We start from the raw sequence: 55,855 nt of genomic DNA, 5'->3' as shown, positions 1-55,855 counted from the left end.
GGCAGCCTCTACCTTGGCGGCGCCCAGTACGACCGCTCCGGCCTTGCGAGCAAGACCCAACATGCCCAGGGCGGATCTGGAAAGCAGCCCGTCGACCATGTCGCCGAGTTCGGCTGGAACGGTGACCTGCGCCTTGAAAGCGCGGGCAAACAGGTTCTTCGCCGCTGCCTTGTCGATATGTAGGCGATCGGCGGTGACCCAGCAACCGCGGCCGGGCAGATTTCGCTTGATGTCCGGAACGACGGCCGAATCCGGGCCGACGACGAAGCGGATCAGTTCATCCGCTTCGGCCTGCCTGCGCGTGACGATGCAAGTGCGATCGTTCATGTCGTCCACGGGTTTTGCGATTGGTGGTCACCTCACGCACCGACGGTTTCACCGGCCGCTTCCTCAGCGGCCAGTTCTTCCTCGGAAATCCAGCCGGCCTTCTTGCGAGCGGTCAGCACCATCTGCTCGGCATCGGCGCGCGAGACGCCGTGATCGGCGAGCACACCGGGATAGACCTTGGTCTCGCCGTCCTTGCGTTCCTTCCAGCCGATCAGGTCGTCGGCGGCATAGCCGGCGAAGTCCTCGATCGTCTTCACGCCGTCCTCGCCGAGGGTCACCATCATGGCCGTGGTGATGCCGGGGATCTCGCGCAGCTCGTCCTCGACGCCGAGCGCCTTGCGCTTCTCGTCGTGCTCGGCCTCGATCTTCTCCAGATATTCGCGGGCGCGCGACTGGATTTCCGAAGCGGTGTCCTCGTCGAAGCCGTCGATCGAGGAGATTTCGCCAGAATCGACATAGGCGACTTCCTCGACGCTGGTGAAGCCTTCCGAGGCAAGCACCTGGCCGACCATCTCGTCGACATCGAGGGCTTCCATGAAGAGGGCCGAACGCTCGACGAATTCCTTCTGGCGGCGCTCGCTCTCTTCCTGCTCGGTCAGGATGTCGATGTCCCAGCCGGTGAGCTGCGAGGCAAGACGCACGTTCTGGCCGCGGCGGCCGATGGCCAGCGACAGCTGGTCGTCCGGCACGACCACCTCGATGCGCTCGGCATCCTCGTCGAGCACCACCTTGGCGACTTCCGCCGGCTGCAGCGCATTGACGATGAAGGAAGCGGCCGAAGGCGACCACGGAATGATATCGATCTTCTCGCCCTGCAATTCGCCGACCACCGCCTGGACGCGGCTGCCGCGCATGCCGACGCAGGCGCCGACCGGATCGATGGAGGAATCCCGCGAGATGACGGCGATCTTGGCGCGCGAGCCCGGATCGCGGGCGACCGACTTGATCTCGATGATGCCGTCGTAGATTTCCGGCACTTCCATGGTGAAGAGCTTGGCCATGAACTGCGGATGCGTGCGCGACAGGAAGATCTGCGGGCCGCGCTGCTCGCGGCGCACGTCGTAGACATAGGCGCGGACGCGGTCGCCATATTTGTAGTTCTCGCGCGGGATCAGCTCGTCGCGGCGGATGATCGCCTCGCCGCGGCCGAGGTCGACGATGACGTTGCCATATTCGACGCGTTTGACGGTGCCGTTGACGATCTCGCCGATGCGGTCCTTGTACTCGTCATACTGACGATCGCGTTCGGCCTCGCGCACCTTCTGGACGATGACCTGCTTGGCCGACTGCGCGGCGATGCGGCCGAAATCCATCGGCGGCAGCTGTTCGGCGATGAAGTCGCCGAGCTGGGCGTCGGGATTGCGCTCGCGCGCCGTGGAAAGGGCGATCTGCGTCGCGTAATCCTCGACCTTCTCGACCACTTCCATCAGCCGCTGCAGCTTCATCTCGCCCGTATTGGGATTGATGTCGGCACGGATATTGGTTTCCTGCCCATAACGCGAACGCGCCGCCTTCTGGATCGCATCGGCCATCGCGGCGATGACGATCTGCTTATCGATCGACTTTTCACGCGCGACCGCATCGGCGATCTGCAGCAGTTCGAGCCTGTTGGCGCTTACAACCATTGTCTTTCTCCCGACTTCGCTCCGGGCATCGGCCCTGAAGCTCGATCAACTTTCCTGTTCGGTTTCGTTTTCTTCGCCGGCGACTGCATCTTCTTCCGCTTCGCCTCGGCGTTTTTTTGCTTCCTTGCGGGCCCTGTTGTCCTTTGACAGGGCCTCGCGGATAAGATCGTCGGTCAGCACCAGGCGCGCCTCGGCAATCGCGTCATAGGGCACGCGTACCGTCGGCTCTTCGCCATAGGCCGCCTTGTCGCGCTCCAGCAAAATGCCGTCGGAGTCCGCCTCGGCGATCTTGCCTTTGAAGCGCTTGCGGTCGCCGATGAGGACCGACGTCTCCATCTTGACCAGATGGCCGGTCCAGGTGGTGAAATCCGATTTGCGCACCAGCGGCCGGTCGATGCCCGGCGACGAGACTTCGAGATGATACGCCTTTTCGATCGGATCTTCGACATCGAGCGCGGGCGAAACCGCGCGGCTGACCTCTTCGCAATCCTCGACGGTCATGGTGCCGTCGTCGCGCTCGGCCATGATTTGCAGCGTCAGCCCGTTCTGGCCGGTGAGTTGCACCCGCACGAGGCGGAAGCCGATGGCCTTCAGCACCGGCTGTATGATCAGCGCAATGCGCGCATCGATACCGCTTTCGCGGATGATACGGTCGTCGGCCTCGCTTGCCGCTGCGGTCATAAGTTTCCTGTCGCCTTGTCGCTCCGGCCGGCAGGTAACAAAAAAGAGCGGGACCGGGTGGACCCACTCTTCGTCATACCGACCAAGAATTTGAGGCTGATATAAACGATCCCGCCCGGCGTTTCAAGCCTGACCATGCATCGGACAAGCCCCGGGGGGTAGCAGCGTTGCGTGGCGAGCATGGCGGCTATGCGCCGGCGCCTCTGTAATCTTCGCCTGCCGGCACCCATCTATGTTGCAGTGCAGAAAGAAAGGTCGCGCGCACTGGCGCGGAGGTAGTTGTCATGGACCGTGGATTGTTTTTTGTGATTGGCGATTTTCTTGGCACGTTCGGCAGCGCGGCTGCCGCATCGCGGGCCGTCGAGGCGAACCGCAAGCCGCGGCGCAGCGACCTGAAGAAACTCGGCATCGACCCGGCCGCTTTCGACAAGCTCGGCCGCTTTTAGGCCGCCCACGGAAGAAACGGACAATAGCTGAGTTCGAGCTTAAGCCTCGAGGCGCAGAATTCGTTGACGGTCGCGGCTTCTTCGAGAGGCAGCCCTCGCCCCTACTTCTGGGCTTCTACGAGCGACGCAGCGATTGCAGCAATCGAACGGAACAAGACAAGCGGATCGTCCTTCGTCGGAAGAAATCCCCGCCTTTGCCAGAATTGCGCCGCCTCCCCGTCGATTGCATTGACCATGAGCGCACGTCCTCCAATCAGATCTGCAGCCTGAACGCAGCGCTGAAGCGCGTGCTTCAGCAAGCCAGTGCCGACACCGCGCCCAGCCCATTCTGTATCGGTCGCAAGCTGGCCAAGGAGGAGACAGGGCACCGGATCGGGCGTTGCCCTGTGCGGATCGACCGGGGCAAGATCGACGGCACCACAGCCGTCGGCGCCAAGCCATAATATCCGACCACTCGGCCGGCCTCGTGGACAACGAGAACGGCCATGAAGCCTTTCTCCTGATTGGAGAGCGCGCGCGTTTTCAGCCAGTGATCAAGTGTAGTTTTCCCGCAGGAAAACCCGGAAACGTCGTGAGCTGCGCCAAGCGGTTCGGGAGCCGATAAGGACACGGCCTAGCGCTTTGCTGCGTGACCGGCTTCCCAGGGCGCGGGCCGCTTTGCCAATTCCACCATGTCGGGAACCGGAGCGACCGGGGCTGACAGAACCTCCATAAACTCCGCGAAGCCTTCCGGGCTCATGCGGATAAGGCGGCTGTCCATCAACACATCTTCGGCCGCGCGCACGGCAGCATCGCGCACGAAATCCGTGCGGGACCGGCCGCGGAGAGCGGCGGCACGATCAATGATCGCCACGTCCGCCTCCGGCAGGCGCATCGAGATAGGGTATTCCTTACGTTCCACTGTGGCGGCCATAGTTAATCTCCCTGCCGTTAACATGGCAGCATGTAGCGCGAACTGCAATACATCAACCGTCCAAGCCGGCCGCAAGCCGAGTTCTCTGCGACCGGAAGACCGCTTTGGCAAGCGGTCCCCCCGCTGCTGAGCGGCTGGTTACCGGTCCCTGGGAAGTTAGTGCTCGATAGCGTCCGGCCTACTTCCGAATAAAGGTCAGATAGGCGGGCCGCCTTCCCTCGCGAAGGGCCTTTGCCTCGTAGCGGGTGCCGGGCCAGCCCTCATAGGGCGTGTGCCAGTCGGCAGCCTCGTTTGCCTGCCAGGCGAAACTGCCATTGGCGCTGCAGGCGAGCAGCGTCCAGTTCACATAGCTGTCGATATCGGAGGCGAAGCGGAATCTCCCGCCCGGCTTGAGCACCCGGGCGAACCGGTCGAGATTGGCGGGGCTGACAAAGCGCCGCTTCCAGTGCTTCTTTTTCGGCCAGGGATCGGGATAAAGCAGGTCGATGCCGTCGAGCGAGGCTGGCGGCAGCCAATCGAGCAGACGCGTGGCGTCGTCGTCATAGACTCTCAGATTGGCGAGCGGGCGCTTGTCGAGCGCCGTCATCATCTTGGCCATGCCGTTGACGAAGGGCTCGACGCCGATGAAACCGGTCGCCGGAGCCTCCGTCGCGCGATGCAGAAGATGTTCGCCGCCGCCGAAGCCGATCTCGAGCCAACAGGCTGAAACGTCCGCCTTGAACAGCGTTCCAAGGTCCGCGGGTGCCTCCGCCGTCAGGTCGAGGCGATAGGCGCGCAAGCCACGTTCAAGCGCCTCGGCCTGCTGCGGACGAATGGTCTTGCCGTGCCGGCGGCCGAAAAATCCTTCGGTCGCGCGGCTTGGCCTCTTGGTTGGCTCCATGAACAGGTCTGGCGACGCCGTCAGGCGGCAATCGCATCGGCAACCGCGTCCTTGAGCGCCTTGGCAAGGTCCGTCTTCTCCCAGGAGAAGGAACCGTCCCGGCCGGCCTTGCGGCCGAAATGGCCATAGGACGAGGTTTTCGCGTAGATCGGCTTGTTGAGGTCGAGATGACGGCGGATGCCGGAAGGCGAGAGGTCCATCACCTTGCGCAGCGCCTCCTCGAGCCTGGCCTCGTCGACCCTGCCGGTGCCGTGCAGGTCAACATAGACCGACAGGGGCTGGGCGACGCCGATGGCGTAGGAAAGCTGGATGGTGCAGCGGTCGGCGAGCTTGGCCGCTACCACGTTCTTGGCGAGATAGCGCGCCGCATAAGCAGCCGAACGGTCGACCTTGGTGGTGTCCTTGCCGGAGAAGGCGCCGCCGCCATGGGGCGCAGCACCGCCATAGGTATCGACGATGATCTTGCGGCCGGTCAGGCCGGCATCGCCGTCGGGCCCGCCGATCACGAACTTGCCGGTCGGGTTGATGTACCAGTTGCAGTCGTCGGCGACCTTGAGTTCGCCAAGCGCCTCGCGGACGTAAGGCTCGACGACATTGCGGACCTTCTTCGAATCCCAGCTCGAGTCGAGGTGCTGGGTGGAAAGCACGATCTGCGTCACTTCCGCCGCCTTGCCGTTGGCATAGCGCACGGTGACCTGGCTCTTGGCGTCCGGGCCGAGCTTGGCGGCCTCGCCGTTGCCTTCGTGGCGCGCGGCGGCAAGCAATTCGAGGATCTTGTGGCTGTAGTAGATCGGCGCCGGCATCAGGTCCGGCGTCTCGCGGCAGGCATAGCCGAACATGATGCCCTGGTCGCCCGCGCCTTCCTCGCCCTGGCGGTCGGCGGCATTGTCGACGCCCTGGCCAATGTCCGGCGACTGGCCGTGCAGCAGCACCTCGATCTTGGCCGTCCTCCAGTGGAAGCCAGCCTGCTCGTAGCCGATCTCACGGATGGCCTTGCGGGCGACCGATTTGAACTTGGTCGGATTGACGACCGGGTGGCCCGCCGCATCCTTGAGGATGTTGCCTGCCTTGTCCTTCTTCAGCAGCGTCTCGGGAACCCTGACCTCGCCGGCGATGACGACGCGGTTGGTGGTGGCCAGCGTCTCGCAGGCAACGCGCACCTTCCACGGGTCCATGCCCGTCTTCCTGGCCTCGCGATAGACGAGATCGACGATCTCGTCGGAGATACGGTCACAGACTTTGTCGGGATGGCCTTCGGAGACGGATTCCGAGGTGAAGAGATAGTTCTGCCGCGTCACGGGTGTCCCCTCTTGAAAAGGATCGGCAAGGCTGCCGATTTTGGCGCGCCACGTGTTAGCGGTGCCGGGCGCCGCTCGTCAAGCGGCGCGACAGATCTGGCATGACTATCGGCACAATCAACTTGTGCCACCGGCGGCAGGGCACCGCCGGCGACATGAGCCTGGATTCACTCGGCGTCGTCCGGCGAAAGGGACTTCACAAGATCGATAATCCGGCGCCGCACCTTGACGTCGGGAATTTTGACGAAGGCACGATTGAGCTGAAGCCCTTCCGGGCTGCCGCAGAATTCGATCGCGAAAGTCATCGAGGCATCCTCGGCAAATCCCCGATTGCCGGCGACGGCCTCCTGACCCGGGGCGTCCTCGAAGAAGAAGGCGACAGGGACGCTCAGGATGGAGGCGATTGCCTGCAGGCGGCTGGCGCCGACCCTGTTGGTCCCCTTTTCGTACTTCTGTATCTGCTGAAACGTGATGCCGAGATTTTCACCCAGCTTTTCCTGGCTCATTCCAAGCATATTGCGACGCAGCCGAATACGACTGCCGACATGAATGTCGATCGGATTCGGCTTCTTCTTGTTCTCTTCTGTCATTTTTTCCTCGCCGAATTTTTCCGGCTTTTTCTATTTTTGCCGCCCAAACGAAACCGGAGCCACCTGCCCCAACAGACCCCTCCAACCGACTTCGAGAAAATTTTAGGCGTTACAGTATGAGTTTCTAATGTGCCGACTGTCAATTCACCCGTAGCCGCTGCCTTACATTCAATGTGAGGGCCGCGAGGGCAAACAGCAACATGATCAGCAATCCGTTAATTCGCCGCTGATCGGCGGTTAGCAGGGCGCGCCCGGAAACCGGCACATGGGCGTCGATGGCGCCGCGCGCATCGACTGCCAGGGCATCGACGATGCGCCCACGCGAATCGACAACGGCGGAGATGCCGTTGTTGGCCGCACGCAACAAAGGCACTCCATTCTCCACCGCACGAATCTGCGCCTGCCTGAAGTGCTGGTAGGGGCCTGGCGTGTCGCCAAACCAGGCGTCGTTGGTGACGTTCACAATAAGCTCGGATGACGCTGCGTCGATTGCAACGAGGTCAGGAAAGATGACCTCGTAACAGATGAACGGAACGGCGCGCAGGCCGTTCGGCACCGCGATCGGATGGCGTTCGTTGCCGGCGGCGAAATTCATCGGTCCGGCAACGAGCTGGCCTATGCCGAAACGCTCGAACAGGCCGGCAAAAGGCAGATATTCGCCGAACGGCACCAGATGCACCTTGTCGACAGCATCGACGATCTCGCCCTTGTCGTTGATCGCCACCACGGAGTTGTAATAACGGCTGCCGGCATTGCCTGCGCCACCCTCCTCGCGCACGACGCCGGCGATCAGCATCTGGCCGTCGCCCAGCATATCGCCCAAGGCCGTCAGCGCGTCCGGACGCTCCGTGAACAGGAACGGCACGGACGTTTCCGGCCACAGGATCAGTTGCGGCTTGGCATGGCCTTGCTCCGGTGCCTTCGCCGAAATCCCCATCAGCGTGGCGAAGATGCGGTCGCGCACCGAGGCATCCCATTTCTCGGTGAGGTCGACGGCGGGCTGAACGATGCGCACGTCGATCGAGCGGGTGGCCGGCGGGGCTGGGACGGCAAGCCTGAAATAGCCGAAGCCGACGTGAGCGGCAACGAGAGCGACGAACAAGGCCAAGCCCAGCCTGAGATGCCGGCGCGCCGCGACAAGCGCCGGCAGGGAAAAGACAAAAACGGCGAGCGCGTTCATGCCGATCATGCCCGTCACCGACACGCTTTGCATCAGGAGGGGCACCGGCATTGCGGCATAGCCGACGGCATTCCAGGGAAAGCCGGTGAACAGGAAATCGCGCAGCCATTCCGCAAGGCCGAAGCCGAAGGCAAGTGCGGCGATGCGGCCGATATCACTGCTCCAGCAAAGCCGCGCCACGAGCGTCGCAAAACCATAGAAGAAGGCGAGCCCAAAGGGGATGCCGACGACGGCGAAGGGCAGCGCCCAAGCGAAGCTGTCGGCCTCGACAAGAAGGGCCTGGCCGATCCACCAGAGGCCGGCGAGGAAATAGCCGAAGCCGAACCACCAGCCGATGGCGAAAGCCGGGCGAAGGCGACGCAGCCAGCCGTCGGAGGCTTCACCGGTGGCGCCGTCGAGCAGCCAGACAAGCACCGGAAACGAGACGAAACAGACGGCGAAGAAATCGTAAGGCGCCTGGGCGAGAACCGCGAGCGCTCCCGCGACAAACGCTACCAGCGACCGCCGCCACCCCCACAGCAGAATTATCCGGCCGGCAAAGCGCTGCATTCAACTTTCCAAGTCGCGCGAATCAGGCAGCCAGAGATTTAACAGGCCGAGCCGGATGCTCCAAACATGAGTGAGCGCAACCAAATTCACGGTCGCGCTAACGGTGCCACCCTTCAATGCTGAGGCCGCTCAGTCGCTCGGCCTCCTCTTTGGGCACAATGCGCACGGTCTGTGTGAAGGTCCAGACATGGCCTTCTGGATCGCGGGCTCGATATTGCCGTTCGCCGTAGAAACGATCGATGGGCTCCTCAACGATTTCTGCCCCCGCGGCGCGCGCTTTCTCGCAATGGGCGCCGAGGTCTTCCCTCAATCGGATATAAACCGACCGCGTGTTCTTGCCGCCGACAGAGGCGGGGCTGGCAATATGCGCGGCCCATTCGCCATCGACGATGATATAGCCGTCGCCGAACCGCATTGCGGCATGAACAAGTCGCCCGTCGCTGTCGCTCGCCAGCATGCTCGGCTCGAAGCCGAACGCCGCCTGAAGCTAGGCCAAAGCCGCGCGGGGATCTTGATAGAAGACGCCGGAGCCGAGGACAGCGTGCTTGAACGGGTCGTCGATCGGCATTAGCGAATATCAGGCCTGCTCGGTGCGCGCCGCGCGGCGGCGCTGCCGTTCGCCCTTCGGGCTCTGCACGATGCGCACCCGCTTGACGCGGCGCGGATCGGCGTCGAGCACGTGGAATTCGAAGCCCGGTATGGCCTGCACCACTTCGCCACGGGCCGGAACCCGGCCGAGCGTGTTGAAGATCATGCCGCCGATGGTGTCGACATATTCACCGTGCTCGCCCGCGGCGAAATCCTCGCCGATCATCTTGGCGACCTCGTCGATCTCGGCCTTGCCGTCGACCACGAACACGCCCTCCCCGATCCGGGTGATCATCGGCTCGTCGTCGTCGTGCTCGTCCTCGATGTCGCCGACCACCATCTCGACGATGTCCTCGAGCGAGGCGAGGCCGTCGGTGCCGCCATATTCGTCGATGACCAGCGCCATCTGGGTGCGCGTCGTCTGCATGCGCCCCATCAGGTCGGAAGCAAGCATCGATGGCGGCACGAACAGCACCGGCCGGATCAGGTCGAGATCGCCGATGGTGCGGGCGAGATCGACCTGGGCCAGATCGAGGATGGTCGGCGCCTGGGCGTTCCTGTTCGCCCGGCCCTTCTTGACGCGGGCGACCTTGGTGATGTGGGCAAGAACGTCGCGTATGTGGACCATGCCGCGCGGATCGTCGAGCGTTTCGGAATAGACCGGCATGCGGGAATGACCGGACTGTTCGAAGAGGCCAAGCAGATCGCCAAGCGAGGTGGTGATCTCGACCGCCTCGATATCGGCACGCGGCACCATGACGTCCTCGACGCGCACTTCGCGCAGCCGCAGGATGTTGTTGAGCATCGCACGTTCGCCGGGCGAGAAGGATTCGGCATCGGTGGCCGTCTCGGCCAGCGCGTCGGCGATCTCCTCGCGCAGGTTGGTGCCGTTGCGGTGCCTGAACAGGCCTAGCACGCGATCGAAGAGAGAAGGACCGGCATGCGAAGGCTCGGCGGCCACGCTGCCGGTCGGAATACTCGGACTGGAGCCCTCTTCCGATTTTTCGGAAGGCTTGGCCGCACTGCCGGCGTCCGGACGGGCGGCAGTTTCTGGTTTATCGTTCATCGCCATCAGGTCAATTGGTCTTTTTTGTTACGCGTAGGGATCGGGAATGGCAAGCCTCGCAAGCGCCGCGCGCTCGATCACTTCCATCTCCTCGGCCTCGGCGTCGGTCTCGTGATCATGGCCCAGAAGATGCAGCAGGCCATGGATGACGAGATGGGTGATATGGTTCGCCAGCGGCTTGTCTTCCAGTGCGGCCTCACGTGCAACGGTCTCGGAAGCAAGCACGATGTCGCCCAGCATCGGCGGCAACTCGGCGCCTTTCGGAACGGAAAAAGCCGGGAAAGACAGTACGTTGGTCGGCTTGTCCTTGCCGCGCCATTCGGCGTTGAGAGTGCGGATATGGGCGTCGTCGGAAAAAACGACGCTGAGCTCCGAAGCGCCGCTCGCGCCGGTTTCGGCAAAGGCGGCAGCGACGGCCTGATCGACCAGGCGCGCCAGCTCGGCCTCAGGGGGCCAGTCGCCGGCCTCGACGAAAATATCGATGTCGACCGGCGTCTTGCCGCTGGATCCCGGATTTTCAGCCATGGGGCCTGGGTCAGCTTTCGGCGCCGAGGCCCCTGGCGAACTTGCCGTCCCGGTCATAGGCCTTGACGATCTCGGCAACCAGCGGATGGCGCACGACATCACCCTCGTTGAAGCGGACGGTGACGATGCCCGGCACGCCGTCGAGGATGCGCAGCGCCTCGACCAGGCCCGACTTGGTGTTGGGCGGCAGGTCGATCTGGGTCGGATCGCCGGTGACGATCATGCGCGAGTTCTCGCCGAGACGGGTGAGGAACATCTTCATCTGCATTGGCGTGGTGTTCTGCGCCTCGTCGAGGATCACCGCGGCATGCGCCAGTGTGCGGCCGCGCATGAACGCTAAAGGCGCGATCTCGATGACCTCGGCGGCGATCGCCCGCTCGACCTTGTCGGCCGGCATCATGTCGTATAGCGCGTCGTAGAGGGGCCGCAGATAGGGGTCGACCTTCTCCTTCATGTCGCCGGGCAGGAAGCCGAGCCGCTCGCCGGCCTCGACCGCCGGGCGCGACAGCACGATGCGCTCGACCATGCCGCGCTCGAGCAGCATCGCCGCATGGGCCACCGCCAGATATGTCTTGCCTGTGCCGGCCGGGCCGATGCCGAAGACCATTTCGGAGCGCTCCAGCGCGCGCATATAGGCGTCCTGGTTGAGCGAGCGGGCATAGATCGTGCGCTTGCGCGTGGCGATCTGGGCGGCCGAAACCTTGCCCTTGCGCTCCATGGTGGGCAGCGTCAGCTGGTCGTCGGCGGCGATCGCCATGCGCACGGCGCCGTCGACGTCGGACTGGCCGATATCGACACCCTTCTGCAGAATGCCGTAGAGCGTGTCGAGCGCGCGGCGCGCCTGCTCGGCGGCCGAAGCCGTGCCCTTGATCGCAAGCTGGTTACCGCGCGAACGGATATCGACGCCGAGCTTCTGCTCGAGACGGGCCAGATTCTCGTCGAACTGGCCGTATAGGGCGCTGGCAAGCTTGTTGTTGTCGAAGGTCAGTACGATGTGCGCCATGTCGGAGGCCCCGGATGCCTGGTTCTGGGGCGGATTCTTCAGTTCAGCAGCGCTCAACCGTCTCTCCTCATCTGCCGAGGCTTGTGGCTATGCATGTCGTTGTCCCGAAACCGCGAGCACTTTTTGGGCGACATGCATCAGGCCAACTCGGCGAACAGGCTGTTGGGACCTGTCTTCGTGATTCGTACGTCGATAATGTCACCGATTCCGCCGGCCTTGTCGTCAACAATAACAGGCTGCAGCCAGGGCGAGCGGCCGACGATCTGACCGGCATGGCGGCCGGGCTTCTCGATCAGCGTGCTGACGGTGCTGCCGACCAGGCTGGCGATGAATGCCTTCTGCTGCTCGTTGACTAGCGCCTGCAGGCGCTGCAGCCGCTCGTCCTTCACGGCTTCCGACACATGGCCGTCCATCTCGGCGCCCGGCGTGCCGGGACGCGGCGAATATTTGAACGTGAAGGCCGAAGCGTAATTCACCTCGCGCACCAGTTCGAGCGTTGCCTCGAAATCCGCTTCCGTCTCGCCGGGGAAACCGACGATGAAGTCGCCGGACATGGCGATATCGCCGCGGGCGGCGCGGATGCGATCGATGAGCGCCAGATAATCGCGTGCCGTATGCCTGCGGTTCATCGCCTTCAGTATCCGGTCGGAGCCAGACTGCACTGGTAAATGCAGATAGGGCATCAAGGCCGGCAGGTCACGGTGCGCGGCGATCAATTCATCATCCATGTCGCGCGGATGGCTGGTGGTGTAGCGCAGCCGCGCCAGGCCGGGAATTTTCGCCAGGCGGAAGAGCAGGCGGCCGAGGCCCCATTCCTCGCCGTTTTCGCCCTCGCCGTGCCAGGCGTTGACGTTCTGACCGAGCAGCGTCACCTCGCGCACGCCAGCCTCGGCGAGGCGCTCGGCCTCGGCGACGATCTGGGCCACCGGCCGCGAGACTTCGGAGCCGCGCGTATAGGGCACGACGCAGAAGGTGCAGAACTTGTCGCAGCCCTCCTGAACGGTAAGGAAAGCGGTGACGCCGCGCTTTGCCAGCTCGGCGCGCTTCGGCTGCGGCAGATGCTCGAATTTGTCCTCAATGGCGTAGTCGGTCTCGACGATCTTCTCGCCGCCGCGCACCCTCGCCAGCACGTCGGGCAGCCGGTGATAGGTCTGCGGGCCGATGACGAGATCGACGGCCGGCGCACGGCGTATGATTTCCGCCCCTTCGGCCTGCGCCACGCAGCCGGCGACGCCGATCAGCAGCTCACGGCCGGTCTCGGCGCGCTCGGCCTTCATGTCGCGGATGCGGCCAAGCTCCGAATAGACCTTTTCGGCCGCCTTCTCGCGGATGTGGCAGGTGTTGAGCAGCACCAGATCGGCGTCTTCGACGGCGTCGGTGGCGACATAGCCGTCGGCCGCCAGCGCATCGGTCATACGCTGGGAATCGTAGACATTCATCTGGCAGCCATAAGTCTTGACGAAGACCTTTTTCGCCGCCCCGGCATGCACCGGCTCGCGCTCAGGCGCGGTGCCGATGTCGTGGCTTTCAATCGTGTTCAATTCCATCGGGCGGCTTCTAACGCCTTTCCGCGACAAAAAACAGCCGATTCCGGCAGGCTACGGCGCCGCGCGTCGATTTTTCAAGCTATGCGCTGACGACTGGGACGCGGCTCGGCGAGCGCAGCCTGCATCATCTCGCGCACTCTCGCTTCCATCAATCTTGCCGTTTCCTTGCGGTTAGAACCCTTGGAGAAGGGCACCGGATCACCGAAATGCACTTCGGCATCGAGCGAGCCCTCGGCAAACAAACCCTTCAAATGCGGTATCAGGTCCTGGTTGCCGATCCAGGCGGCGATCGGCCGGTGACGGCGGCCCATCGGCACGCCATGCAGGCGCGTATAAGCGATCGCCACCGGCTGGATGAAGACCTGGTCCGCCGCCCCTTCCGAAATCGCCATCGAGGCAGCGCCGAACAAGGTGCTCTTGAACGGCAGCACCAGATTGCCGTCGCCGGTCGACCCCTCGGCGAACAGCACCATGGCATCGCCCTTGGCCATGCGTCTGGCGATCTCGCTCGCCTGGTCGCCGGAGGTGCGCCTGCGCTCGCGCTCGATGAAGACGGTGCGCTGCAGCTTGGACAGCATGCCGATCATCGGCCAGCCTTCCATGTCGGCCCTGGCGATGAACTTCACATCGACAAAGGAGCCGAGCACCATGATGTCGGTCCAGGAGATGTGGTTGGCCGCGATGAGCAAGGGGCGCTCTTTCGAGAGCGCGCCTTTCACGTGCACGCGCATGCCGAGCGCCTTGAGGATCATGCTGTGCCAGATTTTGAGGACGACCGTCTCCGGCCAAAGCCTCGTCTTCATCGACAGGAGCTGCAGCGGCGCCAGCACCAGCGTGCCGGCGGCGACGAGGCCGAACGCCAGGAAAATCCGCAATTTCTTGATCATTCGCTCCGGCCCTATCCCACGGTCTGGCTAGCGAAGATCGCGGCGCATGACAAGCGCGCCGGTCGGGCCGTGCTCGGTCGACCGGTAGTAGTTCAGACGCTGGCCGACCTGACGGAAGCCGAGCCGGCGATAGAGCGCGATGGCCGGCGTATTGGTCTCGTCGACCTCGAGGAACAGCGCCTCGGCGCGCTGCGCATGCAATTCGCGCAGCACCGCATCGATCAATTGCCAGCCAAGCCCCTGGCGCCGATGGGCGCGAGCCACCGCGACCGTAAGGATCTCGCCCTCGCCTGCCGCGAGCCGCGCCAGCACGAAACCGACCGGCGGCTTCGCACCCTGCCCGGTCTCGCGCGCGGCGTAACCGAACACGGTGTCCTGTTCGAGCAGTGCCGCGAACTCGCCATCGGTCCAGGGGCGAACGAAATCCTCGCGATGCAGCACCGCAACGGCGGCGCTGTCGGCCACCGTCAGCGGCTCCAGCGCATAATCCCTGCGGCGCGGCTGAAAGAAAGGTATGCGCATCAGGATTTTTTTCCCTTTGGTGCATGATCTTCTCCAGAACCCGGCTTCCCGGATTCATGGCTCCGCCTTGGCAGAATGAAACCGGCCTGCGGCTTGGCGTCGGCGCCGCGCAGATAGAGCGGCTTCGGCTTTGCGCCTGGCCCTTTCGCGGCGGCCAGTCGGGCATAGGTCGCTATGTCGGCTGTGGCAACGGCCGGCCCGGTGTCGAAACCATGTCCGCTCGCCGCGATCAGCGGCGCGGCGGTGCCGGTGAGGACCGCTTTCGCATCGACTGCCATTCCGGTCGCTTGGGAAAGCGTGGCCACCATTGGTCCGTAAGTCAGAACTAACGCTTCATCGAAAAGTGCCGCATGGAGTTCCTCGCGGCCGGCGTCGAGCGCCGCCAGCACGGCGCGGCCGGGAAAGGCATTCGCGGCCTCCGCCGCCAACGCTTCCAGCGTCGTCACGCCGATGGCCGGGATCGTCAGCGCCAGGGCCAAGCCGCGCGCGGTCGAGACGCCGACGCGCAGGCCAGTGAAAGAACCGGGGCCGATCGAGACGGCTACAGCGTCCAAGCCTTGGTAGCCGATCCCGCTGGCCTTCAGTGCCGCCTCGATGACGGCCATCAGATGCTCGGCATGCCCTTTGCCGAGGTCGAGCACCTGGCGGCCAAGCTCGATGCCAGCGTCAGCGTCGTGTACGCAGGCGGCGCAGAGATTGGCGGCGCAGTCGATGGCGAGCAGCTTCATAGGGCCGGTTAACCAACTGGATCAAAACACATTCCCTGTGCCCGGCATGGCCCGCCGCCGCAAGGGCCACGCCGCATAAATGTTATGCGGCTTGGCTTTAGCGCGACATCAGGAAGCTGGCCTTGACAGCGATCAGCCCGCAGCCGCGATGCGCAGCACGTGGTTGTCCCAGACATAGTCAGGTTCGGCGCGCGACCCGCCCGCACCGCCGACGATCTCGCCAGCACCGGTCGTTGCCATGAAGTCGGCGCCGTCCGGCGCGAGACCGCAAACTTCGACCAGCGACTTCGTTGCGACAACGCGTCCGCTGGCGGCATCGATGGCGGCCAGCGAATTACCCTCCGGCGAGGTCACGGCGACGGTGCCGGCATCGGGATTGGCGGCAACCGAGCCGATATAGTTGCGGAAGCCCGACAGCACGTCCTGCGGCATCTCCAAAAGCTCGAGCTCCTTGCCGCGCGCGGCGCGGCCGACCAGCGCCGGCCGGTCAGTCGCCGGCCCGCGATACTGGCAGCCGAACCAGACGGTGCCCGCCTGGTCGCGGTCCATGTGACGGATCGACAGCTGATGCAGCGCCGGCGGCAATTCGTGCTTTTCGATCAGGTCGCCAGTGATGCGGTCGACCAGCGTGTAGGAAGGCTTCATCGTTGCGATGTTGAGCTCGGCGCGGCCGAAATCCGGATGCGTTTCGATGCCGCCATTCGCGACGGCGAGCGTCCTGCCGTCGCCGAGCAGCAGCAGTTCGTGCGGACCCGTGCCGTAGGTCGGGAACTCGCCGACGCGGCTGAACTTCGCCCGCGCGTCATAGACGCCGACGACGCCGGCGGCGTTGTCGAAATCATTTTCCGTTGCATAGAGCAGCGCGCCGTCGGGCGAGAACACGCCGTGACCGAAGAAGTGCCGGCCGGCGATGCTGGCGATGGTCAAAGGCTCCTCGCGGCCGGTGTGGTCGAAGACCATCGCGAAGGTGCCGGGCTGGCGGGCGAAGACGATCGAGCGTTTCGACACCGGATCGAACGCGACGTCGTGGCCACGGTCGGGCAGATCGAGCGTGTGAAGGATCTTGCCGGCCTCGGAGAGCACGGCGGCGCCGAAGCTGCCGTCGCGCCTGACGAAGGCCGTGGCGAAGACGGCGTCCGTTGCAAGCGTCTCCGCCCAGGCGCGCGGCACCATCGCCGTGGCGAAGCCGGCGCCGGCGGCACGCAGAAAGTCGCGGCGATCGATGAGCGGCGTCGTCACGACGTCAATCACCGTCCAGCGACGAAAAGCCGGCGGTCAGGCCAAACTCGGCGGTCATCCTGGTGCCGATCAGGGTCGAGAGGCTGGAGGTGATCAGCGCGAGATGCTCGAGCTTGTCGCGTAGCGCCGGATCGGCGAGCGCCTTGTCGATCGGGCCGCTAACAGACTTCGCCGTCGCCACGCCGTTGGTCAGCTGGATGTGGATGGATTCGGCCATCCACCGCGCATCGGCGGGCAGCGCATCGCCAAGCTTGGAGGCCTGGAACAGCTTGTCGATGCCCGACAGATTTCCGGCCAGCGATTTCAGCGTGTTCTGCGAGCGCCAGTAGATCGCCTGCTTCGGCTTGTCAGCATCGGGCTTCGCGCCAAGAAAACCCTTGAGCCGCACGTCGCGGATCATTTCCAGCTCATTGATGAAAACGCCGACCAGTTCCGTAACCGCCTCGGTACCATCACGATAGAGCGGGTTCTTCGGCCCCGGATTGGCCCAGAGCGAGGCAAAACCATCGGGCTTGCGCCACGCTTCGCGGACCTCGCCGGCGATCGCTTGGATGTTGCTGGCCACCGCCGCCCCGTAGGCGCATCGATAGGGATCGTCCTTACTGGCAAGCGTTTCGGCGCCATCGCCGAATAGCACATATTCCAACGCACCGAGGCCCTGCATGGCAACGCTCTTTCCCGCGAGTTGCGCCGGATCGGTGGCGGATGGATCCTTGGCAACGAGGGTCGACTGCACCTGCCTCAATCCGATGCTCTTGCGGTCCGGCCAGTAAAGCATGCGCTCCAGCCGGTTGTTTTCCTTGATGGGCCCGAAGGCGATGATCTCGGCCACCGACCAGGCTTCGACTGTGGCGGAAAACTCGGTACGCACCGCATCGAGATTCTGCTGGGACGGCGCACTGCAGAGCTGGCGCATCGCCTGGGTCAGGGTCCCGGCATGGTCGTCGAGGCTGGCGTAGGCCGGGCGGACGAAGCCGTCGATCGCGCGTCCGATGACATCGGAGGCTTTGACCGCGGGCTGGGTCGGCAAGGCCATGGCCAGCAAGAAAGGAAGGGCAAGCGCGGCGGCACGTCGGTTGAACATCAGAGCGACTCCAGGAATTTGATCAGCGCATCGCGGTCGGCGCCAGCCGCGCCGGCGAAGCGGTCGCGCGCCTTCTGGCCCTCGCCGCCGTGCCACAAGATCGCCTCTTCGAGCGTCCGCGCGCGGCCGTCATGCAGATAGAAGCTGTTGCCGTTGACCGTGGCGGTCAGGCCGATGCCCCAGAGCGGGGGCGTGCGCCATTCGCTGCCGCTCGCCTCCCCTACGCGCTGCCCGTCGGCGAGGCCCTCGCCCATGTCGTGCAGCAGGAAATCGGAATATGGCCAGATCAATTGGAAGGCTTGCGCCTTGTTGGGCGTGCCGCGCATGGTGACGAATTTCGGCGTGTGGCAGGAAATGCAGCCCATCTCGTAGAACTGCTTCTTGCCGGAAAGAACCTCCGGCTTGTCGAGGTCGCGCCGCGCCGGCACAGCGAGGTTCTGCGAATAGAAGGTCACGAGGTCCATGACCGGGGGCGGCGCTTCCGCCGCGCCCAGGCGCTCTTGGACGCCATTCGGCAGGGTAAGGCACGCCTTCTCAGCCTCGGTGCAATCGCCCCAATGCTTCGGCACTTCAGGCGTCGAGATGCCGATATCGCCGGCAAAGGCATCGGCGGCCTGCTGCCGGATCGATGCGGCCTGCGCTTTCCAGCCGAAGCGGCCCAAAGTTATCGCGCCGCTCAACTCCTCGCGAACTAGGTTCGGCCGGCCGGAGATGCCGTCGCTGTCGCGGTCACGCGGATCGGCAAGGGCGAGGATGTCGGCCGGGGCGATCTCCTCGATCAGTCCGAGCCCGATCATTGGCGGCGTCAGGCGCGGCGACAACGTCGTGCGCGGATCGAGTTGGCCATAGCCCAGATTCTCGACCGAATAGCGGGGCTTGCGCAGCAAAACGACGGCACCGTCGCCCAGCGTGACCTTCGCTTCCGAATAGTCGATGCGCATGCGGCCTTCACCCTTGAGGCCGGGAACCGCCAGATCCTGCAATTGCGAGCCATAGACAGGATCGGGGAAATTCAGCAGCTTGTAGTCGGCAAGTTCGGCTCTCTCCTCGGCATTGCTTGCATCGCGCGCCAGCCGCAAGAACATCGAGGTCGAGCCTGTGCCGCTTTCCGGCGGTCGGCCGCGACCATCCTTCAGATGGCAGTTCTGGCAGGCGCGTTCGTTGAACAGCGGCCCGAGCCCGTCGGACGCTTGGGTCGATGACGGCGACGACACCCAGTTCTTGCGAAAAAGCGCATTGCCGAGCTTGAAGGTCGCTTCCTCCTCGAAGGTGATGTTGGCGGAAGGCTGCGAGAAGGCGTCGCGGTTGACGCCCTTCCTCGACGTGCCGGCGCCGCCCTGCATCAGCTCGAACGGTTCGGGCTTTGTAAAGTCGGTCGTAGGCTTGGTGACCGCCAGCACCCGCGCCTGATCCCCCGGCGTCAGATCTGTGCGGCTCGTCGGCAGACCCGCCGGCTCGCCCGCCATGGCGGGAGCAGAAAGCGTGATTGCCAGCAGGAGCGTGGCACCGCGCCAGATCCGGTATCGCGGGTTCCTCGGGAGCAGCAGGCCGGCTATCTCGGCCCGCCGCGAGCGGCGCGAAAAATCTATCGGGCGCCGCATTCCCGCATGTCCTTACTCCGCCTCGTTGGCCGAGTCGGCGTTGAGCTGGCCGTACTTTTCCTCGCCGATCGAGGCGAGCAGGTCGAGCTGACTCTCCAGGAAGTCGATGTGGCCTTCCTCGTCCGTCAGCAGATCCTCGAACAGTTTCATCGACACATAGTCGCCCGCATCCTGGCAAATCTCGCGCGAGCGCTTGTAGGAGGTGCGCGCGTCATATTCGCCGGCGAGATCGGATTCGAGCACTTCCTTCACATTCTGGCCGATACGCAACGGCGCGACTGACTGCAGGTTCGGATGGCCTTCGAGGAAGATGATGCGGGCAACCAGCCGGTCGGCGTGATGCATTTCTTCGATCGATTCCGCCCGCTCCTTCTTCGCCAGCTTGGTGTAGCCCCAGTCTTCGAGCAGACGATAATGAACCCAGTACTGATTGACGGCACCAAGCTCCAGAAATAGGGCTTCGTTAAGCCGCTCGATGACCTGCGGTTCGCCTTTCATGGGTTCTGCTCCCGAATTGGCCGCGCAGTCCTCTGACGCGGTCCAGGTGTGAAACGATATCCGCGCCGCTCCCCTCTGAACGGGCGTGGTAGTTCTCGGTGACCCGAATGATCGTTTCCACCACATTTGGAAAGCAGCCGCAACAGCGGCCGCGCTTGCGCATGGCATGATAGACCTTGGCCGGCACGATAAGCTGCCAGGGATCTTCATCCAGCAGACCGATGATCGTCTGCTCGATCTCCTTCTCGGTGATGATGTTGCAATGGCAGATCAGCATTCACTTGCTCTGGCTGGCGGCGCTGTTCCGGCGCCGTTTGGCTTGTTTCTCAATTGAGCATGATCTTGTCCAAAAACCGGCTTCCACTTTTTGGGATCATGCTCGGGTGCTACTTGAATACCTTGTCCGGAGCATCAAGGCTGTCGGAGCCCTCGAAGGCGATGGCATTGAGCTTGAGCGAGCCGACCGCGCGTTCGATCGACTTGGTCTGGTCGATCAGCGCGTCGATCGCCGCCTGCACAGTGGCGTTGCCTTCCGCATTGCCTTCGGCGATCTGCTGGTCATAGGCCTCGCCGGCCAGCGCCCGCGCCTTGATCGCTTCCATCTTGGCGACCGAAGTATCGAGCTTGTCCGACAGTTCCTTGTCGATCGCAGAATCGGCCACCTTCACCATGTCCGACACCGACGGGCCGGAAACCACGGTGCCGTCGAGGCGCGTATAGTTGGCGTGATAGGCGGCGCGGATGCCGATCGCATCATAGAGATGCGAGTTGTAGGTGTTGTCGGAGAAGCAGTCCTGCTCCTCCTCCGGGTCGTGCAGCAAAAGGCCGAGCTTCATGCGCTCGCCGGCCAGCTCGCCATAGGATAGCGAGCCCATGCCGGTGAGGATGGTGGAGATGCCGGCATTCGGCTCGCCATCGACGAGGGTCTTGCGGGCGGCGCCGTCTTCCTTCCAGTTGTTGACCATCTCCTGCAGGTCGGAGACCAGAAGGTCGCTTGCCGACTTCAGATATTCCGCGCGGCGGTCGCAATTGCCGCCAGTGCAGTTCTTGAGATCGTAGTCGGTGTACGGGCGCTCGCCGGCGCCTGGACCGGTCCCGTGCAGGTCCTGGCCCCAAAGCAGGAATTCGATGGCGTGATAGCCGGTCGCGACATTGGCCTCGACGCCGCCGGCTTCCTGCAGCGTGCCCGAGAGGAATTCCGGCGTCAGCTTCGAGGCGTCGACCTTCTTGCCGTTGATCTCGATCTCCTTGTTCGCAATGACGTTCGCCGTATAGAGCGAGTTCTCGTCCGACTCGGTGCCGTAGCTCTTGGCGACATAGTCGATCAGGCCTTCGTCCAGCGGCCAGGAATTCACCTTGCCTTCCCAGTCGTCCACGATCTTGTTGCCGAAGCGGTAGACCTCGGTCTGCTGGTAAGGCACGCGCGCCGCCTTCCAGGCATCGCGGGTAGCGTTGAGCGTCTCTGCCGAGGGCTTGGCGAGAAGCGCGTCGACGGCCTTGTCGAGCGCCTCAGCCGTGGTCAGCGAATCCTCGTATTTGGCGAGCGCGATGTCGGCATAGGTCTTGATCACCGCCTTAGCATCGGTTTCGGCCTTCGCCGGCAGCAAGAACACGGCCGCCGTCAGCGCCGCGGTGGCGCCGATCGCGGCAAGCCTGGTGCCCCAACGCAGCGCAATAGTTCGCGGCGTGATTGTCGCTTTCATCAATCCCATCTCCTCAGAAATTCAATGACATAGGCATGCGGCCGCCGGCGCGCGGCGCCAGCGCAAGCACGAATGACCGTAAAGGCAAAGTTGCCGCGCAATGGCGCGGCCAATCAGCAAAAGACACCGAAATGCCTCCAATCGAAAGGGTTAAAGGCCCAGACATCAAAGGAATGCGCCAGGAGCGCAGCCCTCCATAAAGCGGCGGAGCGGCTGGAAGTCAACTGGCGGTACAGAGAAAATTCAATTGAAACAACAGTTTAGAATTATTCTAAACTGGAATTATCAACTTTAAGCCGGAGAATGCGGCGGATATCCGGATTGACAGGCGGCCATCCTGGGTGCGACCCGGACCAAGGCTCTTGCGGCGGCGGCAGACAATCGCCACTTGGCGGAAGATCCTAGATTTGAAGGCAAAAAGGGTTGCGATGAAGAACGGGGTGGTCATTGTCGGTGCGGGTCATGCCGGCGTGCAGGCGGCCGCTAGCCTGCGTGAGGAAGGCTATGACGGGCCTGTCATCCTGATCGGCGACGAGAACGAGCTGCCCTATCACAAGCCGCCGCTGTCCAAGACCTTCATCAAGGAGGCCGAAGCCAAGCCGCAGCCTTTGCGCGGCGAGGCCTTCTATTCCGGCAATGCCATCGACTACCGGCCGGGCGTTTGGATCGACAGGATCGATGGTGGCGAGCGCAGGCTGGACGTTTCAGGCGGCGGCACAATTCCCTTCGACCTACTGGTGCTGGCCACCGGCTCGCGGCCGCGCCTCCTCAAGCTCGATGGCGCGGAGCTCGCCGGCGTGCTGTCGCTGCGCTCGCTGGCCGATGCGCGGCTGATCCGCGAGTTGAGCGCGCAGAGCGAAGAGGTCGTCATCCTCGGCGGCGGCTTCATCGGCCTCGAAATCGCAGCGACGCTGAGGGCCGCCGGCCGCAAGGTCACCGTCGTCGAGGCGCTCGACAGGCTTCTCGGCCGCGCCGTGGCGCCGGCGATCGCGGCGCATGTGCGCCAGCGCCTGGAGGCGATGGGCGTGCGCGTGCTCACCGGCACCACGGTTGCCCGTCTGGAAGGCGAAGGCGGCCGCGTTTCGGCCGCGATCACGTTAAGCGGCGAGCGCCTGCCGGCGCAACTGGTGATCATCGGCATCGGCGTGGTGCCCAATGTCGAGCTGGCCGAAGCCGCCGGCATCGCGATCGCCAACGGCATCCGCGTCGACCAGCATATGCAGAGCTCGATCCCGGAAATCCTCGCCGTCGGCGATGCCGCCTCCTACCGGCACTGGTTCACCGGCGGCGACGTGCGGCTGGAATCGGTGCAGAACGCCACCGACCAGGCGCGGCTTGCCGCGCGCACCATCGTCGGCCACGCCGAACCCTTCGCGGCCGTGCCTTGGTTCTGGTCGGATATCGGCGACATGAAGCTGCAGATGGTCGGCCTGACGCAAGGCGGCGACAGCCATGTCGTGCTGGGCGAGCCGGCCGAGAACAAGTTCTCGATCTACCATTATGCCGGCAACAGACTGCTCGGCATCGAATCCGTCAACCGCCCGGCCGACCACATGCTCGGCCGCAAGATGCTCGGCGCCGGCTTCTCGCCCGCGCCTCACACCGTGGCAGCCGGGCCGGATGCGCTGAAGGCGGCGCTTGCGGCCTTCAGCCAGGACGAGCCGGCAAGGGCCGCAGGCTGACGCGCTTACCCTCCCCCTTGTGGGGAGGTAGGGTTGGCTCAAGCCGCCCGCGCCTCGCGGATCGAGGTCTCGAGGATATCCAGCGCCTCGGTCATGACGCCGTCCTGGATGGTGATTGGCGACAGGAAGCGGATGACGTTGCTATAGACGCCGCAGGTGAGCAGGATGAGGCCCCTGTCGAGCGCCTTCAGCCGCACCGCATTGGCTAATTCCGCCGAGGGCAGGCCCTTGTTCACATCATTGAACTCGACGGCGTTCATGAAGCCCGGGCCGCGGATGTCGACGATCTCCGGCACGTCCTCGCGGATCGACGCCAGCCGCTGCTTCAGCCTGGCGCCGAGCGCGTTGGCACGCTCGCACAGCTTTTCTTCCTCGATGACGTCGAGCACGGCATGCGCCGCGGCGACGCCGATCGGGCTGCCGCCATAGGTGCCGCCGAGCCCGCCCGGTCCAGGCGCGTCCATGATCTCGGCGCGGCCGGTGACGGCCGACAGCGGGAACCCGCCGGCGAGGCTCTTGGCCATGGTGGTGAGATCCGGCGCCACGTCATGGTGCTCCATCGCGAACATCTTGCCGGTGCGGGCAAAGCCGGTCTGCACCTCGTCGGCGACAAGAAGGATGCCGTGCTGGTCGCAGGTCTTGCGCAGTGCCGTCATGAAATCGCGCGGCGCCTCGTAGAAGCCGCCCTCGCCCTGCACCGGCTCGACAATGATGGCCGCGACCCTGGCCGGATCGACATCGGCCTTGAACAACTTGTCGAGCGCTGCAAGCGAATCCGCGACCGACACGCCGTGCAGCGCGACCGGGAACGGCGCATGGAAGACATCGGCCGGCATGGCGCCGAAGCCAACCTTGTAAGGCACGACCTTGCCGGTCAGCGCCATGCCCATGAAGGTGCGGCCGTGGAAGCCGCCGGAAAAGGCGATAACCGCCTGGCGACCGGTGGCGTTGCGCGCGATCTTGACGGCGTTCTCGACCGCCTCTGCGCCGGTGGTGACGAAGACGGTCTTCTTGTCGAACTTGCCGGGCAGCATGCCGTTCAGCCGCTCGGCGAGGCGCACATAGCTCTCGTAAGGAACGACCTGATGACAGGTGTGGGTGAAGCGGTCGAGCTGCGACTTGACCGCCTCGATCACTTTCGGATGGCGGTGACCCGTGTTGACCACCGCAATGCCCGACGAGAAGTCGATGTAGCGGCGACCCTCGACGTCCCAGATTTCCGAATTCTCGGCACGATCGGCGTAGATCTGCGTGGTCATGCCGACGCCCCGCGAGATCGACTGGTTCTTGCGTTCGGAAATGGCTGAATTCTTCATCTCACACCTCATCGGGCAGGCGCCCGCTCTGTTTTGATGCCGTCAAAGCCTCTTCTGACCTTATTTCAGGTTTTCCTCAAGTCGGCACATTGGCTCAGTCGATTGGGCCTGCCGCAAGGCCGAAATCGATCTCGACCAGCCGGTCGATCGTCGGGCAGAAACAGTTTCCTTTTCCGGCCGATCGATTATCCTCGCTTCAGCCGCGACGTGCCGCTGCCGGGAGCGGCTCCCGCGGGCCGAGGGAACCATGAGCAGGAACGCGACATCGTCCGCCTTGCCGTCCTTGCCGCTCCGCCCTGCATGTTGTCCAAACACCTTGCTGCTGCTGACCTGTGTCGCGGCGCTGTTGGTTTCAGGTTGCCAGAAGCAGCAGGCAGCCGACAAAAAGCTGCCCGTGATGGTGACCACACAGACGGTCGCGCTTGCCGACTACGCGCCGCGGACCTCGCTGACCGGGGTGATTGCGGCCCGCACGCTCAACAATCTGTCGTTCCGCGTCGGCGGGCGCGTCGCCGAGCGGCTGGTCGATGTCGGCCAGCATGTCGATAAAGGGGCGGTGCTTGCCCGCATCGATCCGCAGGAACAGGAATCGGACCTGCGCTCGGCTCAGGCCGACCTCGACGCCGCGCAGGCGCAGCTCACCCAGGCGGCGGCCACTTACCAGCGGCAAAAGACGCTGCTCTCCCAGGGTTTTACCACCAGACGCGATTTCGACACCGCCAACCAGACGCTGAAAGTGGCGCAAGGCAGCGTCGATGCGGCGCAAAGCGCCTTGGCCAACGCCAAGGAAAATCTTTCCTTCACCGAGCTCAAGGCAGGAGCCGGCGGCGTCATCACGGCGCGCCAGGTCGAAGCCGGGCAGGTGGTGCAGGCGGCGCAGACCGTGTTCACCGTCGCCGAGGACGGCGACCGCGACGCGGTCTTCAACGTGCATGAAACGCTGGTTGCCCAGACGCCGCCCTCCCCGGCGGTGACGATCACGCTGCTTTCCGACCCTCAGGTCAGGGCTGTCGGCAAAGTGCGCGAGATCTCACCGGCGGTCGATACCCAGTCGGGATCGATCCGGGTCAAGGTCGGCATTCCCGATACGCCTGCCGGCATGCCGCTGGGCGCGGCCGTGATCGGCACGGTCAGCGCCAAGTCCGTCAAAGCCGTCTTGCTGCCCTGGCAGGCGCTGACCTCCACCGCCGGCAAGCCCGCGGTTTGGATCGTCGACCCGTCGAGCAAGGAGGTGACCGCGGCGCCGGTCGAGGTGCTCGCCTTCGATTCCGGCGTGGTCGTCGTCGACAGGGGTCTGCAGGAAGGCCAGAGCGTCGTGACGGCCGCCGGACAGTTGCTCAGTCCCGGGCAGACGATCGAGGTGGCGGGGTCCAGCCAATGAACCGGTTGCCGCACATAGCTTCGCTGGTTCTTCTTGCTGCGCTTGCCGCCTGCTCGCGTTCGGACGAGAAGGCGCCTGAGGTCATCCGGCCGGTCCTGTCGATGGTGGTCGAACCGAAGACCGTCGAGACCTTCGGCTTTGCCGGCTCGATCGAGCCGCAATACAGCGCCGACCTCGCCTTCCGCCTGCTCGGCCGCGTCGTCTCGCGCGACGTCAAGGTCGGCGACATCGTCAGCAAGGGCACGACGATCGCGGCGCTCGATCCGACGGCGCTGGAGTTCGCCGTCCAGGCATCGAAAGCCGATCTGTCGAACGCGCAGGCGCAATTCGCCAATGCCGCGGCCAGCGAGGAGCGGCAGCGCCAACTGCTTGCCTCCGCCAATACTTCGCAGGCTACGTTCGATGCCGCCAAGCAAGCGCGCCAGGCGGCGGAAGCCGGCGTCGAGCGCGCCAATGCCGCTCTGGCCAAGTCGCAGGAGCAGCTCGGTTATGCCCGGCTGTTCTCCGATTTCGACGGCGTCGTCACAGCGATCGGCGCCGAAGTCGGCCAGACGGTTTCGCCGGGACAGACCGTCGTCACCGTAGCCCGCACCGATCCGCGCGAGGCAGTGGTCGACATTCCCGACCAATTGACCGGCGATCTCACCGTCGGCGCGCCGTTCGAGATCATTCTGCAATCGCTGCCGACCATCAAAACCGACGCCAAGCTGCGCGAGGTCGCGCCGCAATCGGAGGGCTCGACCCGCACCCGCCGCGTGCGGCTGACCCTGGTCAATCCGCCGTCAGCGTTCCGGCTGGGCTCGACGATCACGGCGACGCGCATGACCAAGCTGGCGCCGACAATCGAACTGCCGATATCGGCGCTGCTGGAAAAGAATGGCTCGGAAATGGTGTGGGTCGTCGATCCGCAGTCCTCAAGCGTGAGCGCGCGCGAGATCAAGATCGCGTCGAAAAAGGGCGGCAGCTTCACGGTGGCCGAAGGCCTCGAGGCAGGCATGCGCGTCGTCACCGCGGGCGTCCACAGCTTGAGCGAAGGCCAGAAAGTCAAGGTGCCGGAGGGCGGGGTCTGATGCAGGGCTTCAATCTTTCCGATTGGGCGCTCAGCCACCGCTCCATGGTGTGGTATTTCATGCTGGTCTTCGTCGTGGCCGGGATTTTCTCCTATCTCAATCTCGGCCGCGAGGAAGATCCCGCCTTCACCATCAAGACCATGATCATCCAGGCCAATTGGCCGGGCGCCTCGGTCAAGGAGACGGTGCAGCAGGTGACCGACCGCATCGAGAAGAAGCTCGAGGAGCTCGACAGCCTCGACTTCACCAGATCCGTCACCACGGCCGGCCAGACCGTCATCTTCGTCAACCTGAAGGACACCACCAAGGCGCGCGATGTCGTGCCGAACTGGCTTCAGGTGCGCAACATGGTCAACGACATCAAGGCGCAGTTGCCGCAAGGCGTGCAGGGACCGTTCTTCAACGACCGCTTCGGCGATGTCTACGGCAACATCTACGCCTTCACCGCCGACGGACTTACGCCGCGCCAATTGCGCGACTATGTCGAGGATGTGAGGACAAAGATCCTGACCGTGCCGAATGCCGGCAAGGTTGACCTGGTCGGCGCGCAGGACGAGGCGATCTACCTGGAATTCTCCAGCCGCCAGATCGCCGCGCTTGGCCTCAACCAGCAGCAGATTGTCGCCAGCCTGCAGGCGCAGAACGCCATCACGCCGTCCGGCGTCGTGCAGTCCGGTCCGGAGCGCGTCAGCGTGCGCGTCGGAGGCCAGTTCACCTCCGAGGAGAGCCTGCGGGCCATCAACCTGCGCGTCAACGACCGCTTCTTCCGACTGAGCGACGTGGCGACGATCAGGCGCGGCTATGTCGACCCGCCGACGGCCTTGTTCCGCTTCAACGGCCAGGATGCGATCGGGCTTGCCATCGGCATGAAGCCGAACGCCAATCTGCTCAAATTCGGCGAAGCGCTGCACGAGGAGATGCAGAAGGTGCTGGCCGACCTGCCGGTCGGCGTCGGGGTGCATCTGGTCGCCGACCAGCCGGTGATCGTCGAGGAGGCGGTCTCGGGCTTCACGCGGGCGCTGTTCGAGGCCGTCGCCATCGTGCTCGCCGTCTCCTTCATCAGCCTCGGACTGCGCGCCGGCTTCGTCGTCGCACTATCAATTCCGCTGGTGCTGGCCATCACCTTCACGGTCATGGCGTATCTCGGGATATCGCTGCAGCGCATCTCGCTCGGTGCGCTGATCATCGCGCTCGGCCTTTTGGTCGACGATGCCATGATCGCCGTCGAGATGATGGTGGCGCGGCTGGAGGTCGGCGACAACCTGCGCAAGGCGGCGACCTATGTCTACACCTCGACCGCCTTCCCGATGCTGACCGGCACGCTGGTGACAGTCGCCGGCTTCATCCCGATCGGGCTCAACTCGAGCGCCGCAGGCGAGTACACCTTCACGCTGTTCGTCGTCATCGCGGTGTCGCTGCTGGTGTCATGGATCGTGGCGGTGCTGTTCGCGCCGCTGCTCGGGGTCACCATCCTGCCGGCGACGATGAAGGAAAAACATCACGACCAGCCCGGCCGGTTCACGTCACTGTTCCGGCGCGTGCTTGTCTTCTCGGTTCGCCGCCATTGGCTGACGATCATCGTGACGATGCTTGTGTTCGCGGCCTCGGTCGCCGGCTTCGGCCTCGTCCAGCAGCAGTTCTTCCCGCCATCGGACCGGCCGGAGCTGATCGTCGACTGGAACCTGCCGCAGAACTCCTCGATTACCGAGACGCGCGACCAGATGGAGCGCTTCGAGCAGCGGGCGCTGGTCGGCAACCCCGACATCGACCATTTCAGTTCGTACATTGGCCAGGGCGCGGTGCGCTTCGTGCTTGCCTATGACGTTCAGTCGGCCAATCCCTATTTCGGTCAGACCGTCATCGTCACCAAGAGCATCGAAGCGCGCAACCGGGTGAAACCGGCGCTGGAAAAGCTGCTGCGCCAGGAGTTCGTCGGCACCGACGCGTTCGTCAAGCCGCTCGAGCTCGGGCCGCCGGTCGGCAGGCCTGTGCAGTACCGCGTCGGCGGTCCCGACATCCAGACGGTGCGCGAAATGGCGCAACAGTTTGCCGGCGTGATCTCCGCCAATCCGAGGCTCGCCGCGCCGACCTTCGACTGGAACGAACCGCAGCGCGTGATGAGGGTCGACGTGCTGCAGGACAAGGCGCGCCAGCTCGGCATCACCTCGTCCGATATCGCCAGCGCGCTGAACAGCACGGTGGGCGGCTCGACGATCACCCAAGTGCGCGACGCCACCTACTTGATCAATGTCGTTGCGCGCTCGCGCGAGGCGGACCGCAGCTCGATCTCGACGCTGCAGAACATGCAATTGCCGACCGGCACGGGCGAGTCGATCCCCTTGGCTGCCATCGCCAATTTCCGCTACGACCTCGAGCAGCCGACAGTGTGGCGGCGCAACCGCACGCCGACAATCACCGTGCGCGCCGGCCTGGTGGGCGACGTGCTGCCTGCGACCGTGGTCAACGAGCTTAAGCCTTCGGTCGAGGCCTTCATCGCCAAGCTGCCGCCCGGCTATTCGGTCGAAATAGCGGGCTCTGTCGAAGAAAGTGCCAAGAGCCAAGGACCGATCGCGGCCGTGGTGCCCTTGATGCTGTTCATCATGGCGACCATCCTGATGGTGCAGTTGCAAAGCTTCCAACGCCTGTTCCTGGTGGTGGCGGTGGCGCCGCTCGGGCTGATCGGCGTGGTGGCCGCCCTGGTGCCCAGCGGCGCGCCGCTCGGCTTCGTCGCCATTCTCGGCGTGCTGGCGCTGATCGGCATCCTGATCCGCAACTCGGTCATCCTAATCGTGCAGATCGAGGATCTCGTCGCCGAGGGCAAGGACCGCTGGACAGCCGTGATCGAGGCGACCGAGCACCGGATGCGGCCGATCGCGCTGACGGCGGCGGCGGCCAGCCTGGCCCTCATCCCGATCGCGCGCGAGGTGTTCTGGGGACCGATGGCCTACGCGATGATGGGTGGCATCATCGCCGGCACGGCGATCACGCTGCTCTTCCTGCCGGCGCTTTATGTGACGTGGTTCCGGATCAAGGAGCCGCCGAAGCGGGTGCGGGATGGCGCCAAAGCAGACGTGATCGTTGCTGCGGAGAGTTAAAAGCCAGGTCGCACCCCGTCGCGAACCTGCGAGAGAAAACTACACCCTCACAAACCCCTCGCTCGCCCGAAGCAGGTTGCGCGTATAATCCTCGCTCACGCGGTGGCCGATCAGCTGGCTTGCGGTCAGCGTCTCCACCGCTTCGCCGTTCTGCATCACCATCAGCCGTTCGCACATATGGGTGATGATGGCGAGGTCGTGACTGACCATCAGAAAGGTGAGCTTGCGCCGCCGCCGCACCTCTTCGAGCAGGTTCAGCACCTCGGCCTGGACAGAAGCATCGAGCGCCGAGGTCGGCTCGTCGAGCAAAAGGATCGAAGGTTCGAGGATCAGCGCGCGCGCGATCGCCACGCGCTGGCGCTGGCCGCCGGAGAGCTGGTGCGCATAGCGGAACCGGAAACCCTTGCCGAGGCCGACTTCGTCCAGCGCGCGCTCGATGCGCTTCTCGCCATCCTGGATTGCGTGAATGGCGAGCGGTTCCTGCAGCAGCCGGTCGACGGTCTGGCGCGGATGCAGCGACCCATACGGATCTTGGAAGACCATCTGCACGTCGCGGTAAAAGGCCTTGTCGCGGGTCTTGCCAAGCGTCTTGCCGTTGACAGCGATGGTGCCGGCAGCGACAGGCGCAAGGCCGGTGATTGCCTTGAGCAGGGTCGACTTGCCGGAGCCGCTTTCGCCAACCAGGCCGTAGGACTCGCCTTCCCTGACTTCGAGTTTAACGCCCTTCAGCGCGCGGAAGCGGTCGAAAATCACCTCCAGCCCTTCGATGGTGATGGCGGCCGTCATGCCGCCCACTCCGGCTTGCGGTCGAGCACTGGCAGCGGGTGTCGCTCGAAGCCGATCCTCGGCATGCAGTTGAGCAGGCCGCGCGTATAGGGATGCTGGGCCTCGCGCAGCTCGGACGCCTTGAGCTGCTCGACCACCTTGCCGGCATACATGACGACCACGCGGTCGCAGAAGGAGGACACCAGGCGCAGATCATGCGAGATGAAGATCAGCCCCATCCCGCGCTCGGCGACCAGCCTGTCGAGAATGTTCAGCACATCGAGCTGCACGGTGACGTCGAGCGCCGAGGTCGGCTCGTCGGCGATCATCAGTTCCGGCCCGGCGATCAGCATCATGGCGATCATCGCGCGCTGGCCCATGCCGCCCGAGACCTCATGCGGGTGAAGGTCGAAGACACGGGCCGGATCGCGAATCTGGACCGCCCGAAGCATCTCCAGCGCGCGCTCGCGCGCTTCGGCCTTTCCAACTTTCTCATGCGTGCGCAGCGTCTCGACGATCTGGCGGCCGATGGTCATCACCGGATCGAGCGAGTATTTCGGGTCCTGCAGGATCATGGCGATGCGGTTTCCCCGCAGCGCACGGCGCCGGCTGGATGACATCGACAGCAGGTCGATGCCGTCGAAGCGCAGCTTTTTCGCCGACACCTCGGCCTGCGGCGGTGTCAGGCCCATGATGGCGCGGCCGGTCTGCGACTTGCCGGAGCCGCTCTCGCCGACGATGCCCAGCCGCTCGCGGCCGAGCGAGAAGGACACGCCGCGCACCGCCTGCACGATCCCGGTGCGTGTCGGGAAAGTGACGCGCAGATCGTCGACTTCGAGCAGCGTACCTTTCGTTTGCCTATCGGAATTGCCGCTCATTGGTCGCCACTCATTGGTCGCCGCTCCGGGGATCGAGCGCGTCGCGTAGGCCGTCACCGAGCAGGTTGAAGCCGAGGCTGACGATAAGGATGGCAGCGCCTGGCGCGGCAGCCACCCACCACTGGTCGAGGATGAAGCGGCGGCCGGACGCAATCATCGCGCCCCATTCGGGCAGCGGCGGCTGCGCGCCGAGGCCGAGGAAGCCGAGGCCGGCGGCGGTGAGGATGATGCCTGCCATGTCGAGCGTCACCCGGATGATCAGCGAGGAGATGCAGAGCGGCATGATGTGGCGCAGCACGATGCGGAAGGGTGAGGCACCCATCAATTGCACCGCCTTGATGTAGTCGGAATTGCGCACCGTCAGCGTCTCGGCGCGCGCGATGCGCGCGTAAGGCGGCCAGGAGGTGATGGCGATCGCCAGCACCGCGTTCTCGATGCCGGGGCCGAGCGCCGCAACGAAGGCCAGCGCCAGCACCAGCTTCGGGAAGGCCAGGAAGATGTCGGTGATGCGCATCAAAATGGCATCGGTCCAGCCGCCGGCATAGCCTGCGACGGTGCCGACCAGCAGGCCGATGGGCGCGGCGATGATGGCGACGAGGATGACGACATAGAGCGTCCAGCGCGAGCCGTAGAGGATGCGCGAGTAGATATCGCGGCCGAGGTCGTCGGTGCCGAACCAATGCGCGGCGCTCGGCGCCAGCAGACGGGCATTCTTCAGGTCACCCACGGTTGGCGAATAGGGTGCCAGCACGCCGGCAAGCGCGGCTACCACCACCAATGCGAGAATGATGAGCAAACCGACGAGCGCGAGCCGGTTGGCTGTGAAGCGCCGCCAGGCCACATAGGCGCGGCCGAGCCTTGCCTGCATGCGCGAGGCCGGCCTCTCGCTGAGCAGCCATTCGCGACGGGTTTGTATCGTCTCGGCGCTCATTCGACTTTCGTCCGTGGATCGAGGAGCCGATAGAGCAGGTCCGACAGAAGGTTGATGGCGATGAAGACCGAGCCGATGATGATGGTGCCGCCGAGCACCGCGTTCATGTCGGCGTTCTGCAATGAATTGGTGATGTAGAGGCCGATGCCCGGCCAGGAGAAGACGGTCTCGGTCAGCACCGAGCCTTCGAGCAGGCTGGCATAGGAAAGCGCGATCACCGTCACCATCGGCACAGCGGCGTTGCGCAGCGCATGGCCCCAGATGATGCGCGTCTCCGACAGGCCCTTGGCGCGGGCGGCGACGATATATTCCTGCGCCATCTCGTTCAGCATGAAGGAGCGCGTCATGCGGCTGATATAGGCGAGCGCGAAATAGCCGAGCAGGGAGGCCGGCAGGATGATGTGGCGGTAGGCGTCGTAGAAGACATCCCACTGTCCCTGCATGGCCGCATCGAGCAGGTAGAAGCCGGTGATCGGCGTGAAAGTGTATTCGTAGACGACGTCGAGCCGCGCCGGAAAGGCGACCCATTGCAGCTTGGCGTAGAACAGGACGAGGCCAAGCAGCCCCAGCCAGAAGATCGGCACGGAATAGCCGATAAGGCCGATGATGCGCACGATCTGGTCGACGAGACTGCCGCGCCTGACAGCAGCGAGCACGCCGAGTGGCACGCCGATGACGGCGCCGATGATCGTGCCGAGCGTCGCCAGTTCGATGGTCGCCGGGAAGACGCGGCGGATGTCGGACATCACCGGATTGGTGGTCAGCACCGAAGTGCCGAAATCGCCGCGGAGCGCACTTTTCACATAGATATAGAACTGTTCGATCAGCGGCAGATCGAGGCCCATCTCGCGGCGCGTGCGCTCGACGACGGCAGTAGGGGCCCGGTCGCCGAGCACGGCCAGCACCGGATCGATGGGAATCACGCGGCCGATGAAGAAGGTCACAGCGAGAAGACCGAGATAGGTCGTCACCGCGATGACCAGGAAACTGCCGAGCGCGGATAGAATGGCGACGGCACGGGCGCTGCCGCGCCCGGCCACCGCCTGGTTTTCAACTATGCTCACGCGGCGCGTCCGAGAACGCTATTCCTTCGAGACCGCACCGACGAAGTTGGTGTCGAAGCTCGGTCCGAGCGCGAAGCCCTTGAGGTTCTTGCGCAGGCCCGCCACTTCGAGCTGCTGGTGGATGACGACGAAGGGGCTGGTGTCGAGGATCTTCTTCTGCAGATCCTTGTACATGTCGGCGCGCTTAGCCGAATCCTTCTCCAGCAGCGCCGCCTCGGTCTGCTTGGTCAGGTCCGGAATGTCCCAGGCATTGCGCCAGGCCAGGGTCTTGATCTTGGCGGCGTCGGAATTGTCCGGGTTCGAGGCGAAGGTCTGGGCATTGGAATTCGGGTCGAAATAGTCCTGGCCCCACTGGCCAATATAGATGTCGTGGTTGCGGGCGCGGTATTTGGTCAGCGTCTGCTTGCCGTCACCGGGAATGATCTCCAGCTTGATGCCGGCCTGACCCAGCGTCTGCTGGATCGATTCCGCCATGCCTGTCTCCGGCTGTTTACTGCGTACGTCCATGGTCACGCTGAAGCCGTTAGGCAGGCCGGCCTTGGCCAGCAGTTCCTTCGCCTTGGCGACATCGAGCTTGAACGGGTTGTCGTCGATGGCGCCGAGGTCGCCCTTGGGCAGGAAGGACTGGTGGATCTCGCCGATGCCCTTGAGGATGGTCGAGCCCAGCGCATCATAGTCGACCAGGTACTTGAAGGCCTGCCGAACCTCCGGCTTGGCGAGGTTGGCGTTCTTCTGGTTGAGGCTGATGTAATAGACCGTGCCCTTCGGCGCGCTGGTGGTGGTGAGATCGCCATTCTTGGCGATGGCGTCGAGATCGTTCGGCTCGAGGTTGCGGGCGACGTCGATATCGCCGGCCTCGAGCGCCAGACGCTGCGCCGAGCTTTCCTTCATGAAGCGGTAGATAACGCGGGCGAGCTTGGCCTTCTCGCCGTTGTAGTTGTCGTTGCGTTCCAGAACGACGACTTCATTGGCGCGCCATTCGCGCAGCTTGTAAGGGCCGGAGCCGGCATAGCCGGTCTTCAGCCAGGCATTGCCGAAGTCGTTGTCCCATTTGTAGTCGGCGCTCGGCGTGACGGCGGCGACATGTTCCTTGACCAGCTTGCTGTCGACGACCGAGGCGACGGTAGCCGACAAGCAGTTGAGCACGAAGCTCGGCGCATAAGCCTTGTCGACAACGAACTGGAAGGTGGTGTCGTCGACCGCCTTAGCCTTTTCGGTGACGTTGTCGCCGCTGATGCCGAACTGGTTGATGATGAAGGCGGGGCTCTTGTCCAGCTTGATCGCGCGCTCGAAGGAATAGGCGACGTCGGCGGCGGTGATCGGATTGCCGGAGGCGAACTTCATTCCGGGCTTAAGCTTGAAGGTGTAGGTCAGGCCGTCGTCGGAAATAGTCCAGCTCTCGGCGAGATCGCCCTTGACTTTGGAGGTGTCGCTGAGGTCGAGGCGAACCAGGAGATCGTAGGTGTTGCCGGTAACCTCAGCGGTTGACAGCTCGAACGCTTCGCCCGGATCCATCGAGATGATATCGTCGAAGGCGAAGCCTTCGACCAACGTGTCGGCAGGCGTGACCGCAAAGGCCGGCACCGCGAGCAGCGCCGACATCGCCACACCCGCGAGCAAGCCACGAGAGCGAAGAGCAAACCTTTCCAGCATCATGGTAGTCGTTCCCTGTTTTGTTGATTGTTGACCTGAGTTCCCGGCTCAGGGTTGCAGAATTCCTTGGGACCGATCGACGGCCCACCGACCTTACCGTCGTGGTTTTTGTCCAGTTGGTCAACACCCTATTCAGCTGCGTTCGAGCCCGCAACGCGCATTTTGCGAGACGCTTATTGGGCCAGAATGGGCCGTTGCGAGTCGACCCAGGCGCCGGCTAGTCGAAGCCGCCGATTGGGAAAAATCTGCCAACTCCTGGCCGCTTGGAAGTCGCCCGTCATTTTAGCTGCGCAACCAGGTTCGCGTCCGGAAAGCAGGTGGCGGCCTTGCCGTTCTTCGCTTGCCAGACGCCGATCGAGCGGCGTGTCTTGAAGCCGGGCAGGCCGTCGGCACTGCCGACATCGTAGCCCTTGGCCTCCAGCGCTTGCTGGAGGGCAGCGATATCGGACCGGTGGAGATCGCCCACCCGCCCCCAGGTGCCGGCAAAGGTGGTGTCGCCTTTGGCGATGCGATCGGCGGCGTGGCCGATGAACAGCGCATATAGATCGCTGGTGTTGTATTGCTTCAGCACATAGAAATTCGGCGTGACGATGAAAGCGGGGCCGCTGCGTCCGGCCGGCATCAGCAGGAAACCCTCGGCCTTGAGTTCACTGGCCGGAAACGCCTTTCCGTCGACGCGCCTGATGCCCATCGCCACCCAGTCAGAAATCTTCTTGCCCTGGTCGGGTCCTTCGAGCGCGCAGGAGACGTTTGCCGGCGCAATCACCTCGGTCCCCCAGCCGCGCCCCCTCACCCAGCCATAGTGGACAAGATAGTTGGCGATGGAGGCGAGCAAGTCCGGCGTCGAATTCCAGATGTCGGGCCGGCCGTCGCCGTCAAAGTCGACGGCATGCTTGAGGAAGGACGTCGGCATGAATTGCGGCTGGCCGAGCGCGCCGGCCCAGGAGGACTTCATCGCATTGACCGGAGCGAGCCCGCGCTCGACGATCTCGAGTGCGGCCAGCACCTCCGTGCGGAAGAAATCCTTCTTCGTCGACATGAACGCCTTGGTGCCCAGCACCTCGAAGGCGTCGTAAGGCATCTTGGCGGCGCCGAAGCCGGTCTCGCGACCCCAGATCGCCAGCACGATCTCGCCAGGCACGCCGTACCGCTTCTCGATGAGCCCAAGCACGCGGGCGTTGGCGCTTTCGCGCGACCGTCCTCCGCCGGTGACGGCCCGAATGATCTTCTCGGCGAAATAATTGGCGGGCGGACCGAACTCCGCCTGGTGCTGTTTTTGCGGCGTCGCCGGCTTCTCGCCGGGCATGACGAGATCCGGCAGTTTCAGGTTCGGCTTCACGCCGATGAAGGCGGCGTCGAAGGTCTTTTTGGAAATGCCTTTGGCCTTGGCCTCGAGCCAGAGGTCGTTTTGCAGCCAGGCCTGGAATTGGTTGTCGATGGGCGTGGCGCGAGCGGGGAGGGTGAGGAGGACGGCAAGCGCCGCAAGGAAAAATGCGAAGCCGAATTTGGAAAAGCCGCGTTCTGTCGCGCCCCCCTCTGTCTTGCCGGACATCTCCCCCACTTGGGGGGAGATTGGCTGTTTCGGTGCCCCGCCTCTTCCTGCGACCTTGGATATTGGCGAAAGCCGGCGTGACGTCTGATCTCCCCCCTTGCGGGGGAGATGTCCGGCAAGACAGAGGGGGGTGGGACGGAGTGCGGCCTTTCCGGGAAAAACGCCAGTCACCAATCCCCTCCCTTCAAAACGCCGTCCTCGAGCGCAGCGCCGCGGCAAGCGTGCCTTCGTCGAGATAGTCGAGTTCGCCGCCGACCGGAACGCCATGCGCGAGCCTAGTCACCTTGACCTCGAAACCCGAGAGCTGATCGGTCAGGTAGTGCGCCGTGGTCTGGCCCTCGACGGTGGCGTTGACGGCAAGGATCACCTCCTTCACCTCGCCGCCGGCGACACGGTCTACCAGCGAGCGGATGTTGAGCTGGTCCGGGCCGATGCCGTCGAGCGGCGACAGCGTGCCGCCGAGCACGTGATAGCGCGCGTTCATGGCGGCGGCGCGTTCCAGCGCCCAGAGATCGGAGACGTCCTCGACGACGATAAGCGTGCCGGCATCGCGGCGTGGATCGGTGCAGATCATGCACGGGTCGGAGGTGTCGACATTGCCGCAGGTCGAGCAGATGCGCACTTTATCGGCCGCCTCGCCCATGGCTGCGGCTAAAGGCTCGAGCAGCTGCTCCTTCTTCTTGATGAGATGGAGAGCCGCGCGCCTTGCCGAACGCGGCCCGAGCCCCGGCACCTTGGCCAGGAGCTGGATCAGGCGTTCTATCTCTGGACCGGCGATTCTTTTCGACATCGCTCTGATCTAGAGCAATTCCGGGAAAAGTGCGAAACGGTTTTCAGAGCGCTTTGGTGACATCCGCAACAGGAAATGATCCGCCATGCCGTCAAGGCGGATCATTTGATGGCGGGTTGGCTCAGTAGGCTTCGAGCGGCCGGGACTGGCTGACGATCAGCGCGCCGATGGCGTCGGTGTTCTCGGGCGTCGACTGGAATCCCATCGCCGCTTCCTGCGGGGCGCTCGGAACGGAGGTGATGTAGCGGCCTTTCAACGTGCCGCCGAAGCGGGAGGCGTCGGGCTCCTCCATCGGCTCCTGCATCGCCACCATGATCGGCTTCGCGGTGACGCGGCCGGCCTTCTGCCCTGGCGCGGCGGAGGCCGTCACATAGGTCTGCTGGGCAGCAACGGTTGTGGTCTTGGCCGGAAGCGCCGGCGCGGCAGCCGCGGTCGTGGCGGCCGGATCAGCATGCACGATCGTCTTGACCACCGGCTCGGCGGAAGCGACGAGGACCGGAGCGGTGGGATCGATCTTCTGCGACTTGCCGGAGGCCATGGCGACCATGGGCTCATCCGGCAACGGCTGCCAGTTGCGGCCGCGCTTCTCATAGAAGGCATTGCCGCCGGCCACCATCGTGTAGTGCATGTTCTTGTAGGGGAAACGCAGGCCGGCGGTGTGGAAGAACATCGTGTTCTTGAGCTTGGCCTTGCGCTCGCCTTTCAGCACTGCCTCGGCGGCTTCCTCGACATCTGGCAATGCCCGCGAATTCATCGGGCGCGTCAGCACGCCTGGGGCGAACTGGCCCTTTTCGCCGACGACCTCGCAGATCGTGCTGCCATGCTGGCCCGAGCGCAGCCGGTTCATCACGACCGTACCGACGGCGATCATGCCGTCACGGCTCGACCGGTTGGACTCGAAGAACATCGCCCTTTGCAGGCACTCCTTGTCCTTCATCGAGTATTTGTAGGAACGCGAGCTGAGAAAGCTCGGGGTGACGGCGTCGGTCAGGCTCGCCACCGACATGCCATGTGAAGCGGTCTGGCTGCAGCCGGCCAGGAACAAGGGGGAAGCGGCGATGCCGATAAGCAGCAGCGGCGTCTTCCATCGCGTCGCGATCAACAAAAAAGCCTCATTTCCAGATGCCAGCCCGCCCCGAGATGTGGCAAGAATGAGACTCTTTCAGGCAAAAAGATGGCTAGATGGTTAGCAACCTCTGGACTTGGGTAAAACTTTATGAATGTCGCGAAATGAGCCCGTGAGCATGCCGGCAAAATGGTTAATATTGCGGCCCAGGCTCAATTCTCGTTCACAATCAATTAACTGGTGGCAGATGCCTTAGAACGGCAATTTCATTCCGGGCGGTATAGGCAAGCCCGCAGTCAATGCCTTGGTCTTTTCCTGCATGACCAGCTCGACCTTATTTTTGGCATCATTGTGAGCGGCCAACAGCAAGTCTTCGAGGATCTCCACCTCGTCGTCCTTCAGCAAGGACGGATCGATCTTCAGCGCCTTCATTTCGAACTTGCCGGTCAGGGTCACGCTAACCAGCCCGCCACCCGCCTGCCCAGTGGCTTCGAGGGTGGCGATCTCGTCCTGCATGGCCTGGAACTTGGCCTGCATTTCCTTTGCCTTGCCCATCAGGCCGAGAAGATCCTTCATCGTAAAACTTCCTCTTGTTGGAATCTACGTTAACGCGAGCATGATCTTGACCGAAACCGGTCCGTACTTTCCCTGACGCGTTCGTCAGCTCTAAATCTCTTCGTCGTCGGCAGCCGGCTCAACCGGCAGGTCGGCGTCAGCGCCTTCCGCTTCCGGCACATCCGGAATGCGCACATCGATGATCTTGGCGCCGGGAAAGCGAGCGAGGATGGCGGCGACGGTCGGATCGCTCCTGGCATCGGAGAAGGCGTTCTCGCGCTTGGTCGTCTCCATCTCGGCCAGCGTCTGGCTACCCTCTTCCTTCGACAGCGAGACCAGCCAGTTGCGGCCGGTCCAGGCACGCAGCTTGGAGGTCAGGTCGTTGAGCAGCATCTTGGGCGCATCGGCGGTCAGGCTGACGTCGATGCGGCCAGGCTCGATGCGCACCAGCCGCACGCAGCGCTTGACCAACACCTTGAAGGCGATGTCGCGGTTGGCATCGGCAAGGGCCGCGATGTCGGCCAGCGACTTCACCGGAACGGCGGGGGTTTCGATGACCGGTTCGGGCGCCGGGACGAAAGCGGCAGGCGCGGGCTGCACCTCGACCAGCCGCATGGTCTGCCCTCCGCCGTTAGAGGCCGGCATCCGCGCCGGCGCCACGGCATTTGTGCCGCCCGCACTGCCTGGACTTGCCGGCGCTCCATTGGCGCGAGGAGCGCCGTTCGGCACAGGGGCCGCCCCCTCCAGCGATTTCAGCGCTTCGTCCAGCGTCGGCAGGTCGGCGGCGTGCGCCAGCCGGATCAGCACCATCTCGCCGGCGCTGACCGGACGGTTGGAGGACTGCACCTCGGGAATACCTTTCAGGAGCATCTGCCAGGTTCGCGAGAGCACGCGCACGGACAGCGTGCTCGCAAATTCGGCGCCGCGCCGCCGCTCGTCCTCGGAGAGCGAGGCATCATTGGCCGCGGCCGGCACGAACCGCAGACGCGTAACGAGGTGGCTGAATTCCGCCAGGTCGGTGAGCACCGCGGCCGGATCGGCGCCGGTATCGTATTGCGCGCGGAATTCGGACAAGGCCGCTGCAACATCGCCCTTCATGACGTGCTCGAACAGGTCGATGATGCGGGCGCGGTCGGCCAAGCCCAGCATGGCGCGAACGGCGTCAGCGCTGACGGTGCCGCTGCCATGGGCGATCGCCTGATCGAGGATGGAGAGCGAATCGCGTGCCGAGCCCTCGGCGGCCCGCGCAATCATCGCCAAAGCCTCATCATCGACGGAAATGCCTTCCTTGGCGGCAATCGAGGAAAGATGCGCGACGAGCGCGCCGGCATCGATGCGCCTCAGGTCGAAGCGCTGACAGCGCGACAGAACCGTGATCGGCACCTTGCGGATCTCGGTGGTGGCGAAGATGAATTTGACATGCGGCGGCGGCTCTTCCAGCGTCTTCAACAGGCCGTTGAAGGCCTGGGTGGAGAGCATGTGCACTTCGTCGATGATGTAGACCTTGTAGCGGGCCGAGACCGGCGCGTAGCGGACGCGGTCGATGATGTCCCTGATGTCGTCGATGCCGGTATGGGAAGCCGCGTCCATCTCGATGACGTCGACATGGCGGCCTTCCATGATCGCCTGGCAATGCTCGCCGGGGGTCGAAAGGTCGACGGAGGGCTGGTCGACGGTGGCGGTTTTATAGTTCAGGGCGCGTGCGAGAATGCGCGCCGTTGTCGTCTTGCCGACACCGCGCACGCCGGTCAGCATCCAGGCCTGGGCGATGCGGCCAGTGGCGAAGGCATTGGTGAGCGTGCGGACCATCGGCTCCTGGCCGATCAGTTCGGAGAAATTGGAGGGGCGGTATTTGCGCGCCAGCACGCGATAGGCGCCGGCCTTTCCTGTCTCCAGGCTTTCTGGCCCCGAATTTCCGGCTTCGCTCATTCGCCGTCAAAAGCTCCAAGGACCGCGACGGAAGGCGGCCGATTCCTGCGCATAGTCTCGCCCGCACGGCTCGGCGCCGTCAATGTCGCGGGAGAAAGGCGAAGAGGCGGGAGGCTGGAACAATGACCCGTTCCGGGCTCGTTAGGGCTGCTTCCTTCCGGACCTGACCCGGTTGGCGAGTGGATCGTCCACCACCAACCTCCCAAGCTCCATATCGGCAATTCAGCGGCGAAATGCAAGGGTCGTAGTGGATCACCGGCCAGGCCATGCGGTGCAGACGACCTTCAAATCCGCAGGAGCGGTCAATGATTCGCTTGCAGCCACCTTGCCGTCGCTCTAGCGTTCAGGGTTTGAAGCATTCTCGAAAAGTGAGGGAAACGCCCATGCTGCCTGGCCTAAAGGCCGGTTTCACACTGGACGCCCGATTGGAGGCGGACAGTGAGCAGCTCATGTGGCTCGGCCTGTGCGAGCTCCGGCTGATGAACGATCGCCGCTGGCCGTGGCTGGTCCTGGTGCCGCAGCGGCCGGGCGTGGAGGAAATCCACGACCTGACGCCGCTCGACCAGACGATGCTGACCTTCGAGACCAATATGGTGGCGCACGCGCTGAAGCGGGTGACCGGCTGCACCAAGATCAACACCGGGGCGCTCGGCAACATCGTGCGCCAGCTGCACGTCCATGTCATCGCCCGCAGCGAGAGCGACCCCGGCTGGCCAGGGCCGGTCTGGGGGCATGGCATGCGCGAGCCGTATGAGCGCTCCGACATCCGCCGGTTTGCCGAAAAGATCAAGGCAGCGCTATAAGCCCATCAGTGTCCACCCCGCGCTTTCCTCGAGTCTCCTATGAACTTTCGTCTGTTTGACGCGCCTTTGCGCGAGCCGAGCCAATTCGTCGGTTTCGCCGGCAACCGGATCGATCGGCAATCGGAAAACCGCGAAGACGACGCGGTCGAGAAGGCGCTTGGCGAGCGATCGGCGCGGCTGATGCTGATGCATGGCGGCAGGCTTTATCTGAAGCTCGACGACGGCAAATTCGACCCATGGTTCGAGGCGGCGGAAAGCGAGGCCTTCGAGGTTTCGCTCGACGGCGGCGTGCTGCTCGGCCTCTCGGAGAGCGGCCCGGTGCTGGCGGTGCCCGCCGGGATCGAACCGGAAAATCTGCCGGAAACGGTGAAGGCGATCGACTACCGCTCCGTCTATATGCAAGGGCTGATCGACGAAGCGGCGGCCGGTGCGCTGGCGCAAGGCGCTGCGCTGCTGGCCTGGCATGCCAGCCACGCTTTCTGCAGCAAATGCGGCAATCGCTCGGAGATGCGCGCCGGCGGCTACAGGCGGCATTGCCCGGCCTGCGGCACCGACCACTTCCCGCGCACCGATCCGGTGGCGATCATGCTGACGGCGACGCGCGAGAAATGCCTGCTCGGGCGCGGCCGGCATTTCGGGCCCGGCATGTATTCGGCCCTTGCCGGCTTCATCGAGCCCGGCGAGACGATCGAGGCGGCGGTGCGCCGCGAGACGCTGGAGGAGGCCGGAATCCGGCTCGGCCGCGTCGTCTACCACGCCAGCCAGCCCTGGCCGTTCCCCTATTCGCTGATGATCGGCTGCTTCGGCGAGCCGCTCAACGAGGACATCCAGGCCGACCTGAACGAGCTCGAAGACTGCCGCTGGTTTTCGCGCGATGAGGTGCGCTCGATGCTGGAGAGAACGCACCCCGGCGGCCTGATCACGCCGCCGAAAGGAGCGATCGCCCACCACCTCATCCGCGCCTGGGTCAACAGCGAATAGGAGCCGAGAAATGATCCGTCATACCGTCGTGTTCACGCTGAAGCATCCGCCGCATTCGCTGGAGGCGAAGCGGTTCCTCCACGATGCCAAGAAGATCCTGACGGGGATCAAGGGTGTGACGCATTTCGAGCAGCTGCGCCAAGTGAGCCCCAAGAACGACTATCAGTTCGGCTTCTCGATGGAGTTCGCCGACCAGGCTGCCTACACCAGATACAACGAGCATCCCGACCACGTCGCCTTCGTGCGCTACCGCTGGCTGCCTGAGGTCGAGGCGTTCATGGAGATCGACTACGTGCCGCTGGGCTTTTAGCGCGACCCGGGCCTAATCGGCGACCTTCCACTGCTCGCGCGACGCGCTTGCCGGATAAACGCCGAGAATGCGCATCTCGCGCGAGAAGAAGCGCAATTCGTCGAGCGCCAGCTTGACCAGCGGATCATCGGGGTGGCCCTCGATGTCGGCATAAAACAGCGTCGCTGTGAAAGCGCCGAGCTGGTAGCTCTCGAGCTTGGTCATGTTGATGCCGTTGGTGGCGAAGCCGCCCATGGCCTTGTAGAGCGCGGCCGGCACGTTGCGGACGCGGAAGATGAAGGTGGTCATCATCTTGGCTTCCAGCGAGGGGCGCTCGGCCCATTGCTTGTTCTTGGTCAGCACGACGAAGCGGGTGACGTTCGAGTCGGTGTCCTCGACATTCTTCTCGATGATGTCGAGGCCGTAGAGCTCGGCGGCAAGCGCAGGCGCAAGTGCCGCCATCGTGCGGTCCTTGACCTCGGAGACCATCTTGGCCGATCCCGCCGTGTCGCCGGCGACAACCGGCTTCCAGCCATTCTTGCGGATGTATTTGCGGCATTGGCCAAGGGCATGGATATGGCTGTGCACGCTTCTGATCTCTTCGCGTTTCACGCCCGGCAGCACCATCAGCTGGAAATGGATGGGCAGGAAATACTCGCCGACGATGTGCAGGCGCGATTCCGGCAAAAGATGATGGATGTCGGCGACGCGCCCGGCAATCGTGTTCTCGATCGGGATCATGGCGAGCTCGGCCTTGCCGGTCTCGACCGCGTTGAAGGCGTCTTCGAAGGTGGGACAGGGCAACGGCTCCATCGAGGGGAACATGTTGCGGCAAGCGGTATCGGAATTAGCGCCCGGCTCGCCCTGGAAGGATATTCTGTTGGTCTTTTCAGGCATGCGCCAAGGTCTCGCTTACGGATGTCTCAGTTTGAAAGAATTTGCCTGGCGCGCTCGAGATCGTCGGGCGTGTCGACGCCGAGCGGCAGCGACCGGACGATCTCGGCATCGATGCGCATGCCGGCTTCCAGCGCCCGCAGCTGCTCCAGCCGCTCACGGCGTTCGAGCGGCGACGGCTTCAGCGCCACGAAACGTTCCAGCGCTGTCCGGCGGTAGGCATAGAGGCCGATGTGGTGATAGAGCGGGCCCTCCCCCCACGGCGCCGTGGCGCGCGTGAAATAGAGCGCCTTCAGCCTTGTCGCCGAGAGCGGCGAGCCGACGATCTTGACCACGTTCGGATTGGTCCTTTCCTCGTCGCGCACAATCTCGACGCCGAGCGTGGCTATGTCGACCGACGGGTCGGCGAAGGGCCGCAGCGATGCGCCGATGATCTCAGGATCGATGGTCGGCAGATCGCCCTGGACGTTGACGATGGTTTCGACCTTTTTCTCCGGGTCCAGCACGGTGAGCGCCTCGAAGATGCGGTCGGATCCCGATTCGTGGTCCGCGCGCGTCATCACCGCCTCGAAACCGTGATCCCTTACCGCCGAGGCGACCGCTTCGGTGTCGGTCGCCACCACCACACGGCCGAGCCCAGCCTCGGCGCCGCGGCGGGCGACATGGACGATCATCGGCGCGCCGGCGATGTCGGCCAGCGGCTTGCCCGGCAGGCGCGTCGAGGCCATGCGGGCGGGGATCAGGATCAATGTCGACATGGGACTTCTGGGACAGCCGGGGAAGCGGATGGAAAAGTGGCAAAACGTCTCACTGGAAGCGCCCTTATAGGTGTTGCAACGACGAAGCAAAAGACCTAGTTTCCGCGCGATTTAACGGGCCCGTTGGGGCCTTCGCTATACCGACGGACGGAGTGGACGGGACGGTCCGCCGGAAAAGGGAGCAAGGGGCGTATGGATTCCAACGAAGTCAACAAGCTGCTCGCCGGATTCCTCGGAACCTGTTTCGTCGTCTTTTCCGTGGGCATCGTTTCCGACGGGCTGTTTGCCTCCCCCGCTCCCGAGAAGCCGGGCTTCGCCATCGAGGCGGCCGAGCCGGCCGAAGGCGGCGGCGCTGCCGCGCCCGCGGCCGAAGCCAAGCCGATCGCCGACCTGCTCGCCACCGCCAATGCCGAGACGGGCGCCGCCATTTTCAAGAAGTGCCAGGCCTGCCATTCCGGCGAAAAGGGCGGCCCCAACAAGGTCGGTCCGGACCTCTGGGACATCATCGATCGCCCCGTCGCCGAGCATGAGGGCTTCGCCTATTCGGCCGGCATGAAGGATTTTTCCAAGGGCGGCGCCGAGAAGTGGACCTACGACAACCTCAACCACTTCATCAACGCGCCGAAGAAGTTCGTGAAGGGCACGGCGATGGGCTTTGCCGGCCTGCCGAAGGACGAGGACCGCGCCAACGTGATCGCCTATCTGCGCACGCTGTCGGACAATCCGAAGCCGCTGCCGCAGCCGGGCGCTTCGGCGGAAGCCAAGCCCGCCGAAGGCGCCGCCGCGGCGAAGCCGGCCACAGGTGCCGCACCCGCCAAGCCGGCCGAAGGTGCGGCTCCGGCAAAGCCGGCCGAAGGTGCCGCCCCGGCCAAGCCGGTTGCGCCGGCGCAATAAACATTTCGTCATAAAGACACCTTGGAAAAGCCGGGTTCATCCCGGCTTTTTTGTTAGGAAAGCCGCATATGCTGAGACAAAAGCCGGCGCTTGCGGTTTTCACCGGCGTCAAATGATCTAGATTGCCGGTGGGTACTGTTGCGACGAGGAGAACGCATGACGGTCGGCCGCTTCCGGACGTTTTTCGCATCGATGCTGGCGATCGCCTTCGCCGCCAGCCTGCAGGCCAGCCTCGCTGATGAGTGGCACACCACGTCCTCGCTGACCGGCCCGTCCAAATACGGCGAAAATTTCCAACGCTACGACTATGTCAATCCGGACGCTCCCAAGGGTGGCGCCCACGACTCCGTCGTTGTCGGCACTTTCGACAGCTTCAACCCCTATATCGTGCCGGGGTCGCCGGCCGCGGGGCTCGCCGGGTTCGGCGGCGGCCTGCTCTACGACACGCTGATGGACCAGGCGACCGACGAGGGCAGCGTCAGCCACCCGCTGGTTGCCGATGCCTATAAATACCCGCCCGACTATTCCTCGGCGACCTACCGGCTCGACCGGCGCGCGAAATGGCATGACGGCCAGCCGATCACCGTCGACGATGTGGTCTGGTCGTTCCAGGTGCTGAAGGCCAACGCCCCCCAATACAACCGCTATTTCGAGAACGTTACCGACGCGGTGGCGATTTCCGACCGCGAGGTCGAGTTTCATTTCAACCAGAAGGGCAACCGCGAGCTGCCCAAGATTATCGGCGATCTGGTCGTCCTGCCGAAGCACTGGTGGGAGGGCACCGATGCCAGCGGCAAGAAGCGCGACATCACCAGGCCGACTCTCGAGCCGCCGCTGGGATCCGCCGCCTACAAGATCGCCAGCTTCAAGCCGGGTTCCGAGATCGTCTGGCAGCGCGTGCCTGATTACTGGGGCGCCAAGCTGCCGGTGAAGATCGGCCGGGAGAACTTCGACACTCAGCGCTTCACCTACATACTGGACGAGAATGCTGCGTGGCAGGCCTTTACCAAGGGCGGGCTAGACGACATCAAGGCCGAAAACAGCTCGCGGCGCTGGGCGACGGCTTACAACTTTCCGGCGGTGAACGCCGGCGACGTGATCAAAAAGGAATTCAAGACCACTTCGCCGGAGCCGATGCAGGCCTTCATGCTGAACCAGCGCCGGGCGCTGTTCCAGGATCGCCGGGTCCGCGAGGCGCTGACCTATCCCTATGACTTCGAGACGATGAACCGAACGCTGTTCTTCAATTCCAACACGCGCACCCAAAGCTATTTCCAAGGTACGGAACTCGCGTCGAGCGGTCTGCCGCAAGGCAAGGAACTCGAAATCCTCGAGAAGTATCGCGACAAGCTGCCGCCTGAACTGTTCACCCAGGAGTTCAAGCTGCCGGTCTACGACTCACCGCAAGCGGAGCGGAAATATCTGAAGCAGGCTGTCGACCTCTTCGCCCAGGCCGGCTGGGTGATCAAGGGCGGCAAGATGATGAACGCCAAGACCGGCGCGCCGTTCAAATTCGAGATCCTCGGCACGTCCGACACGGATCAGATCCTCTCCGGCAACTATATCGCCAATCTGCGCAAGATCGGCGTCGATGCGACGCTGCGCATCATCGACCCAAGCCAGTACGTCAACCGCGTCAACAATTTCGACTACGACGTCATCACCAACGTGCTGCAGCAGTCGGATTCGCCCGGCAACGAACAGCGCGATTTCTGGAGTTCGAAGTCCGCCGATTCACCCGGCTCGCGCAATTACTCCGGCATCAAGGACCCGGTCGTCGACGCGCTGGTGGACCGCGTCATCTTCGCCACCGACCGCGACGATCTCGTCGCCGCCACTCATGCGCTCGATCGCGTGCTGTTGTGGAACTACTATACCGTGCCGCAATACTACCGGGCGGTGGTCTGGCTTGCCTACTGGAACAAGTTCGGCATGCCCGAAAAGCAGCCCAGCTACCGTGGCGCCGATATCGACTCCTGGTGGATCGATACGGCGAAGGAAAAGGCATTGACCGCCAAATACAGGGGCAACTGATGAGGCGGCAGACATTGCTTCCTCGTCGCGACTTCCTGGCGCTCGGCGCGGCGGCGACTGCCGCAGCGCTGCTGCCGGGTCGGGCTTTCGCCCAGACCCCGACCGGTGTCAAATTGCATGGGCTGTCGGCGTTCGGCGATTTGAAATACAAGCCTGACTTCGCGCATTTCGACTATGTCAACGTCGATGCGCCGCAAGGCGGCACCTTCAATTTCTCGCCGCCCAACTGGGGCCAAAACCAGAGCCCTTTGACGTTCAACACGCTGAACTCCTTCGTGCCCAAGGGCGATGCGCCGCAGCGCATGGAAATGTGCTTCGATTCGCTGATGGTGCGGGCGCTCGACGAGCCTGACGCCGTCTATGGGCTGATCGCCGACGGGGTCACAATTTCCGACGACCGCAACGGCTTCACCTTCTCGCTGCGCCCGCAGGCGCGCTTCCATGACGGCACGCCGCTCACCGCCGACGATGTCGCCTTCACCTTCAAACTGCTGAAGGACAAGGGGCATCCGGATTATTCGCTGTCGTTGACGCATCTCGACAACGCGGTGGTGAAGGACGCCCATACGGTCGAGCTCAAGTTCTCCGGCAAGCAATCGGCCCGTACCATCCTGAACGTCGTCGCGTTTCCGATCCTGTCGAAGGCCTTCTTCACGGCCAACCCCTTCGATTCGTCGCAGCTCAACCCGCCGCTCGGCTCGAGCGCGTACAAGGTCGGGCGCTGGTCGGCGGGCGCCTGGATCGAGTACGAGCGGGTGGCCGATTATTGGGGCAACGACCTCCCGGTCAACCGCGGCCAGAACAATTTCGAGCGTATCCGCATCGAGTTCTACCAGGACCGCACGGCCGGCTTCGAAGCCTTCAAGAAGGGCGAGATCCTCTATCGCGAGGAATTCACCTCGCGCGTCTGGGCGACGGCTTACAACTTTCCGGCCTTTACCGACGGCAAGGTGGTGAAGCACGAATTCCCGGCCGAGACGGTGCCGTCGATGCAGGCGACAGCCGTCAACCAACGGCGCGCGCAGTTCCAGGACCCGCGCGTGCGGCAAGCTATCGCGCTCTGCTTCGACTTCGAATGGACGCGGCGCAATTTCTTCTATGGCTCCTATGAGCGCTCGCAATCCTGCTTCGAGAAATCCGACTTTCGCGCCGAAGGCATGCCGCCGCCGCCAGAACTCGCGCTGATGGAGCCCCTGCGCGAGAAGCTGCCGCCGGAGGCCTTCGGCGAAGCGGTGACGCAGCCAGCCTCGGACGGCTCGGGACGCGACCGCAAACTGCTTGGTAAGGCGGCGAAGCTGCTTGCCGAAGCCGGCTGGAAACGCTCCAGCGATTTCGTCGTCAACGACAAGGGCGCGCGGTTGCCCGCCGAGTTCCTCGTGGAAGACGAGACCTTCGTGCAGGTCTATTCGCCCTGGGTCGCCAACATGAAGGCGATCGGCATCAACGCTTCGATCCGGCTGGTCGATTCCGCCCAATACCAGCTCAGGCAATCGACCTTCGATTTCGATCTGATCTCGGCCGCCTACTCCTTCAGCGCCACGCCGACACGCGACGACCTCGAGATCTTCTTCCATTCGCGAAGCGCGTCGGTTTCAGGCTCTCGGAACCTGCCGGGCATAGCGAGTCCGGCTATAGACGCGCTGATCGACGCCGTCGGCGCGGCCAAGGACCGTGAGAGCCTCACCGTCGCCATGCGGGCGCTCGATCGGGCCTTGCGCGCTCGGCGCGATTGGATTCCAAGTTGGTATCTGGCGAATCACCGAAGCGCCTATTGGGACATGTTCGGCTTTCCCGAGCAGAAGCCCGATTTCGGCTTTCCGGTCGAAGCGCTGTGGTGGGTCGACAAGGGCAAGGCGGCGAAAATTGGCAAAGGGTGACTTTCATGCGGGCGAAGGTGCCGCCCCTCACCTGCCTGCCGGCATCCTCTCCCCGTATAGTGACGGGGAGAGGGAAGCCTTCATCTTTGGTTTCGCCAATCACAAGCGGCGTGGCGAAAGTGCCGAGATTGCGGCCAGCCCCTTTCTCCCCGTCACTATAGGAGGAGAAATGTCCGGCAGGACGATGAGGGGCGGCGCCGACGCCGACAATTGGTCTGAAGCGATTGCCTCGGGGGCACCTCCAGATACAGTGGTCTTCCCCAAGGAGGGCAACATCTGATGGGCGCCTATATCCTGCGCCGCATCCTTCTGATGATCCCGACGCTGTTCGGCATCATGGCGATCTCGTTCGCCGTCATCCAGTTCGCGCCGGGCGGCCCGGTCGAGCAGGTCATCGCCAAGCTCACCAATCAGGGCGGCACCGATCGCCTGGGCGGCGGCGGTGGCGACGCGGGCGCCACCAATTTCGACGTCGCCGGCGATGTCGGCTCGAAGTATCGCGGCGCTCAAGGGTTGGATCCCGAATTCATCAAGAAGCTCGAAAAGCAGTTCGGCTTCGACAAGCCGCCGCTCGAGCGCTTCGGCATGATGCTGTGGAACTATGCCCGATTCGACTTCGGCGACAGCTATTTCCGCGACATCTCGGTGCTCGACCTGATCCTGGAAAAGATGCCGGTGTCGATCTCGATCGGGCTCTGGATCACGCTGCTCTCCTACCTGATCTCGATCCCGCTCGGCATCCGCAAGGCGGTGCAGGACGGCTCGACCTTCGATGTCTGGACGAGCGCCGTGGTGATCGTCGGCTACGCCATCCCGGGCTTCCTGTTCGGCATCCTTTTGATGGTGCTGTTTGCCGGCGGCTCGTTCTGGGATTGGTTCCCGCTGCGCGGCATCGTTTCCGACAATTGGGACCAGTTGTCCTGGCCGGACAAGATCATCGACTATTTCTGGCACATGACGCTGCCGCTGACCGCGCTTGTGCTGTCGGCCTTCGCCACGACGACGCTTTTGACCAAGAACTCGTTCCTCGAGGAGATCCGCAAGCAATATGTGGTGACGGCGCGCGCCAAGGGTCTCTCGGAGCGCAAGGTGCTATACGGCCATGTCTTCCGCAACGCTATGCTGATCGTTATCGCAGGGTTCCCGGGAGCCTTCATCTCGGCCTTCTTCACCGGCTCGCTGCTGATCGAGAACATCTTCTCGCTCGACGGGCTCGGCCTGCTCGGCTTCAAGTCGGTGATCGACCGCGACTATCCGGTGGTCTTCGCCAATCTCTACATCTTCTCGCTGCTCGGCCTGTTCGTCGCCCTGCTCTCGGACCTGATCTACACCTGGGTCGATCCGCGCATCGATTTCGAGCGGAGAGACGTCTGATGACGGCAGCTTCGGCAGAAACCAAGCCGGCCCGCGCCGCCCGGCCGTGGTTGTCGCCGCTCAATCAGCGGCGGCTGCAAAACTTCAAGGCGAACCGGCGCGGCTACTGGTCGCTGTGGATCTTCCTGTTGCTGTTCGTGCTGTCGCTGTTTTCCGAATTGATCGCCAACGACAAGCCCATCATCGCCTCCTACAAGGGCGAGATCCTGTTTCCGGTGCTGGTCGCGTATCCGGAGGAGAAATTCGGCGGCTTCTATGCCGTCACGGACTATCGCGATCCGGTGATCCAGGACGAGATCAATGCCAATGGCTGGATGATCTGGCCGCCGGTCCGCTACTCCTACCAAACGGTCAACAACGCCATCCCTGAAGCCGCACCCGCCAAGCCGTCATGGCTTTACGACAAGAAGACGCGCTGCAGCCAGTATCCGCAGGGCGAAGCCGATCCCAACTGCGTCGTCGGCAACTGGAATTGGCTGGGCACCGACGACCAGGCGCGGGACGTGCTGGCACGCGTGCTTTACGGCTTCCGCATCTCGGTGCTGTTCGGGCTGATCCTGACGCTCGGCTCCTCGCTGATCGGCGTCGCGGCGGGCGCGGTGCAAGGCTATTTCGGCGGCTGGACGGACCTTCTGTTCCAGCGCTTCATCGAGATCTGGTCGGCGATCCCGGTGCTTTATCTGCTGCTCATCGTCTCCGCCATCCTGCCGCCCGGCTTCTTCATTCTGCTCGGCCTGATGCTGCTGTTCTCCTGGGTGGCGCTGGTCGGCGTAGTGCGGGCCGAGTTCCTGCGCGCGCGCAACTTCGAATATGTCAACGCGGCGCGCGCGCTCGGCGTGCCCAACCTCACCATCATGTTCCGCCATCTCCTGCCCAACGCCATGGTGGCGACGCTGACCTTCCTGCCCTTCCTGCTCTCGGGCTCGATCTCGACGCTGACTTCGCTCGACTATCTCGGCTTCGGCCTGCCGCCGGGTTCGGCCTCGCTCGGCGAATTGCTGAAGCAGGCGCAACGCAATCTCAACGCGCCATGGCTCGGCATCTCGGGCTTCATCGTGATTTCGCTGATGCTGTCGCTGCTGGTCTTCATCGGCGAGGCGACGCGCGATGCCTTCGATCCGCGCAAGACGTTCAAATGAGCGAGCCTCTGCTTTCCGTCCGCGATTTGAGTGTCGCCTTCGCGCAAGGCGGCAAGCAGTCGATTGCCGTCGACCACGTCTCCTTCGACATCGGCAAGGGCGAGACGGTGGCGCTGGTCGGCGAATCCGGATCCGGCAAATCGGTCTCGGCGCTCTCGGTGCTGAAGCTGTTGCCCTACCCGTCGGCCAGCCACCCCTCGGGAAAGATCCTGTTCCACGGCGCCGACCTGCTCCACGCCAACGAAAGGACGCTGCGCGGCGTGCGCGGCAACAAGATCACCATGATCTTCCAGGAGCCGATGACCTCGCTCAATCCGCTGCACACGATCGAGCAGCAGATCGTCGAGGTGCTGAAGCTGCATCAGGGGCTGGGCGATCGCCAGGCCCACGCTCGCACGTTGGAGCTGCTCACCGAGGTCGGCATACGCGACCCGCAGAAGCGGCTCGATGCCTATCCGCACCAGCTCTCCGGCGGGCAACGCCAGCGCGTCATGATCGCCATGGCCTTGGCCAACGAGCCGGAACTCTTGATCGCCGACGAGCCGACGACGGCACTCGACGTGACCGTGCAGGCGCAGATCCTCGAACTGCTCGCCGGCCTGAAGAGCCGCAAGCGCATGTCGATGCTGTTCATCACCCACGACCTCGGCATCGTCAGAAAGATCGCCGACCGCGTCTGCGTCATGACGAAGGGCAAAATAGTCGAGACCGGGCCGACCAAGGAGATCTTCGCCAACCCGCAACACGCCTATACCAAGCACCTCTTGGCCGCCGAGCCGAAGGGCAAACCGCCGGCGGCGAATGCCGATGCCACGGCGGTGATGACCGGCAAGGACATCAAGGTCTGGTTCCCGATCAAGCGGGGCTTCTTCCGCCGCACCGTCGACCATGTGAAGGCGGTGGACGGCATCGACGTTACCGTGCGCGCCGGCCAGACGCTCGGCGTCGTCGGTGAATCCGGCTCCGGCAAGACGACGCTAGGCCTTGCGCTCGCGCGGATGATCTCGTCCACGGGCGCGATCAACTTCAACGGGCGCGACATCAACCAGCTTTCCTTCAGCGCCATGCGGCCGCTGCGGCGCGAGCTGCAGATCGTCTTCCAGGACCCGTTCGGATCCTTGAGCCCGCGCATGTCGGTCGCGGAGATCATCGAGGAAGGGCTGAAGATCCACGCGCCGAAACTCTCGCCCGATGAGCGCGACGACAAGGTCGTCGAGGTGCTGAAGGAAGTCGGTCTCGACCCGGAGACGCGTCACCGCTATCCGCATGAATTCTCGGGCGGCCAGCGCCAGCGCGTCGCCATCGCACGCGCCATGGTGCTCAACCCGCGCTTCGTCATGCTCGACGAGCCGACTTCGGCGCTCGACATGAGCGTGCAGGCGCAGGTGGTCGATCTGTTGCGCAACCTGCAGGCCAGGCACAACCTCGCCTATCTCTTCATCAGCCACGACCTGAAGGTCATCCGCGCCCTTGCCAACGACGTGATCGTCATGCGCAATGGTCAGATCGTCGAAGCCGGGCCGTCCGAACAGATTTTCGACCGCCCGCAAACCGACTATACGAGGGCGCTGATCTCGGCCGCGTTCCGGATCGAAACGGCACCGACCGGGGTCGTCAGCGAGTAGGCTGGAAACACAGGAAAGACACTGCGCGAATGGAAAAAGGCAAAGTCTTGCTTGCCCTCACCGGCTTTCACCCGCAGCGCTGGCGCGAACTGCTCGCGGCCGAGCGCGAGGTGGTGCTGGAGCCTGATGGTCCGAGCGATCCCTCGATCGCTTATGCAGTGGTGTGGAAGCAGAAACCGAATCTGTTGTCGTCGCTGCCCAATTTGCGCGCCATCTTCTCGATCGGCGCAGGCGTCGACCATATCTTCGCCGACCCCGGCCTGCCCGAGGTGCCGATCGTCCGGGTCGTTGCCGACAATCTCACGCAATACATGACCGAATATGTCGTCTGGCGCGTGCTCGACCACCATCGCCAGGGCATGCTCTACCGAGCGCAACAGCAGAAGAAGACCTGGCACGAGCCGCCGCAACGCCCGGCCGGCGACATCTCCGTCGGCATCATGGGTCTCGGCAACCTTGGCCGCGCCGCGGCATCGGTGCTTTTGGCGCTAGGCTTCGCCGTGAACGGCTGGTCGCGCACCGAGCACCCGATGCAGGGGGTCTCGACCTATTCCGGCGAAGGCGGGCTGATCCCCTTCCTCAACGCCACCGACATCCTGGTGGTGCTGTTGCCGCTGACGCCGCGCACGCAAGGCATCGTCAATTACGCCGTTCTGAAGGAATTGCGCAAACGCAACGGCCTTGGCGGCTCGGTGCTGATCAACGCCGGGCGCGGGCGGCTGCAGAAGGATGCCGACATCCTGAGCGCGCTGGAAGACGGCACGCTGAAGGAAGCGAGCCTCGACGTGTTCGAGGTCGAGCCGCTGCCCAAGACGAGCCCGCTGTGGAGCCATCCGAAAGTGTTCGTGACGCCGCATGCGGCGGCGACCTCGGACCCGGCCCATCTGGTGCCGATCATGCTTCGGCAGATGGCTGCCTTCGAGCGCGGCGAAAAGCTCGAAAACGTCGTCGATCGCGAAGCGGGTTACTGAGCAGACGCCGGCTTCGAGCCCGGCAGCGCGAACTTGTCCTTCTTCTTCGGCTTGCCGCAATCGCGCCGTTCGATCGAACGGTTCATTGCGTCGATCTCGCCGCTCGCCTTGTCGCTGTCGCGCTGCGCCCTGGAGCGCATGTCCGGCGTGAACGGGCCAAAACCCATCGCCGGATTGGAGAAAGCCGGTTTTGCGGTGACCGGCAGATTGTATTGCTGCGCCAGCGCGTTGCGATTGGCTAGCAGCTGGTCGCAGGGCACGCTGTCATATTGCAGCGACGACTGGACGTTTTCGTCCTGGCGCTCCGCCATCGAAGTGCCGCCAACGCAGCCGGCCGTCATCAGGCAAGATGCCAACACAGCCATGGTCCAGCGCATGGTAATTCTCCGTGCCGTATCGCCCGAGCCTAAGCCGACATGCGATTCGGGCTTTTTCGCGAGCAGCCGTCGCCCTCATTCCGCCAGCCAGCGACGGGCTATTACCGCAAGGCCTCCTACTGGCTCGCCGCGGTCATGCCGGATGGTCGTGCTTTCCAGCGACAGGATCGCAAACCCGCTGTCGGCGAGAACGCGCCGCACATAGGCCTCGGAATGCGCGTAGCGCCGCGAGGGCAGCAATGCAAAGTCATCGCCACCGGCAAGTGTCTCGACCGAGAACGCACAGAGCCCTTCATCGACCAGACTGGCGGCAATTGCTCCAACAATGCGTTCGAGCGCCCCGACATAGATGAACACGTCGGCGGCGACCACGAGGTCGGCTTTCGCGTCGGGTCGACAGAAATGCTGGAGATCGGACTTGGAAAGCCGGTCGTAGATGCCTTTGGCGCGCGCCTTCCGCAACATGCTGCTCGAAATGTCATAGCCTTCCAGCCGGTCGACGATCGGGCGCAGCCTTTCGCCCATCAGGCCGGTGCCGCAGCCGAGGTCGAGCGCCAGCCGGAACCGGCTCGGGCTCGCCGCGCGAACGGCGCGCTCGAGAAACTCGGGCATCCGATAGCCGAGTTTCCCGA

At 63.9% G+C, this 55,855-nt stretch carries 54 protein-coding genes, 1 other RNA gene and 1 pseudogene (2 of these 56 running past the window's edge); 16 read left to right on the top strand and 40 right to left on the bottom strand.

Translation table 11 applies throughout. From position 1 onward, the window contains the following. The 3 genes in view from CK224_RS19625 to rimP are tightly spaced (at most 45 nt apart) and all read right to left on the bottom strand, a layout consistent with a single transcriptional unit that may run on beyond the window. A protein-coding gene (locus tag CK224_RS19625) for an RNA-binding protein (RefSeq protein ID WP_082980511.1) crosses the window boundary here: on the bottom strand, positions 1-327 show its 5' portion. The gene continues 324 nt to the left of window position 1, outside the view; the window shows 327 of its 651 coding nt (coding positions 1-327); its start codon is at positions 325-327; its stop codon lies off the left edge, out of view. A gap of 32 nt (positions 328-359) precedes the next feature. Beyond that, positions 360-1,952 (bottom strand): transcription termination factor NusA, encoded by a 1,593-nt coding sequence (nusA, locus tag CK224_RS19620; RefSeq protein ID WP_066996346.1) that lies wholly within the window; start codon positions 1,950-1,952, stop codon positions 360-362. 45 nt (positions 1,953-1,997) lie between these two features. Then, the gene (gene rimP / locus CK224_RS19615; protein ID WP_095782889.1) at positions 1,998-2,633 is read right to left on the bottom strand and encodes a ribosome maturation factor RimP; all 636 of its coding nucleotides are present in this window, start codon (positions 2,631-2,633) and stop codon (positions 1,998-2,000) included. A gap of 284 nt (positions 2,634-2,917) precedes the next feature. Between rimP and CK224_RS31345 the strand changes: the two genes are divergently transcribed. After that, on the top strand, positions 2,918-3,079 hold the full coding sequence (locus CK224_RS31345) for a hypothetical protein (RefSeq protein WP_095777504.1): 162 nt from the start codon (positions 2,918-2,920) through the stop codon (positions 3,077-3,079). A 101-nt stretch (positions 3,080-3,180) separates the two neighbouring features. Here the strand turns inward: CK224_RS31345 and CK224_RS19605 are convergent. From CK224_RS19605 to CK224_RS19510, 20 genes and pseudogenes are all read right to left on the bottom strand, one after another. Then, positions 3,181-3,689: pseudogene (locus CK224_RS19605) on the bottom strand (GNAT family N-acetyltransferase). A 3-nt stretch (positions 3,690-3,692) separates the two neighbouring features. Further along, positions 3,693-3,992, bottom strand: coding sequence for a DUF1778 domain-containing protein (locus tag CK224_RS19600; protein WP_095782888.1), 300 nt, complete (start codon positions 3,990-3,992; stop codon positions 3,693-3,695). A gap of 178 nt (positions 3,993-4,170) precedes the next feature. Beyond that, positions 4,171-4,872, bottom strand: a complete 702-nt coding sequence (locus CK224_RS19595; RefSeq protein WP_095782887.1) for a tRNA (guanosine(46)-N(7))-methyltransferase TrmB — start codon at positions 4,870-4,872, stop codon at positions 4,171-4,173. Positions 4,873-4,892: 20 nt separating this feature from the next. Next, a complete protein-coding gene (metK, locus tag CK224_RS19590) occupies positions 4,893-6,170 on the bottom strand; it encodes a methionine adenosyltransferase (RefSeq protein ID WP_066996328.1) in 1,278 nt (425 codons plus the stop codon). Positions 6,171-6,337: 167 nt separating this feature from the next. Next, a complete protein-coding gene (locus CK224_RS19585) occupies positions 6,338-6,760 on the bottom strand; it encodes a helix-turn-helix transcriptional regulator (protein WP_066996325.1) in 423 nt (140 codons plus the stop codon). 139 nt (positions 6,761-6,899) lie between these two features. Then, positions 6,900-8,489, bottom strand: a complete 1,590-nt coding sequence (lnt, locus tag CK224_RS19580) for an apolipoprotein N-acyltransferase (protein WP_066996322.1) — start codon at positions 8,487-8,489, stop codon at positions 6,900-6,902. Positions 8,490-8,586: 97 nt separating this feature from the next. Continuing rightward, positions 8,587-8,946 carry a VOC family protein gene (locus CK224_RS19575; protein ID WP_245426015.1) on the bottom strand — a complete coding sequence of 120 codons (360 nt, stop codon included), beginning with the start codon at positions 8,944-8,946 and terminating at the stop codon, positions 8,587-8,589. Positions 8,947-9,066: 120 nt separating this feature from the next. Further along, on the bottom strand, positions 9,067-10,143 hold the full coding sequence (locus tag CK224_RS19570) for a hemolysin family protein (protein ID WP_095783117.1): 1,077 nt from the start codon (positions 10,141-10,143) through the stop codon (positions 9,067-9,069). A 27-nt stretch (positions 10,144-10,170) separates the two neighbouring features. Beyond that, positions 10,171-10,668: an rRNA maturation RNase YbeY gene (gene ybeY / locus CK224_RS19565; RefSeq protein ID WP_095782886.1), complete on the bottom strand. Its 498-nt coding sequence runs from the start codon at positions 10,666-10,668 to the stop codon at positions 10,171-10,173. Between the two features lie 10 nt (positions 10,669-10,678). Further along, a complete protein-coding gene (locus CK224_RS19560) occupies positions 10,679-11,671 on the bottom strand; it encodes a PhoH family protein (RefSeq protein ID WP_245299624.1) in 993 nt (330 codons plus the stop codon). A gap of 137 nt (positions 11,672-11,808) precedes the next feature. Further along, positions 11,809-13,218 carry a tRNA (N6-isopentenyl adenosine(37)-C2)-methylthiotransferase MiaB gene (gene miaB, locus CK224_RS19555; protein WP_095782885.1) on the bottom strand — a complete coding sequence of 470 codons (1,410 nt, stop codon included), beginning with the start codon at positions 13,216-13,218 and terminating at the stop codon, positions 11,809-11,811. Positions 13,219-13,292: 74 nt separating this feature from the next. After that, complete coding sequence (locus CK224_RS19550; RefSeq protein ID WP_095782884.1) at positions 13,293-14,105, bottom strand: lysophospholipid acyltransferase family protein; 813 nt, start codon at positions 14,103-14,105, stop codon at positions 13,293-13,295. 27 nt (positions 14,106-14,132) lie between these two features. Beyond that, positions 14,133-14,627 (bottom strand): ribosomal protein S18-alanine N-acetyltransferase, encoded by a 495-nt coding sequence (rimI, locus tag CK224_RS19545; protein WP_095782883.1) that lies wholly within the window; start codon positions 14,625-14,627, stop codon positions 14,133-14,135. Continuing rightward, positions 14,627-15,355 (bottom strand): tRNA (adenosine(37)-N6)-threonylcarbamoyltransferase complex dimerization subunit type 1 TsaB, encoded by a 729-nt coding sequence (tsaB, locus tag CK224_RS19540; RefSeq protein WP_095782882.1) that lies wholly within the window; start codon positions 15,353-15,355, stop codon positions 14,627-14,629. The genes rimI and tsaB overlap by 1 nt, the downstream gene beginning before the upstream one ends. Before the next feature lie 132 nt (positions 15,356-15,487). After that, complete coding sequence (locus CK224_RS19535) at positions 15,488-16,594, bottom strand: DUF1513 domain-containing protein (protein ID WP_095783116.1); 1,107 nt, start codon at positions 16,592-16,594, stop codon at positions 15,488-15,490. 4 nt (positions 16,595-16,598) lie between these two features. Then, on the bottom strand, positions 16,599-17,630 hold the full coding sequence (locus CK224_RS19530; protein WP_245426078.1) for an imelysin family protein: 1,032 nt from the start codon (positions 17,628-17,630) through the stop codon (positions 16,599-16,601). 47 nt (positions 17,631-17,677) lie between these two features. Beyond that, entirely contained in the window at positions 17,678-19,279 is a 1,602-nt protein-coding gene (locus CK224_RS19525) for a di-heme oxidoredictase family protein (RefSeq protein WP_095782880.1), read from the bottom strand. A gap of 12 nt (positions 19,280-19,291) precedes the next feature. Beyond that, on the bottom strand, positions 19,292-19,777 hold the full coding sequence (bfr, locus tag CK224_RS19520; protein ID WP_067324504.1) for a bacterioferritin: 486 nt from the start codon (positions 19,775-19,777) through the stop codon (positions 19,292-19,294). Then, entirely contained in the window at positions 19,743-20,054 is a 312-nt protein-coding gene (locus tag CK224_RS19515; RefSeq protein WP_066996295.1) for a (2Fe-2S)-binding protein, read from the bottom strand. The genes bfr and CK224_RS19515 overlap by 35 nt, the downstream gene beginning before the upstream one ends. Before the next feature lie 109 nt (positions 20,055-20,163). Continuing rightward, a complete protein-coding gene (locus CK224_RS19510; protein ID WP_176477963.1) occupies positions 20,164-21,480 on the bottom strand; it encodes an imelysin family protein in 1,317 nt (438 codons plus the stop codon). A gap of 428 nt (positions 21,481-21,908) precedes the next feature. Here CK224_RS19510 and CK224_RS19505 point away from each other — a divergent pair, with 428 nt between their 5' ends. After that, positions 21,909-23,162: an FAD-dependent oxidoreductase gene (locus tag CK224_RS19505; RefSeq protein ID WP_095782879.1), complete on the top strand. Its 1,254-nt coding sequence runs from the start codon at positions 21,909-21,911 to the stop codon at positions 23,160-23,162. Between the two features lie 38 nt (positions 23,163-23,200). Here the strand turns inward: CK224_RS19505 and CK224_RS19500 are convergent, their stop codons facing one another. Beyond that, the gene (locus CK224_RS19500) at positions 23,201-24,478 is read right to left on the bottom strand and encodes a 4-aminobutyrate--2-oxoglutarate transaminase (RefSeq protein WP_095782878.1); all 1,278 of its coding nucleotides are present in this window, start codon (positions 24,476-24,478) and stop codon (positions 23,201-23,203) included. 60 nt (positions 24,479-24,538) lie between these two features. Next, complete coding sequence (locus CK224_RS31950; protein ID WP_245426012.1) at positions 24,539-24,886, bottom strand: hypothetical protein; 348 nt, start codon at positions 24,884-24,886, stop codon at positions 24,539-24,541. Between CK224_RS31950 and CK224_RS19495 the strand changes: the two genes are divergently transcribed. The 3 genes from CK224_RS19495 to CK224_RS19485 are packed head-to-tail and all read left to right on the top strand — an operon-like array spanning position 24,876 to position 30,024. Next, complete coding sequence (locus tag CK224_RS19495; protein WP_245426075.1) at positions 24,876-25,859, top strand: efflux RND transporter periplasmic adaptor subunit; 984 nt, start codon at positions 24,876-24,878, stop codon at positions 25,857-25,859. The genes CK224_RS31950 and CK224_RS19495 overlap by 11 nt on opposite strands. Next, positions 25,856-26,929, top strand: a complete 1,074-nt coding sequence (locus CK224_RS19490) for an efflux RND transporter periplasmic adaptor subunit (protein ID WP_095782876.1) — start codon at positions 25,856-25,858, stop codon at positions 26,927-26,929. Before CK224_RS19495 ends, CK224_RS19490 begins: the two co-directional genes overlap by 4 nt. Then, the gene (locus tag CK224_RS19485) at positions 26,929-30,024 is read left to right on the top strand and encodes an efflux RND transporter permease subunit (protein WP_095782875.1); all 3,096 of its coding nucleotides are present in this window, start codon (positions 26,929-26,931) and stop codon (positions 30,022-30,024) included. Before CK224_RS19490 ends, CK224_RS19485 begins: the two co-directional genes overlap by 1 nt. Positions 30,025-30,063: 39 nt before the next feature. On the opposite strand, the gene CK224_RS19480 is transcribed toward CK224_RS19485, so the two are convergent. The 11 genes from CK224_RS19480 to ffs form a co-directional block, all read right to left on the bottom strand. Next, positions 30,064-30,810, bottom strand: a complete 747-nt coding sequence (locus tag CK224_RS19480) for an ABC transporter ATP-binding protein (RefSeq protein WP_095783114.1) — start codon at positions 30,808-30,810, stop codon at positions 30,064-30,066. Next, the gene (locus CK224_RS19475) at positions 30,807-31,667 is read right to left on the bottom strand and encodes an ABC transporter ATP-binding protein (protein WP_095782874.1); all 861 of its coding nucleotides are present in this window, start codon (positions 31,665-31,667) and stop codon (positions 30,807-30,809) included. The genes CK224_RS19480 and CK224_RS19475 overlap by 4 nt, the downstream gene beginning before the upstream one ends. 10 nt (positions 31,668-31,677) lie before the next feature. Continuing rightward, positions 31,678-32,598 (bottom strand): nickel transporter permease, encoded by a 921-nt coding sequence (nikC, locus tag CK224_RS19470; RefSeq protein ID WP_095777521.1) that lies wholly within the window; start codon positions 32,596-32,598, stop codon positions 31,678-31,680. Further along, the gene (locus tag CK224_RS19465; RefSeq protein WP_095777522.1) at positions 32,595-33,662 is read right to left on the bottom strand and encodes an ABC transporter permease; all 1,068 of its coding nucleotides are present in this window, start codon (positions 33,660-33,662) and stop codon (positions 32,595-32,597) included. The genes nikC and CK224_RS19465 overlap by 4 nt, the downstream gene beginning before the upstream one ends. 18 nt (positions 33,663-33,680) lie before the next feature. Next, entirely contained in the window at positions 33,681-35,318 is a 1,638-nt protein-coding gene (locus CK224_RS19460; protein ID WP_095777523.1) for an ABC transporter substrate-binding protein, read from the bottom strand. A gap of 274 nt (positions 35,319-35,592) precedes the next feature. Further along, positions 35,593-36,867 carry a lytic murein transglycosylase gene (locus tag CK224_RS19455; RefSeq protein ID WP_095783113.1) on the bottom strand — a complete coding sequence of 425 codons (1,275 nt, stop codon included), beginning with the start codon at positions 36,865-36,867 and terminating at the stop codon, positions 35,593-35,595. Positions 36,868-37,051: 184 nt separating this feature from the next. Next, on the bottom strand, positions 37,052-37,657 hold the full coding sequence (gene recR, locus CK224_RS19450) for a recombination mediator RecR (protein WP_095782873.1): 606 nt from the start codon (positions 37,655-37,657) through the stop codon (positions 37,052-37,054). A gap of 121 nt (positions 37,658-37,778) precedes the next feature. Beyond that, on the bottom strand, positions 37,779-38,759 hold the full coding sequence (locus CK224_RS19445) for a cell wall hydrolase (RefSeq protein ID WP_095783112.1): 981 nt from the start codon (positions 38,757-38,759) through the stop codon (positions 37,779-37,781). A gap of 216 nt (positions 38,760-38,975) precedes the next feature. Beyond that, on the bottom strand, positions 38,976-39,299 hold the full coding sequence (locus CK224_RS19440) for a YbaB/EbfC family nucleoid-associated protein (protein WP_066996259.1): 324 nt from the start codon (positions 39,297-39,299) through the stop codon (positions 38,976-38,978). A 90-nt stretch (positions 39,300-39,389) separates the two neighbouring features. After that, positions 39,390-41,207, bottom strand: coding sequence for a DNA polymerase III subunit gamma/tau (locus tag CK224_RS19435; protein ID WP_095782872.1), 1,818 nt, complete (start codon positions 41,205-41,207; stop codon positions 39,390-39,392). A gap of 106 nt (positions 41,208-41,313) precedes the next feature. After that, positions 41,314-41,410, bottom strand: an RNA gene (gene ffs / locus CK224_RS19430) — signal recognition particle sRNA small type. Between the two features lie 180 nt (positions 41,411-41,590). Between ffs and CK224_RS19425 the strand changes: the two genes are divergently transcribed. Genes CK224_RS19425 through CK224_RS19415 form a run of 3 tightly spaced genes read left to right on the top strand, consistent with a single transcriptional unit; the run spans position 41,591 to position 43,301 of the window. Further along, positions 41,591-42,010 carry an HIT family protein gene (locus tag CK224_RS19425; RefSeq protein WP_066996253.1) on the top strand — a complete coding sequence of 140 codons (420 nt, stop codon included), beginning with the start codon at positions 41,591-41,593 and terminating at the stop codon, positions 42,008-42,010. A gap of 39 nt (positions 42,011-42,049) precedes the next feature. After that, entirely contained in the window at positions 42,050-42,991 is a 942-nt protein-coding gene (gene nudC, locus CK224_RS19420) for an NAD(+) diphosphatase (RefSeq protein WP_095782871.1), read from the top strand. Positions 42,992-43,001: 10 nt separating this feature from the next. After that, positions 43,002-43,301 carry a Dabb family protein gene (locus CK224_RS19415; RefSeq protein WP_066996247.1) on the top strand — a complete coding sequence of 100 codons (300 nt, stop codon included), beginning with the start codon at positions 43,002-43,004 and terminating at the stop codon, positions 43,299-43,301. Between the two features lie 12 nt (positions 43,302-43,313). Here the strand turns inward: CK224_RS19415 and CK224_RS19410 are convergent, their stop codons facing one another. Beyond that, entirely contained in the window at positions 43,314-44,177 is an 864-nt protein-coding gene (locus tag CK224_RS19410; RefSeq protein ID WP_066996244.1) for a prephenate dehydratase, read from the bottom strand. A gap of 26 nt (positions 44,178-44,203) precedes the next feature. Continuing rightward, positions 44,204-44,932 carry a 3-deoxy-manno-octulosonate cytidylyltransferase gene (locus CK224_RS19405; protein ID WP_066996241.1) on the bottom strand — a complete coding sequence of 243 codons (729 nt, stop codon included), beginning with the start codon at positions 44,930-44,932 and terminating at the stop codon, positions 44,204-44,206. A gap of 192 nt (positions 44,933-45,124) precedes the next feature. On the opposite strand from CK224_RS19405, the gene CK224_RS19400 reads away from it, so the two are divergent. The 8 genes from CK224_RS19400 to CK224_RS19365 all read left to right on the top strand — a co-directional run bounded on the left by CK224_RS19400 (position 45,125) and on the right by CK224_RS19365 (position 54,846). Then, positions 45,125-45,826, top strand: coding sequence for a cytochrome c family protein (locus CK224_RS19400; protein WP_066996238.1), 702 nt, complete (start codon positions 45,125-45,127; stop codon positions 45,824-45,826). Between the two features lie 156 nt (positions 45,827-45,982). Further along, positions 45,983-47,860, top strand: coding sequence for an extracellular solute-binding protein (locus CK224_RS19395; RefSeq protein WP_095782870.1), 1,878 nt, complete (start codon positions 45,983-45,985; stop codon positions 47,858-47,860). After that, positions 47,860-49,737, top strand: coding sequence for an extracellular solute-binding protein (locus tag CK224_RS19390; RefSeq protein WP_095782869.1), 1,878 nt, complete (start codon positions 47,860-47,862; stop codon positions 49,735-49,737). Before CK224_RS19395 ends, CK224_RS19390 begins: the two co-directional genes overlap by 1 nt. Continuing rightward, positions 49,724-50,017 carry a hypothetical protein gene (locus tag CK224_RS19385; protein WP_066996230.1) on the top strand — a complete coding sequence of 98 codons (294 nt, stop codon included), beginning with the start codon at positions 49,724-49,726 and terminating at the stop codon, positions 50,015-50,017. The genes CK224_RS19390 and CK224_RS19385 overlap by 14 nt, the downstream gene beginning before the upstream one ends. Continuing rightward, a complete protein-coding gene (locus CK224_RS19380) occupies positions 50,017-51,111 on the top strand; it encodes a microcin C ABC transporter permease YejB (protein WP_095782868.1) in 1,095 nt (364 codons plus the stop codon). Before CK224_RS19385 ends, CK224_RS19380 begins: the two co-directional genes overlap by 1 nt. Further along, complete coding sequence (locus CK224_RS19375) at positions 51,111-52,250, top strand: ABC transporter permease (protein WP_066996224.1); 1,140 nt, start codon at positions 51,111-51,113, stop codon at positions 52,248-52,250. Before CK224_RS19380 ends, CK224_RS19375 begins: the two co-directional genes overlap by 1 nt. Next, entirely contained in the window at positions 52,247-53,875 is a 1,629-nt protein-coding gene (locus CK224_RS19370) for an ABC transporter ATP-binding protein (RefSeq protein WP_066996221.1), read from the top strand. The genes CK224_RS19375 and CK224_RS19370 overlap by 4 nt, the downstream gene beginning before the upstream one ends. 29 nt (positions 53,876-53,904) lie before the next feature. Continuing rightward, the gene (locus tag CK224_RS19365; protein WP_095782867.1) at positions 53,905-54,846 is read left to right on the top strand and encodes a glyoxylate/hydroxypyruvate reductase A; all 942 of its coding nucleotides are present in this window, start codon (positions 53,905-53,907) and stop codon (positions 54,844-54,846) included. Here CK224_RS19365 and CK224_RS19360 read toward each other — a convergent pair. Both CK224_RS19360 and CK224_RS19355 read right to left on the bottom strand, forming a co-directional pair. Further along, a complete protein-coding gene (locus tag CK224_RS19360; RefSeq protein WP_066996215.1) occupies positions 54,840-55,223 on the bottom strand; it encodes a hypothetical protein in 384 nt (127 codons plus the stop codon). The genes CK224_RS19365 and CK224_RS19360 overlap by 7 nt on opposite strands. A gap of 75 nt (positions 55,224-55,298) precedes the next feature. After that, a protein-coding gene (locus CK224_RS19355; protein WP_095782866.1) for a methyltransferase domain-containing protein crosses the window boundary here: on the bottom strand, positions 55,299-55,855 show its 3' portion. Its footprint extends 361 nt past the window's final position; only the last 557 of its 918 coding nucleotides appear in the window; its start codon lies beyond the right edge, outside the window — the gene reads right to left on this strand; it ends in the stop codon at positions 55,299-55,301.

It is taken from the genome of Mesorhizobium sp. WSM3862 (assembly GCF_002294985.1).
Taxonomy (GTDB): domain Bacteria; phylum Pseudomonadota; class Alphaproteobacteria; order Rhizobiales; family Rhizobiaceae; genus Mesorhizobium.
This window is presented reverse-complemented; position numbering and strand designations above follow the sequence as displayed.

Coding starts and splice junctions, on each gene's coding strand:
- CK224_RS19425 (WP_066996253.1), top strand. CDS start 41,591: ATGCTGCCTGGCCTAAAGGCCGGTTTCACACTGGACGCCCGATTGGAG.
- CK224_RS19440 (WP_066996259.1), bottom strand. CDS start 39,299: ATGAAGGATCTTCTCGGCCTGATGGGCAAGGCAAAGGAAATGCAGGCC.
- nusA (WP_066996346.1), bottom strand. CDS start 1,952: ATGGTTGTAAGCGCCAACAGGCTCGAACTGCTGCAGATCGCCGATGCG.
- CK224_RS19390 (WP_095782869.1), top strand. CDS start 47,860: ATGAGGCGGCAGACATTGCTTCCTCGTCGCGACTTCCTGGCGCTCGGC.
- CK224_RS19525 (WP_095782880.1), bottom strand. CDS start 19,279: ATGCGGCGCCCGATAGATTTTTCGCGCCGCTCGCGGCGGGCCGAGATA.
- CK224_RS19380 (WP_095782868.1), top strand. CDS start 50,017: ATGGGCGCCTATATCCTGCGCCGCATCCTTCTGATGATCCCGACGCTG.
- CK224_RS19600 (WP_095782888.1), bottom strand. CDS start 3,992: ATGGCCGCCACAGTGGAACGTAAGGAATACCCTATCTCGATGCGCCTG.
- CK224_RS19505 (WP_095782879.1), top strand. CDS start 21,909: ATGAAGAACGGGGTGGTCATTGTCGGTGCGGGTCATGCCGGCGTGCAG.
- CK224_RS19495 (WP_245426075.1), top strand. CDS start 24,876: ATGGTGACCACACAGACGGTCGCGCTTGCCGACTACGCGCCGCGGACC.
- CK224_RS19500 (WP_095782878.1), bottom strand. CDS start 24,478: ATGAAGAATTCAGCCATTTCCGAACGCAAGAACCAGTCGATCTCGCGG.
- CK224_RS19455 (WP_095783113.1), bottom strand. CDS start 36,867: ATGTCCGGCAAGACAGAGGGGGGCGCGACAGAACGCGGCTTTTCCAAA.
- CK224_RS19510 (WP_176477963.1), bottom strand. CDS start 21,480: ATGAAAGCGACAATCACGCCGCGAACTATTGCGCTGCGTTGGGGCACC.
- CK224_RS19595 (WP_095782887.1), bottom strand. CDS start 4,872: ATGGAGCCAACCAAGAGGCCAAGCCGCGCGACCGAAGGATTTTTCGGC.
- CK224_RS19415 (WP_066996247.1), top strand. CDS start 43,002: ATGATCCGTCATACCGTCGTGTTCACGCTGAAGCATCCGCCGCATTCG.
- nudC (WP_095782871.1), top strand. CDS start 42,050: ATGAACTTTCGTCTGTTTGACGCGCCTTTGCGCGAGCCGAGCCAATTC.
- CK224_RS19570 (WP_095783117.1), bottom strand. CDS start 10,143: ATGAACGATAAACCAGAAACTGCCGCCCGTCCGGACGCCGGCAGTGCG.
- CK224_RS19475 (WP_095782874.1), bottom strand. CDS start 31,667: ATGAGCGGCAATTCCGATAGGCAAACGAAAGGTACGCTGCTCGAAGTC.
- CK224_RS19485 (WP_095782875.1), top strand. CDS start 26,929: ATGCAGGGCTTCAATCTTTCCGATTGGGCGCTCAGCCACCGCTCCATG.
- CK224_RS19360 (WP_066996215.1), bottom strand. CDS start 55,223: ATGCGCTGGACCATGGCTGTGTTGGCATCTTGCCTGATGACGGCCGGC.
- CK224_RS19490 (WP_095782876.1), top strand. CDS start 25,856: ATGAACCGGTTGCCGCACATAGCTTCGCTGGTTCTTCTTGCTGCGCTT.
- miaB (WP_095782885.1), bottom strand. CDS start 13,218: ATGGAATTGAACACGATTGAAAGCCACGACATCGGCACCGCGCCTGAG.
- nikC (WP_095777521.1), bottom strand. CDS start 32,598: ATGAGCGCCGAGACGATACAAACCCGTCGCGAATGGCTGCTCAGCGAG.
- recR (WP_095782873.1), bottom strand. CDS start 37,657: ATGTCGAAAAGAATCGCCGGTCCAGAGATAGAACGCCTGATCCAGCTC.
- CK224_RS19370 (WP_066996221.1), top strand. CDS start 52,247: ATGAGCGAGCCTCTGCTTTCCGTCCGCGATTTGAGTGTCGCCTTCGCG.
- CK224_RS19480 (WP_095783114.1), bottom strand. CDS start 30,810: ATGACGGCCGCCATCACCATCGAAGGGCTGGAGGTGATTTTCGACCGC.
- CK224_RS19375 (WP_066996224.1), top strand. CDS start 51,111: ATGACGGCAGCTTCGGCAGAAACCAAGCCGGCCCGCGCCGCCCGGCCG.
- CK224_RS19530 (WP_245426078.1), bottom strand. CDS start 17,630: ATGGCCTTGCCGACCCAGCCCGCGGTCAAAGCCTCCGATGTCATCGGA.
- CK224_RS19365 (WP_095782867.1), top strand. CDS start 53,905: ATGGAAAAAGGCAAAGTCTTGCTTGCCCTCACCGGCTTTCACCCGCAG.
- rimI (WP_095782883.1), bottom strand. CDS start 14,627: ATGCGCATACCTTTCTTTCAGCCGCGCCGCAGGGATTATGCGCTGGAG.
- CK224_RS19575 (WP_245426015.1), bottom strand. CDS start 8,946: ATGCTGGCGAGCGACAGCGACGGGCGACTTGTTCATGCCGCAATGCGG.
- CK224_RS19560 (WP_245299624.1), bottom strand. CDS start 11,671: ATGGCGCACATCGTACTGACCTTCGACAACAACAAGCTTGCCAGCGCC.
- CK224_RS31345 (WP_095777504.1), top strand. CDS start 2,918: ATGGACCGTGGATTGTTTTTTGTGATTGGCGATTTTCTTGGCACGTTC.
- CK224_RS19460 (WP_095777523.1), bottom strand. CDS start 35,318: ATGATGCTGGAAAGGTTTGCTCTTCGCTCTCGTGGCTTGCTCGCGGGT.
- CK224_RS19585 (WP_066996325.1), bottom strand. CDS start 6,760: ATGACAGAAGAGAACAAGAAGAAGCCGAATCCGATCGACATTCATGTC.
- CK224_RS19515 (WP_066996295.1), bottom strand. CDS start 20,054: ATGCTGATCTGCCATTGCAACATCATCACCGAGAAGGAGATCGAGCAG.
- CK224_RS19395 (WP_095782870.1), top strand. CDS start 45,983: ATGACGGTCGGCCGCTTCCGGACGTTTTTCGCATCGATGCTGGCGATC.
- bfr (WP_067324504.1), bottom strand. CDS start 19,777: ATGAAAGGCGAACCGCAGGTCATCGAGCGGCTTAACGAAGCCCTATTT.
- CK224_RS19550 (WP_095782884.1), bottom strand. CDS start 14,105: ATGATCAAGAAATTGCGGATTTTCCTGGCGTTCGGCCTCGTCGCCGCC.
- ybeY (WP_095782886.1), bottom strand. CDS start 10,668: ATGGCTGAAAATCCGGGATCCAGCGGCAAGACGCCGGTCGACATCGAT.
- tsaB (WP_095782882.1), bottom strand. CDS start 15,355: ATGAAGCTGCTCGCCATCGACTGCGCCGCCAATCTCTGCGCCGCCTGC.
- CK224_RS19400 (WP_066996238.1), top strand. CDS start 45,125: ATGGATTCCAACGAAGTCAACAAGCTGCTCGCCGGATTCCTCGGAACC.
- lnt (WP_066996322.1), bottom strand. CDS start 8,489: ATGCAGCGCTTTGCCGGCCGGATAATTCTGCTGTGGGGGTGGCGGCGG.
- CK224_RS19410 (WP_066996244.1), bottom strand. CDS start 44,177: ATGCCTGAAAAGACCAACAGAATATCCTTCCAGGGCGAGCCGGGCGCT.
- rimP (WP_095782889.1), bottom strand. CDS start 2,633: ATGACCGCAGCGGCAAGCGAGGCCGACGACCGTATCATCCGCGAAAGC.
- CK224_RS19405 (WP_066996241.1), bottom strand. CDS start 44,932: ATGTCGACATTGATCCTGATCCCCGCCCGCATGGCCTCGACGCGCCTG.
- CK224_RS19435 (WP_095782872.1), bottom strand. CDS start 41,207: ATGAGCGAAGCCGGAAATTCGGGGCCAGAAAGCCTGGAGACAGGAAAG.